Annotated in this window: 66 protein-coding genes (1 of these 66 running past the window's edge); 19 read left to right on the forward strand and 47 right to left on the reverse strand. The window is 45.3% G+C overall.

What is annotated here, in order from left to right; all coding sequences use genetic code 11:
- Positions 1-176: 176 nt before the first annotated feature.
- The 3 genes from ICN27_RS05285 to ICN27_RS05295 all read right to left on the reverse strand — a co-directional run bounded on the left by ICN27_RS05285 (position 177) and on the right by ICN27_RS05295 (position 2641).
- Entirely contained in the window at positions 177-1001 is an 825-nt protein-coding gene (locus tag ICN27_RS05285) for a M48 family metallopeptidase (RefSeq protein WP_255535023.1), read from the reverse strand.
- A 39-nt stretch (positions 1002-1040) separates the two neighbouring features.
- Positions 1041-1637, reverse strand: a complete 597-nt coding sequence (locus tag ICN27_RS05290; protein WP_216269282.1) for a hypothetical protein — start codon at positions 1635-1637, stop codon at positions 1041-1043.
- 98 nt (positions 1638-1735) lie between these two features.
- Positions 1736-2641, reverse strand: a complete 906-nt coding sequence (locus ICN27_RS05295; protein ID WP_216269283.1) for a LysR family transcriptional regulator — start codon at positions 2639-2641, stop codon at positions 1736-1738.
- Between the two features lie 128 nt (positions 2642-2769).
- Here ICN27_RS05295 and gcl point away from each other — a divergent pair, with 128 nt between their 5' ends.
- The 5 genes from gcl (at position 2770) to ICN27_RS05320 (ending at position 7956) form a co-directional block, all read left to right on the forward strand.
- On the forward strand, positions 2770-4560 hold the full coding sequence (gene gcl, locus ICN27_RS05300; RefSeq protein ID WP_216269284.1) for a glyoxylate carboligase: 1791 nt from the start codon (positions 2770-2772) through the stop codon (positions 4558-4560).
- A gap of 62 nt (positions 4561-4622) precedes the next feature.
- Complete coding sequence (gene hyi, locus ICN27_RS05305; RefSeq protein WP_216269285.1) at positions 4623-5402, forward strand: hydroxypyruvate isomerase; 780 nt, start codon at positions 4623-4625, stop codon at positions 5400-5402.
- A 50-nt stretch (positions 5403-5452) separates the two neighbouring features.
- On the forward strand, positions 5453-6349 hold the full coding sequence (glxR, locus tag ICN27_RS05310; RefSeq protein WP_215310233.1) for a 2-hydroxy-3-oxopropionate reductase: 897 nt from the start codon (positions 5453-5455) through the stop codon (positions 6347-6349).
- A 10-nt stretch (positions 6350-6359) separates the two neighbouring features.
- Positions 6360-6947, forward strand: a complete 588-nt coding sequence (locus tag ICN27_RS05315) for a YqiA/YcfP family alpha/beta fold hydrolase (protein ID WP_215310234.1) — start codon at positions 6360-6362, stop codon at positions 6945-6947.
- 7 nt (positions 6948-6954) lie between these two features.
- Positions 6955-7956 carry a DUF3108 domain-containing protein gene (locus ICN27_RS05320; RefSeq protein ID WP_216269286.1) on the forward strand — a complete coding sequence of 334 codons (1002 nt, stop codon included), beginning with the start codon at positions 6955-6957 and terminating at the stop codon, positions 7954-7956.
- Between the two features lie 32 nt (positions 7957-7988).
- Here ICN27_RS05320 and ICN27_RS05325 read toward each other — a convergent pair whose 3' ends face one another.
- From ICN27_RS05325 to mltG, 6 genes are all read right to left on the reverse strand, one after another.
- Positions 7989-8528 (reverse strand): ion channel, encoded by a 540-nt coding sequence (locus ICN27_RS05325; RefSeq protein ID WP_216269287.1) that lies wholly within the window; start codon positions 8526-8528, stop codon positions 7989-7991.
- Positions 8529-8603: 75 nt separating this feature from the next.
- Complete coding sequence (locus tag ICN27_RS05330) at positions 8604-9305, reverse strand: ankyrin repeat domain-containing protein (RefSeq protein WP_215310237.1); 702 nt, start codon at positions 9303-9305, stop codon at positions 8604-8606.
- Positions 9302-10090 (reverse strand): TatD family hydrolase, encoded by a 789-nt coding sequence (locus ICN27_RS05335; protein ID WP_216269288.1) that lies wholly within the window; start codon positions 10088-10090, stop codon positions 9302-9304. Before ICN27_RS05335 ends, ICN27_RS05330 begins: the two co-directional genes overlap by 4 nt.
- An 11-nt stretch (positions 10091-10101) precedes the next feature.
- Positions 10102-11247 carry a DNA polymerase III subunit delta' gene (locus ICN27_RS05340; RefSeq protein ID WP_255535025.1) on the reverse strand — a complete coding sequence of 382 codons (1146 nt, stop codon included), beginning with the start codon at positions 11245-11247 and terminating at the stop codon, positions 10102-10104.
- Positions 11248-11886: a dTMP kinase gene (gene tmk, locus ICN27_RS05345; RefSeq protein ID WP_216269289.1), complete on the reverse strand. Its 639-nt coding sequence runs from the start codon at positions 11884-11886 to the stop codon at positions 11248-11250. It lies immediately after the preceding gene.
- Between the two features lie 5 nt (positions 11887-11891).
- Positions 11892-12986, reverse strand: a complete 1095-nt coding sequence (gene mltG, locus ICN27_RS05350; protein WP_255535026.1) for an endolytic transglycosylase MltG — start codon at positions 12984-12986, stop codon at positions 11892-11894.
- Here mltG and ICN27_RS05355 point away from each other — a divergent pair.
- Complete coding sequence (locus tag ICN27_RS05355; protein WP_216269290.1) at positions 12985-13992, forward strand: folate-binding protein YgfZ; 1008 nt, start codon at positions 12985-12987, stop codon at positions 13990-13992. The two genes, mltG and ICN27_RS05355, sit on opposite strands and share 2 nt — an antisense overlap.
- A 27-nt stretch (positions 13993-14019) precedes the next feature.
- The gene (locus ICN27_RS05360) at positions 14020-14877 is read left to right on the forward strand and encodes an NRDE family protein (protein WP_216269291.1); all 858 of its coding nucleotides are present in this window, start codon (positions 14020-14022) and stop codon (positions 14875-14877) included.
- 18 nt (positions 14878-14895) lie between these two features.
- On the opposite strand, the gene ICN27_RS05365 is transcribed toward ICN27_RS05360, so the two are convergent.
- Positions 14896-15381, reverse strand: a complete 486-nt coding sequence (locus tag ICN27_RS05365; protein ID WP_216269292.1) for a PaaI family thioesterase — start codon at positions 15379-15381, stop codon at positions 14896-14898.
- Positions 15382-15436: 55 nt separating this feature from the next.
- On the opposite strand from ICN27_RS05365, the gene ICN27_RS05370 reads away from it, so the two are divergent.
- The 8 genes from ICN27_RS05370 to ICN27_RS05405 all read left to right on the forward strand — a co-directional run bounded on the left by ICN27_RS05370 (position 15437) and on the right by ICN27_RS05405 (position 20950).
- On the forward strand, positions 15437-16903 hold the full coding sequence (locus ICN27_RS05370) for a YdiU family protein (protein WP_216269293.1): 1467 nt from the start codon (positions 15437-15439) through the stop codon (positions 16901-16903).
- Between the two features lie 17 nt (positions 16904-16920).
- Positions 16921-17334 (forward strand): peptide-methionine (R)-S-oxide reductase MsrB, encoded by a 414-nt coding sequence (msrB, locus tag ICN27_RS05375; RefSeq protein ID WP_216269294.1) that lies wholly within the window; start codon positions 16921-16923, stop codon positions 17332-17334.
- Between the two features lie 27 nt (positions 17335-17361).
- Positions 17362-17910 carry a septation protein A gene (locus ICN27_RS05380; protein WP_215310245.1) on the forward strand — a complete coding sequence of 183 codons (549 nt, stop codon included), beginning with the start codon at positions 17362-17364 and terminating at the stop codon, positions 17908-17910.
- Positions 17907-18191, forward strand: coding sequence for a BolA family transcriptional regulator (locus tag ICN27_RS05385; RefSeq protein WP_215310246.1), 285 nt, complete (start codon positions 17907-17909; stop codon positions 18189-18191). The genes ICN27_RS05380 and ICN27_RS05385 overlap by 4 nt, the downstream gene beginning before the upstream one ends.
- 50 nt (positions 18192-18241) lie before the next feature.
- The gene (locus ICN27_RS05390; RefSeq protein ID WP_216269295.1) at positions 18242-19036 is read left to right on the forward strand and encodes a peptidylprolyl isomerase; all 795 of its coding nucleotides are present in this window, start codon (positions 18242-18244) and stop codon (positions 19034-19036) included.
- A gap of 92 nt (positions 19037-19128) precedes the next feature.
- Positions 19129-19515 (forward strand): lactoylglutathione lyase, encoded by a 387-nt coding sequence (gene gloA, locus ICN27_RS05395; protein WP_216269296.1) that lies wholly within the window; start codon positions 19129-19131, stop codon positions 19513-19515.
- Between the two features lie 17 nt (positions 19516-19532).
- Positions 19533-20705 (forward strand): GNAT family N-acetyltransferase, encoded by a 1173-nt coding sequence (locus ICN27_RS05400; RefSeq protein WP_216269297.1) that lies wholly within the window; start codon positions 19533-19535, stop codon positions 20703-20705.
- Positions 20702-20950 carry a DUF1289 domain-containing protein gene (locus ICN27_RS05405; protein WP_216269298.1) on the forward strand — a complete coding sequence of 83 codons (249 nt, stop codon included), beginning with the start codon at positions 20702-20704 and terminating at the stop codon, positions 20948-20950. Before ICN27_RS05400 ends, ICN27_RS05405 begins: the two co-directional genes overlap by 4 nt.
- 4 nt (positions 20951-20954) lie before the next feature.
- On the opposite strand, the gene ICN27_RS05410 is transcribed toward ICN27_RS05405, so the two are convergent.
- Together ICN27_RS05410 and ICN27_RS05415 are read right to left on the reverse strand one after the other, a co-directional pair.
- A complete protein-coding gene (locus ICN27_RS05410; RefSeq protein ID WP_215310338.1) occupies positions 20955-22562 on the reverse strand; it encodes an ABC-F family ATPase in 1608 nt (535 codons plus the stop codon).
- A 101-nt stretch (positions 22563-22663) separates the two neighbouring features.
- Positions 22664-23374 carry a queuosine precursor transporter gene (locus tag ICN27_RS05415; protein ID WP_216269299.1) on the reverse strand — a complete coding sequence of 237 codons (711 nt, stop codon included), beginning with the start codon at positions 23372-23374 and terminating at the stop codon, positions 22664-22666.
- 95 nt (positions 23375-23469) lie between these two features.
- Here ICN27_RS05415 and ICN27_RS05420 point away from each other — a divergent pair, with 95 nt between their 5' ends.
- Positions 23470-24648, forward strand: a complete 1179-nt coding sequence (locus ICN27_RS05420) for an acyl-CoA dehydrogenase (RefSeq protein WP_216269300.1) — start codon at positions 23470-23472, stop codon at positions 24646-24648.
- Here ICN27_RS05420 and mnmH read toward each other — a convergent pair.
- The 17 genes from mnmH to ICN27_RS05505 all read right to left on the reverse strand — a co-directional run bounded on the left by mnmH (position 24645) and on the right by ICN27_RS05505 (position 37455).
- Positions 24645-25718, reverse strand: a complete 1074-nt coding sequence (mnmH, locus tag ICN27_RS05425; protein ID WP_216269301.1) for a tRNA 2-selenouridine(34) synthase MnmH — start codon at positions 25716-25718, stop codon at positions 24645-24647. The genes ICN27_RS05420 and mnmH overlap by 4 nt on opposite strands.
- Before the next feature lie 9 nt (positions 25719-25727).
- Positions 25728-26147, reverse strand: coding sequence for a thioesterase family protein (locus ICN27_RS05430; protein WP_215307196.1), 420 nt, complete (start codon positions 26145-26147; stop codon positions 25728-25730).
- Positions 26148-26175: 28 nt separating this feature from the next.
- Entirely contained in the window at positions 26176-26520 is a 345-nt protein-coding gene (locus ICN27_RS05435) for a TIGR01244 family sulfur transferase (RefSeq protein WP_215307199.1), read from the reverse strand.
- 57 nt (positions 26521-26577) lie between these two features.
- Positions 26578-27009, reverse strand: coding sequence for a DUF6691 family protein (locus ICN27_RS05440; RefSeq protein WP_216269302.1), 432 nt, complete (start codon positions 27007-27009; stop codon positions 26578-26580).
- Positions 27010-27012: 3 nt separating this feature from the next.
- Positions 27013-27450, reverse strand: coding sequence for a YeeE/YedE family protein (locus ICN27_RS05445; protein WP_216269303.1), 438 nt, complete (start codon positions 27448-27450; stop codon positions 27013-27015).
- 22 nt (positions 27451-27472) lie between these two features.
- Entirely contained in the window at positions 27473-28594 is a 1122-nt protein-coding gene (locus ICN27_RS05450; RefSeq protein ID WP_215307205.1) for a YeeE/YedE family protein, read from the reverse strand.
- A 20-nt stretch (positions 28595-28614) separates the two neighbouring features.
- Positions 28615-28929 (reverse strand): hypothetical protein, encoded by a 315-nt coding sequence (locus ICN27_RS05455; protein ID WP_251370786.1) that lies wholly within the window; start codon positions 28927-28929, stop codon positions 28615-28617.
- Positions 28930-28988: 59 nt separating this feature from the next.
- Positions 28989-29957, reverse strand: coding sequence for an MBL fold metallo-hydrolase (locus ICN27_RS05460; protein WP_215307207.1), 969 nt, complete (start codon positions 29955-29957; stop codon positions 28989-28991).
- 3 nt (positions 29958-29960) lie between these two features.
- Positions 29961-30386 (reverse strand): DsrE family protein, encoded by a 426-nt coding sequence (locus tag ICN27_RS05465; protein WP_215307209.1) that lies wholly within the window; start codon positions 30384-30386, stop codon positions 29961-29963.
- A gap of 22 nt (positions 30387-30408) precedes the next feature.
- On the reverse strand, positions 30409-32139 hold the full coding sequence (soxB, locus tag ICN27_RS05470; RefSeq protein ID WP_215307211.1) for a thiosulfohydrolase SoxB: 1731 nt from the start codon (positions 32137-32139) through the stop codon (positions 30409-30411).
- A 45-nt stretch (positions 32140-32184) separates the two neighbouring features.
- A complete protein-coding gene (soxX, locus tag ICN27_RS05475; protein ID WP_215307213.1) occupies positions 32185-32823 on the reverse strand; it encodes a sulfur oxidation c-type cytochrome SoxX in 639 nt (212 codons plus the stop codon).
- A 16-nt stretch (positions 32824-32839) separates the two neighbouring features.
- Positions 32840-33655 (reverse strand): sulfur oxidation c-type cytochrome SoxA, encoded by an 816-nt coding sequence (gene soxA, locus ICN27_RS05480; protein WP_215307214.1) that lies wholly within the window; start codon positions 33653-33655, stop codon positions 32840-32842.
- Positions 33656-33711: 56 nt separating this feature from the next.
- Positions 33712-34020: a thiosulfate oxidation carrier complex protein SoxZ gene (soxZ, locus tag ICN27_RS05485; RefSeq protein ID WP_015421154.1), complete on the reverse strand. Its 309-nt coding sequence runs from the start codon at positions 34018-34020 to the stop codon at positions 33712-33714.
- A gap of 56 nt (positions 34021-34076) precedes the next feature.
- Positions 34077-34529: a thiosulfate oxidation carrier protein SoxY gene (soxY, locus tag ICN27_RS05490; protein WP_215307216.1), complete on the reverse strand. Its 453-nt coding sequence runs from the start codon at positions 34527-34529 to the stop codon at positions 34077-34079.
- An 85-nt stretch (positions 34530-34614) separates the two neighbouring features.
- Positions 34615-35694 (reverse strand): c-type cytochrome, encoded by a 1080-nt coding sequence (locus ICN27_RS05495; RefSeq protein WP_215307218.1) that lies wholly within the window; start codon positions 35692-35694, stop codon positions 34615-34617.
- Positions 35678-37033: a sulfite dehydrogenase gene (gene soxC, locus ICN27_RS05500; RefSeq protein ID WP_370624498.1), complete on the reverse strand. Its 1356-nt coding sequence runs from the start codon at positions 37031-37033 to the stop codon at positions 35678-35680. The genes ICN27_RS05495 and soxC overlap by 17 nt, the downstream gene beginning before the upstream one ends.
- Before the next feature lie 80 nt (positions 37034-37113).
- Entirely contained in the window at positions 37114-37455 is a 342-nt protein-coding gene (locus ICN27_RS05505; protein ID WP_216269304.1) for a metalloregulator ArsR/SmtB family transcription factor, read from the reverse strand.
- Between the two features lie 101 nt (positions 37456-37556).
- Here ICN27_RS05505 and modB point away from each other — a divergent pair, with 101 nt between their 5' ends.
- The 3 genes from modB to ICN27_RS05520 all read left to right on the forward strand — a co-directional run bounded on the left by modB (position 37557) and on the right by ICN27_RS05520 (position 39791).
- On the forward strand, positions 37557-38213 hold the full coding sequence (gene modB / locus ICN27_RS05510; protein WP_215307223.1) for a molybdate ABC transporter permease subunit: 657 nt from the start codon (positions 37557-37559) through the stop codon (positions 38211-38213).
- Positions 38207-39331, forward strand: a complete 1125-nt coding sequence (locus ICN27_RS05515; RefSeq protein ID WP_216269305.1) for an ABC transporter ATP-binding protein — start codon at positions 38207-38209, stop codon at positions 39329-39331. Before modB ends, ICN27_RS05515 begins: the two co-directional genes overlap by 7 nt.
- A gap of 151 nt (positions 39332-39482) precedes the next feature.
- Complete coding sequence (locus tag ICN27_RS05520) at positions 39483-39791, forward strand: high-potential iron-sulfur protein (protein WP_216269306.1); 309 nt, start codon at positions 39483-39485, stop codon at positions 39789-39791.
- Between the two features lie 46 nt (positions 39792-39837).
- Here the strand turns inward: ICN27_RS05520 and ICN27_RS05525 are convergent, their stop codons facing one another.
- The 18 genes from ICN27_RS05525 to gltA all read right to left on the reverse strand — a co-directional run.
- Entirely contained in the window at positions 39838-40461 is a 624-nt protein-coding gene (locus ICN27_RS05525) for a bifunctional 2-polyprenyl-6-hydroxyphenol methylase/3-demethylubiquinol 3-O-methyltransferase UbiG (protein WP_216269307.1), read from the reverse strand.
- A 31-nt stretch (positions 40462-40492) separates the two neighbouring features.
- On the reverse strand, positions 40493-41701 hold the full coding sequence (locus ICN27_RS05530; RefSeq protein ID WP_216269308.1) for an O-succinylhomoserine sulfhydrylase: 1209 nt from the start codon (positions 41699-41701) through the stop codon (positions 40493-40495).
- A 69-nt stretch (positions 41702-41770) separates the two neighbouring features.
- On the reverse strand, positions 41771-43309 hold the full coding sequence (gene purF / locus ICN27_RS05535; protein WP_215307233.1) for an amidophosphoribosyltransferase: 1539 nt from the start codon (positions 43307-43309) through the stop codon (positions 41771-41773).
- A 4-nt stretch (positions 43310-43313) separates the two neighbouring features.
- Entirely contained in the window at positions 43314-43880 is a 567-nt protein-coding gene (locus tag ICN27_RS05540) for a CvpA family protein (RefSeq protein WP_216269309.1), read from the reverse strand.
- Positions 43880-44647 (reverse strand): SPOR domain-containing protein, encoded by a 768-nt coding sequence (locus ICN27_RS05545; RefSeq protein WP_216269310.1) that lies wholly within the window; start codon positions 44645-44647, stop codon positions 43880-43882. The genes ICN27_RS05540 and ICN27_RS05545 overlap by 1 nt, the downstream gene beginning before the upstream one ends.
- A 3-nt stretch (positions 44648-44650) precedes the next feature.
- Positions 44651-45976, reverse strand: coding sequence for a bifunctional tetrahydrofolate synthase/dihydrofolate synthase (gene folC / locus ICN27_RS05550; protein ID WP_216269311.1), 1326 nt, complete (start codon positions 45974-45976; stop codon positions 44651-44653).
- A gap of 5 nt (positions 45977-45981) precedes the next feature.
- A complete protein-coding gene (gene accD / locus ICN27_RS05555) occupies positions 45982-46869 on the reverse strand; it encodes an acetyl-CoA carboxylase, carboxyltransferase subunit beta (protein ID WP_215307240.1) in 888 nt (295 codons plus the stop codon).
- Between the two features lie 22 nt (positions 46870-46891).
- Complete coding sequence (trpA, locus tag ICN27_RS05560) at positions 46892-47689, reverse strand: tryptophan synthase subunit alpha (protein WP_216269312.1); 798 nt, start codon at positions 47687-47689, stop codon at positions 46892-46894.
- A gap of 3 nt (positions 47690-47692) precedes the next feature.
- Positions 47693-48886 (reverse strand): tryptophan synthase subunit beta, encoded by a 1194-nt coding sequence (trpB, locus tag ICN27_RS05565; RefSeq protein ID WP_215307244.1) that lies wholly within the window; start codon positions 48884-48886, stop codon positions 47693-47695.
- 31 nt (positions 48887-48917) lie between these two features.
- Complete coding sequence (locus ICN27_RS05570; protein ID WP_216269313.1) at positions 48918-49592, reverse strand: phosphoribosylanthranilate isomerase; 675 nt, start codon at positions 49590-49592, stop codon at positions 48918-48920.
- A 40-nt stretch (positions 49593-49632) separates the two neighbouring features.
- Positions 49633-50460, reverse strand: coding sequence for a tRNA pseudouridine(38-40) synthase TruA (gene truA, locus ICN27_RS05575; protein ID WP_216269314.1), 828 nt, complete (start codon positions 50458-50460; stop codon positions 49633-49635).
- Between the two features lie 5 nt (positions 50461-50465).
- Complete coding sequence (locus tag ICN27_RS05580; protein WP_216269315.1) at positions 50466-51839, reverse strand: FimV/HubP family polar landmark protein; 1374 nt, start codon at positions 51837-51839, stop codon at positions 50466-50468.
- Positions 51832-52995 (reverse strand): aspartate-semialdehyde dehydrogenase, encoded by a 1164-nt coding sequence (asd, locus tag ICN27_RS05585; protein ID WP_216269316.1) that lies wholly within the window; start codon positions 52993-52995, stop codon positions 51832-51834. Before asd ends, ICN27_RS05580 begins: the two co-directional genes overlap by 8 nt.
- 50 nt (positions 52996-53045) lie before the next feature.
- Positions 53046-54122 carry a 3-isopropylmalate dehydrogenase gene (leuB, locus tag ICN27_RS05590; RefSeq protein WP_216269317.1) on the reverse strand — a complete coding sequence of 359 codons (1077 nt, stop codon included), beginning with the start codon at positions 54120-54122 and terminating at the stop codon, positions 53046-53048.
- Positions 54123-54146: 24 nt separating this feature from the next.
- A complete protein-coding gene (gene leuD, locus ICN27_RS05595; protein ID WP_215307256.1) occupies positions 54147-54794 on the reverse strand; it encodes a 3-isopropylmalate dehydratase small subunit in 648 nt (215 codons plus the stop codon).
- Positions 54795-54822: 28 nt separating this feature from the next.
- On the reverse strand, positions 54823-55008 hold the full coding sequence (locus tag ICN27_RS05600; protein ID WP_215307258.1) for a hypothetical protein: 186 nt from the start codon (positions 55006-55008) through the stop codon (positions 54823-54825).
- A gap of 33 nt (positions 55009-55041) precedes the next feature.
- Positions 55042-56451: a 3-isopropylmalate dehydratase large subunit gene (gene leuC / locus ICN27_RS05605; protein WP_215307260.1), complete on the reverse strand. Its 1410-nt coding sequence runs from the start codon at positions 56449-56451 to the stop codon at positions 55042-55044.
- A 20-nt stretch (positions 56452-56471) separates the two neighbouring features.
- Positions 56472-56597, reverse strand: partial view of a citrate synthase gene (gltA, locus tag ICN27_RS05610; RefSeq protein ID WP_215307262.1) — the 3' portion only. It continues 1188 nt past the right edge of the window; 126 of the gene's 1314 nt are visible here — the last part of the coding sequence; the start codon falls outside the window, past its right edge — the gene reads right to left on this strand; its stop codon occupies positions 56472-56474.

Genomic DNA, 56597 nt, shown 5'->3' on the forward strand with positions numbered 1-56597 from the left:
AGACACAAAACGTAGCTTTTCATCCATCTTCGTACTTTCATTCCACGGCATAGAGTGGTCCCTCCTATGCCAAAAACTGTAAAGTATGTGTCCGGTATAAAGTGTTAACTATGTGTCGAGTCGTACATAGAAAGCCCCTGCATAAGGGGCTTTTTTCATTTCTACAGAATTTTTTATTAAAGCTTTTTCATTGGCGGCGGTTTTGGTGCTACTTTATACAACGGCTCAACCGCCGGCATTAGTGCGGTTAGTTGCTCGATTCTGGTTTCACCAGAAGGGTGGGTGGATAAGAATTCTGGAGAACTTTTTCCTTTTGTGGCTTTCAACATTTTTTGCCAAACACTAATTGCACCCATGGGGTTATATCCCGCTCTTGCTGCAAGCTCTAATCCAATTGCATCTGCTTCCGACTCATTCTCTCTTGAGTTTGGTAAAACAATTGCGTATTGAGCAACTTGGTTTGCAGCGCTCACTGCAGAACCATAGGGTCCTGCTACAGCCATTGCAATATTCACTAATACATTTTGTGCAGTTGCTTGTGATACACGCTCCCGACCATGTTCTCTTAGGGCATGCGCAATTTCATGCCCCATGATGGCTGCAATTTCATCATCATTTAGATTGAGTTGCTCAATAATTCCGGTGTAGAAAGTGATCTTTCCGCCGGGTGCACAGGTAGCATTCAGTATGGGAGCATCGATTAGGGTTAGTCGCCAATCCCATTGCTTGGTGTCATCTCGAAATGCCTCGGTCTGAGGAATTAGTCTATTTGCAATGAACTTCAATCGATCATAGGCTGGCCCAGAAGTGACCAGTATATTTTTCTCTTTTGCTTTTTGATTCTGCTCGTTATAACTCACTGCAGAAAGACGATTGACCTCTTCAGAAGAAGCCATCATAAATTGAGATCGATTCACGCCAACCGCTCCCGAGCGCGTAGTGCTGGCGCATGCCGAGAGTAAAGCAACTAGCGCAAGGATCCCAAAGGTGCGAATGCTCAAATGAAATCCTTGCTGTTAATACGTACTCTATTTTCTAAATTACTTCTTCTTTGGAGGCGTTATGGATGCAGCCATCGCGTCAAAGTAGATGACTCGAACCTGTTCACCAACATTGACATCCGCCAAGAGCTGTGGATTCTTAACGGTAACAACGGTAACCTTGCCGCTAGGACCTTTAACCGAGACCAATTTCTTAGCGCGATCTACGGCTACGATATCGGCAATGATAGTCGTAGTGTTTGTAATGGTACGAGTTGGTTTTTCGCCCGGCTTAGATGCTACTTCTGATGAGGTCTCCACTTTGCTGCGAATACCATCGCTTTTGGTTTTAATCAATTCAATTGCAACGGCAAGCTCATAAGTCACATTGAGTCGGTCACCCACTTTTATCTGATCAAAGCTCTTAATTTCAGGGCCGGCAATGAACTTAGATTCACCTTCGTTGTTTTTAAAGAAAATCGTGCGTGTTTTCTTATCGATCTTCGTAACAGTGCCTTCGTACAATTGAAAAATGTTGTCAGTAACTGCTGCGTCCACCACTACTGCATTTGCAGCTGGCGTTTGTGCCATTACCAATCCTGAACCTGCCAATAATGTGGCGGCTACGAGAGTAATCTGGGCGAATTTGATTTTCATAACTTTCCTTAATATTAAGTATCTATAGTGATATTAGCGTATTTCAATTGCCAAATTCTGTTGGCATAAGCACATATGAATACCTAAGCGCGCTTCGCTTAAAGCCGCTCCCACCAGTTGTCAGAAAAGTGGCATTGCAACCAGTCGATGCACTGACTCACCTTGCCCGGCACCAAACGAGGTGACGAAAACACCGCGTGAATTTCTTGGGAAGGTAGACTCCAATCAGTCAATATCGGCTGTAAGGTGCCCTTGTTAATAGAGTGATAAGCAACGTACCAAGGAATGGTAGCCAAACCCATGTTACCGATGGTTGCGGCTAGCAATGCAGATAAGTTATTGGAATACAAGGGGCCTTTGACGGGTATTGAGATGGTCTCGCCATCACCACCACTAAAGTGCCAGCGGTGATTATCTTGAACTGAGCTATAGATTAAGGCCTGATGTGCCGCCAAATCCTCTGGATGATTTGGGGTTCCGTTCTGGCTTAGATAATCTGGGCTGGCTACCAAGACCCAGGGATTTAAGCCCAAATAGCGTGAGCCCAAAGAGGAGTCTGCGAGGCGACCCATGCGGATCGCAAGATCAACGCCACCTTCAACCAAATTGACATATTGGTCCTCAAGGCTCAAATGCACCTCTAATTTTGGGTTTTGACTCATAAATTGGAGTACCAGCGGTGTCAAAATACGGCGCCCAAAGGCAACGGAAGAGCTGATAGTCAATTTGCCCTGCATTTCTCCTTGGAGTAGGGCGGCTAGATTGTCTGCCTCTTCAAGCTCTCTTGAAATAATCTTGCATTTTTCATAGTAAATCTCACCAATTTCCGTTGGTGTAACCCCTCTTGTGCTGCGATGCAATAAAAGTGAGCCAAGCCGCTTTTCTAAAAAGGCAATGTGTTTGGTTGCTGTGGGCTGAGTAATGCCCAGGCTGGCCGCAGCCTTGCTAAATGAGCCGGTTTCTACGACTCGGACAAAAAGGGCAATTCCCTGAATACGATCCATTCATGAATTCTAACTGGATTTTCCTGAGGTATTCCATTTTGGAATAGTTCATATGATGGCTAGTGGCATTCTCATTTCGCTCTCAAGTGTTGATGATGTAACCATTCTTAAACAGCGAGGGAAACATCATGGCCAAAATGAAAGCCGCAATGGCAGCAGTGCTTGTAATGGAAAAAGAAGGTATCACCACTGCGTTTGGTGTTCCTGGAGCCGCTATTAATCCACTCTACGCGCAGTTGCGTGAGCGTCAGTCAATTACCCATATCCTAGCCCGACATGTTGAAGGTGCTTCACACATGGCTGAAGGTTATACAAGAGCTAAAGCAGGCAACATTGGCGTATGTATTGGTACATCTGGCCCAGCTGGCACAGACATGATGACAGGGTTATATTCCGCAAGCGCTGACTCAATTCCTATTCTCTGTATTACTGGACAAGCTCCACGTGCCCGTCTTTATAAAGAAGATTTTCAGGCTGTTGATATCGAGACAATTTCCAAGCCAGTGACAAAGATGTCTGTAACGGTTCGTGAGCCAGGTTTAGTGCCACGCGTTTTCCAGCAGGCGTTTCATGTCATGCGTTCAGGCCGCCCCGGACCTGTATTAATTGATTTGCCGATTGATGTTCAATTAGCTGAAATTGAATTTGATATTGATACGTATGAACCATTGCCAGTATATAAACCAGCAGCTAGCCGCAAGCAGATCGAAAAAGCACTTGAAATGTTAATGTCGGCTAAAAAGCCATTAATTGTTGCTGGCGGCGGAATTATTAACGCTGATGCAGATGCGCTGTTAGTAGAGTTTGCAGAATTGACTGGTATTCCAGTGATTCCAACCCTCATGGGATGGGGCACTATTCCGGATGATCACCCGCTCATGGCCGGTATGGTTGGTCTTCAAACCTCGCACCGCTATGGCAATGCCACTATGTTAGCTAGTGATCTTGTTTTGGGTATTGGTAACCGCTGGGCTAATCGCCACACTGGATCAATTGATGTGTATTGCAAAGATCGCAAGTTTATTCACGTTGATATTGAGCCAACCCAAATTGGTCGCGTATTTAATCCCGACTACGGCATTGTTTCAGATGCAAAAGCGGCGCTAGAGTTGTTTGTTGAGGTTGCTAAAGAATGGAAAGCAAAAGGTAAGCTTACCAACTACAGCGAGTGGGTTGAGCGTTGCCAGGAGCGTAAGAGCTTGATGCACCGTAAAACTAACTTTGATAATGTGCCTATCAAGCCACAGCGCGTCTATCAAGAAATGAATTCTGTATTTGGTCGTGATACCGTGTATGTATCGACTATTGGCCTATCGCAAATTGCTGGTGGACAATTCTTGCATGTCTATGGTGCTCGTCAATGGATCAACTGCGGTCAAGCTGGTCCGCTTGGCTGGACAATTCCAGCTGCATTAGGCGTGTTAGCATCCGACACAACCAAAACTGTAGTTGGACTTGCTGGTGATTACGACTTCCAATTCTTAATTGAGGAACTGGCAGTTGGCGCGCAATTTAACTTGCCATTAGTGATGGTCTTAGTAAATAACAGTTATCTAGGTTTAATCCGTCAAGCGCAGCGTGGTTTTGAGATGGATTATTGCGTGCAACTAGCTTTTGACAATATCAATGTGGACGATCAAAACCTGAAGGGCTATGGCGTAGATCACGTTCAAGTCGTTGAAGGGCTTGGTTGCAAGGCTATTAGAGTCTCTGATCCGAATAAAATCAGTGCTGCATTGATTGAGGCACAAAAGATGGCCAAAGAGCATCGTGTACCAGTAGTGGTGGAGATCATTTTAGAAAAAATCACCAATATTGCGATGGGTACCGAAATTAATAATGTGAATGAATTTGAAGATATTGATTGCCGTCATCCTGCTGGAACAGAGGGATTGGTGGCGGCCGGCCTTCTAGAGTAATCGGTTCATTGCCCTGAATTTACCCATGTATCATCCAATTTGATTGTTATTAAGGAATAGGAATGCCCAAGTTTGCAGCTAACCTCACCATGTTGTTTAATGAAAAACCATTTTTGGAGCGTTTTGCGCTAGCCAAGATTGGAGGTTTCAAAGCAGTTGAGTTTCTATTTCCTTATGCTTTTGAAGCTAGCGAAATCAAATCCGCTCTTGATAACAATGCCTTAAAGCTGGTATTACACAACTTGCCAGCTGGAGATTGGGATGCAGGGGAGAGGGGTATCGCATGTCACCCAGACCGTGTTGCTGAGTTTCGCTCCGGAGTTGCCAAGGCAATTGAGTACGCCAGCATTTTGGGCGTACCTCAACTCAATTGTTTAGCAGGAAAGACTCCCGAGGGTGTTGATCCGGCTTTGGTTCATGACACCTTTGTCAGCAATTTGCAGTTTGCTGCTGCTGAACTAAAAAAGTCGGGATTAAAACTGTTGATTGAGCCAATCAATACTTTTGACATCCCCGGTTTCTATCTTTCTAAAACTGCCCAAGGAATTGCAATACTCGATGCCGTTGCTGCTGATAATGCTTTTTTGCAATACGACATTTACCATGCCCAGCGCATGGAGGGTGAGCTAGCGAATACGATTCAAAAATACTTTGATCGAATCGCGCATATTCAGTTGGCGGATAATCCAGGTCGTAATGAGCCTGGTACTGGAGAAATAAACTACAGCTACTTATTTGATTTATTAACCCGTCTTGGTTACAAGGGCTATATCGGTTGCGAGTACAAGCCTTTGAAAACAACTGAGGCCGGCCTACATTGGATGGGTCAATACGAGCAGTAATATCAGTTGAGCTGTACATCAATAAATCAATCACAATTTGGGAATGAACGATGAGTAAGTTAAAACTAGGCTTTGTGGGTTTAGGTATTATGGGCGCGCCAATGGCAGGGCATTTGGTCGCAGCAGGTCATGAGCTTTTTATCAATACCCGCAGTAAAGTTCCAGATGAGTTAGCTAATACTGCTGCCGTTCTCTGCGCAACTCCTGCAGAAGTTGCGACTAAGGCAGACATCATCATTACGATGGTTCCAGATACTCCTGATGTAGAAAAAGTTCTTTTTGGAGAGAGCGGTATTGCTTCAGGTCTTAGCAAAGGCAAGATTGTTGTTGATATGAGTTCAATCTCTCCGATTGCTACTAAAGACTTTGCGAAGCGCATCAATGATCTAGGTTGTGAATATTTAGATGCGCCCGTATCTGGTGGCCAATTGGGCGCAAAGGGTGCAAGCCTAACCATCATGGTTGGCGGCAAGCAATCATGCTTTGACAAAGTCAAGCCTGTCTTTGATTTGATGGGAAAAAACATAACCTTAGTTGGTGACAATGGTGCTGGGCAAGTTACTAAGGTTGCCAATCAAATTATTGTGGCCTTAAATATTGAAGCGGTTGCAGAGGCCCTAGTGTTCGCCTCCAAGGCAGGTGCCGATCCAGCAAAAGTTAGACAGGCATTAATGGGTGGCTTTGCCAGCTCAAAAATACTTGAAGTTCATGGTGAACGCATGATTAATCGCACCTTTGATCCTGGCTTTAGGATTGAGCTTCACCAGAAGGATTTAAGTTTGGCTCTGAGCAGCGCTAAGGCTTTAGGTGTCAGTTTGCCTAATACAGCTAGCGCACAAGAATTATTTAATTCCTGTGCAGCGCACGGCGGAAAATCGTGGGATCATTCTGCTATGGTCAAAGCATTAGAAAAAATGGCTAATTTTGAAATAGGTCAAAAAAGCTAGAGGAAGAAGTATGGCAGTAACCCTGGTTGTTTATTTGCATGGCTTTCGGTCTTCACCAAACTCAACTAAAGCAGTGATGACTGGGGAGGCGGTGAGGGCGCTCTCATCGAAAGACTATGCTTACGAGTGGTATTGCCCTCAATTGCTGGCATCTCCAAAAGCGAGTTTGGAGATGGTAGTCAAACATATTGATCAAGCTAAAGTTGATCGCATAGTGATTGTCGGATCCTCCTTGGGCGGTTTTTACACCAACTACCTTGCAGAAAAATATCAATGCAAAGGCGTCGCCCTCAATCCTGCTGTATATGCCGCTAGAGAATTAGAGCCCCATGTTGGCATGATGACTGCTTATGATAGTGATGAGCCATTTGATTTCAAGGCTGAGTACATCGATGAATTACGTGCTTTACAGATAGACTCAATTACTGACCCAAAGCGTTATTTTTTGATTGCCGCAAAAGGCGACGAGCTTTTGGATTGGAAAGAAATGGCCTCTTTTTATCCCGGCGCTAAACAGCTTATCCTCGAAGGTGGCGATCACGGAATTTCTGACTATGCCAACCATCTACCTGCAGTAATCGACTTTATCAAGCATTAATGTCTTGATGGATGCAAGCAGCTATCAACTTCAATTTGTGCCAAAAAAATCCCTGTGGATTCTGGCTGCTGCAATTTTTCTATCAATTCTTGGCCACCTCATTTTATTTTTTGGGATTCCATTCTTCTCTTTTGCTAGTGCGCCCCCCATTGCTGAAGATCTCATCATCAAAACAGAGCTTCGAGTTGAGCCGCCAAAAAAAATACAGCTGACTACAGCACCAAAGAAAAAAGTGTCACCCAAGCAAACTAGCGCCGTATCAGCGGACCCTTTAAGAGATCAGGGTAAAGGGGAGCAGGGCGCATTAGGCAATCAGTCTGGGCAAGCCTTTCGCCTTCCTGAATCTGGCACGTATTATTTTGATGCCTATGTCGATGGGCAACTCATTCAAGCTGCTCAACTTGACTGGATTACGGAGGGTAATAACTACCGTTTGTATATCAACATACCTTACGCCATCGTCGGCCCTTTTATTTTTGAGTCCAGAGGCTCTGTCGACGCCTATGGCATAGCACCATCTATTTATTGGACTCAGCGGGGTACAAAACCACCGCGCTATTCTCGCTTTGATCGTGATCAGAGTGGAGCAGGGAAGATGTACTTCTCTGAAAAGCCTGAGTTCACACCAGATCTACTACCAGGAACTCAAGATCGATTTAGCCTACTTTTTCAACTAGCCTCCCTACTCAATGGTAGCGACAAGATTGATGAGGCCGGCAGTATCCGAAGTATTCCTGTCGTGGACTATGACACTCTTGAGATGTGGCAATTTAAAAGTTATGGCGAGAAAGAATCAGAAGATATTCCTAGCCTTGGTAAGGGGGTTAATCGCCATTACGCTTTGATGCAACGGGAAAGCAGTCCTTACAAGCGTCAGGTCGATATTTGGCTAGCAAGAGACCTAGATTGGCTACCTGGAAGAATGCGTTCTCTAGAATCCAATGGACGGATATTAGAGCTCGTATTTAAGCAAAGGGCTCCTATTGATAAATCCAGGCTAGTTAATTAAGCTTAGGGCAGCTACAACCACATCAATTCGATTTAAAACCCCGAGCCTGATCTAGGGTTTTGATTTGATCTTCCCAATAAAGCGCCCATCATGGTGTAGAGCGCAGCTCCAGACATTGATACAGCAAAGATTCCGGAGAAGGAAATAATAATGGGAAGAATCCTCCAGCGCTCAGTAAGAACATATTCACCATAGCCAACAGTCGTGTACATCTCGCCGGCAAAATACAAGGTTTGCAAATTAGTTGGGAATACTTGCAATCCCAAGCAAATATAGGCCCAGGCAATAATTTCAAGCAGGTGAATAGCAATAATCAATAAGATTGCAAAGAAATAGGATACAAAGTTCGCACCGTAGACCCGTTTATTTTCGAGTTTTTGGTCAATCCAATGAAAAATACCCGCGATTGATAAAACGCTTAAGCCATGGAATGCCAGCATCAAACACGTGAGAAATAACAGAACCCAAATATCGCTATCGCCCATATCTGCATTAATTTCAGCAAAGAGCGTGCTGAAGCTGGGGAGGGAGTTCAGGCCTGGAAGCCTTTCTAACAAGCTAGTCAAATTCATTGATGCTATCCGTTAAATCCAGTTAGATTTCTTATTTGACATAATAATGATTATACGCAGTATTAGATATATCAATTATGAAGGAGACTTCTTTGGGCCACCTGGATAAGGCTGGTTATAGAGCTTTTGCCAACGTGACATTAAGCCATCACGAATATCATCTTTGCCAAATAATTGAGCAACGTCGATAGCCGTATATCCCTCATGATTTCTCATGCGCAAGTCTGCGCCGTTATCAAGCAGGTATTTGATTAATTGCTCATTTCCAGAGCCTATAGACATCATTAATGGCGTTGTCTCGCTTGGACTTAATGCATTCACCTGAGCACCATTAGCCATTAAGAATTGAGTGATTTCTAAGTGCCCATTGGTGACTGCATAGTGAATTGGTGCCCAACCAGGCTTATTGATAGCTGCCTTTTTTTCAAGCACCAAGGTTTTCACTAAAGCCAGTTGACCATCAAAAGCAGCCATCATAAGTGCATTTTCACCACTTTTATTAGCTAAATTGACGTTTGTAGCTGGATTGGCAAGCAATAAATCCGTGACCTTAAGAGATTTGTCCCGAATAGCCAAGATCAACATCGGAGTGCCTCTAGGATCCAGCGTATTTGGGGTAACGCCTGCTTTTATTAGGGATTGCACCTCAGAGACGTCATCAAATTTTGCCGCTTTGGTGAAATCCGTGATCTGATCTGCAGTTTGAGCAATTGCCAGGCCAGAAAAACACAAAAAATAGGTATATAAAAGGCAGTTAGATTTAAGTGAACTTCTCATGATATTGCTCTATTAATTTGAAAACATTGAAAAAAATTACGTGAGGTCTGATCTGCCAGCAATTCAACAGAAACACCCTTCAACTCAGCAACAAATTCACCAACCTTGGAAACCCAGGCTGGCTCATTCGTCTTGCCGCGATAAGGAATTGGAGCTAAATATGGTGAATCCGTTTCAATCAGCATGCGCTCTAAGGGAACTTCTCTGCAGGTTGCCTGTAGGTCCTTGGCACTCTTAAAAGTCACAATGCCTGAAAACGAGATGTAAAAACCCATCTCAATAGCAGCCTTGGCAACTTCCGTGGTTTCTGTAAAGCAATGCATGACACCACCAATCTGATCAGCGCCCTCTTCTTTGAGGATTCTGAGTGTGTCAGCGGAAGAGGCACGCGTATGGATGATCAAGGGCTTCTTAGCAGCTATTGCGGCCCGTATATGCGTTCTGAACCGCTCTCTCTGCCATTCCATGGATTCATAGCTACGATCACCCATGCGAAAGTAGTCAAGTCCAGTTTCGCCAATCGCAATGATTTTAGGATGCTTTGCTTCTTCAACCAGGAATTCAAAGCTGGGTTCTGGCGTATCTTCATAATCTGGATGCACCCCAACCGAAGCATACAAATGAGCATGATCTTCAGCCAGCTTTCGAACCTTAGGAAAGTCAGGAATATCTACTGATACGCACAAGGCATGACTCACCTTGCAGGCGGCCATATTGGACAAAACCTCAGGTAGACGGGTTTGAAATTCTGGGAAATCGAGATGGCAATGTGAGTCTATAAACATGACTCGCTATTTTAGTCTTCAAATACCTGCTGGTATTGAGAAAGCAATGCCTCTAACTGAATCCGGGTAGCTAGCGGGTGATTTTCATGACGCCGCGCCTGCGTCAAAGACTTCCAGAAGCCCAGAAGCTTTGGAATGCGTGCCTGTTGCGCAAGCGTCTTGATAGTAGCCTCATGCTTGGGGTAATAGCGAGGCAAACCCATTTGTGCGCAGCTTTGTACATCAGAGACCCAGCGCTGCATAGTAGCCAACAAAATTGAATACCGGGCTTTTTGCGTCTTATCTGCAGCCTCTAGCCAATTGATCCGAGCGCCCTGCGCCATCGCCTGCAATAAATAACGTGAAGCTTGGATGGCAATCGTAAGCTCATCCTTTTCATCTTGATTGTGACGTGCAATTAAAGAATCCAATACTGCATAGGGCGCCCCACCCTGCTCGTCATAAATAGACTCCACATCGGCATCACTCATTTTCAGACCAGGAATCTTATTCAGCTGGGCATGCAGCCAATGGAGCCCACTCAATCGATCTGGTCGCGGTGCAGATAACAAGCGACAGCGAGACCGAATAGTTGGTAAGACACGATCAAGGCGATCTGCCAGCAAAATAAAGATCGTATTTTTTGGTGGCTCTTCGAGAGATTTCAGCAAAGTATTTGCGGAGTCTGATCTGAGCATTTCTAGCGGATAGACCAGAATGATTCGGTTTCCGCCGCGGTGAGATCCAATGGAAAGCCCCTCAATTGCACCTCGGGCATCTTCGATAGAAATACTTTTCTTTTCCTTTTTCTCGGGCGCATCACCATCGCCATCAGCCTGACTATTCTTAGATTTTTTTGGAGACTCAGCATCTGAATCGAAATCACCCTGTGGCAAAAGCTTGCGATGTGTTTCCGGCACCAGCGCAATAAAGTCAGGATGGTTACCGGAGTCAAACCACCGACAGGCTTCACATTGATTGCAAGGCTTTATAGCGCTAGGCGTCTCGCACAAAAGCGCTTTTGCCAACTCAATGGAAAACTCAAACTTGCCGATACCGGATTGGCCATGAATCAAAACGGCATTAGGAAATGCAGCCAAGTTCATGCTATCCCAGATAGGCTCAAGCCATGGGGCTATTTTCTTATGTGACTCATTTGAAAGCATTGCATCACTCATTTAGAACTTGATCTTTAGTGACTCGAGCTCATTCCAAATGGCCTCTGGTGTTTTAGTGGCATCCACTAGATAGAAGCGATTTGGGTCTGCCTTTGCCCTACGCAAATACTCTTGACGAACCTTTTCAAAAAAATCTAGATCCATCTTTTCAAATTTATCAGGCACCCTTACCTTTGATCTCCTTGCTTGCGCAACTGAGCCGGGTAAATCAAAAAGGAAAGTTAAATTAGGTTGGAGCAATGAACCATCAGCGCGGCCCTGAACCCATTTCTCTAAATCATTTAACTTTGCCAAGCTTAAGCCCCGACCACCACCTTGATAAGCAAAGCTGGCATCCGTAAATCGATCAGAGATCACAATCTTTCCTAGCTTCAAAGCTGGCTCTATGACTTGTGCAATATGCTCCCGACGAGCAGCAAACATCAGCAATGCCTCAGTTTCTAAATTCATGGGGGCTTCAAGCAATAAGGCGCGGAGTTGTTCTCCTAATTGAGTGCCGCCAGGCTCCCTAGTCATCACAACATCGCGATCAGGGTGTCGCTGTTGAATTAGCTTGCTGAACGATTCGATATGGGTACTTTTACCTGCGCCATCGATGCCCTCAAAACTAATGAAATAACCTGGAAATTGATCTGTCATCGCGATTACTGTGGCTTTGATTGAGTGGAAGAATTGCGTTTACGTTGAAATTGATCAACCGCGCTTTCATGCTCTTTATAGGTTTTGGAGAAATGGCTAGTGCCATCGCCTCGCGCTACAAAATACACTGCATCACTTTTTGCCGGATGCACCACAGCGAGGAGCGACTCCTTGCTCGGCATAGCTATCGGCGTTGGTGGTAAACCCTTGTGCATATAAGTATTGTAGGGACTGTCCTTGCGCAAATCTGCTTTTCGAAGATTGCCATCAAATTTGGGGCCAATTCCATAAATTACGGTTGGATCAGTCTGTAAGGGCATATTCAAATTGAGGCGATTCAAGAAAACTGCCGAGATTAGCGACCTATCGCTAGAGCGGCCCGTCTCTTTTTCCACAATAGAAGCCAATGTGAGCAAGTCGTAGGGCGTTTTTAAGGGTGAAGCTGCGTCCTTCTGCTCCCAAGCAGCCATTAGCTGCTTCTGCATGGCCTGTGAAGCTCTTCGATAAATTGAAGTATCTGAATCATCGGGATCAAAAATATAGGTATCTGGATAAAAGAGTCCTTCATCACCTGGATAAGTAAGTCCGATAGTCTGTAGCAGCTCCTTGGAGCTCATGCCCTTAGTTTGATGAATGAGCGCTGGATGTTTATCAATTAGGTTTCTAAGTTGCCATATGGTCATGCCGGGAATAATGGCTACACTCTCTCGAACTCGGTCGCCGCGGGCTATTTGCAATAAGATATTTCCCAAGCTAGCGCGGGGAGCCAATAGATAGGTTCCCGGCTTTAACTTAGAGCTAACAAAAAGTGCTCTTGCTGCCACTTGAAAAGTAACTACATTTGTAGATACGCCCTGCTCTGACAATTGACCTGCAATCGCAGATAGGCCAGATTGGGGGTTTATCTTGACCTTATAGGCAGAGACCTTCTCAACATTGGATGTAGCAGGCACAACTGGCCATAAAAAGATGGCTCCGTACAAGATAAGCAGCAGGGAAATAATGATGAGGACATAGGATTTCCATCCGCCGCCTATTGGGGGTTTAATAAAAAGGCTTCTCTGAAATTTTCTGCTCATCAAGCTATGATAAAAGCTCATGACCCCAACTCCAAAAAACAACACAATGCCCGCCCCTAGCCTGAACCATGGATTTACCCCTCTAAGCCATTGGGGCTTGATATTGGTCGAGGGGCCTGATGCCGCAGCCTTACTACAAAGTCAATTAAGCAACTCCGTGCTTGGCCTCAAGCGCACCATGTTGGGTGATGTTGCACAAGGCTCCGATTCTGTTCGATTGGTTGGCTATTGCAGCCCCAAAGGACGTCTACTAGCCAGTGCTTGGCTTGGCTTGTTTCCAGAAATAGCTGATTCAGATGACCGTTTTGCCCTGTTTGTTTCAAAAGATATTGCAGCTAGTACTGCAAAGCGATTGTCGATGTACGTACTACGCTCAAAAGTTAAAGTAGTCGATGCTTCGGATGAATGGGAAGTGTTTGGTGCTTATCAAAACGCGGATACTAGCCAATCAACCAGTCCACCTAAAGAGTCTCTCGCCTTGCGCATGCCTGATGTACTGATTCAAAGTCAATCATTTCAGCGCACTCTTATCGCCCAGAAAAGAACGGGGGGCATTCCATCATCAGTTGATCATTCCTCGCTAGATCAGTGGAATTCATTAGAGGTATTGAGTGCAATCCCCAGAATTGTCTTGGCAACTCAGGAGCAATTTGTCCCGCAGATGATTAACTTTGAATCCGTGGCTGGTGTGGATTTCAAAAAAGGTTGCTACCCGGGTCAAGAAATTGTTGCTCGTAGTCAATACCGTGGTGCAGTAAAACGTAGACTCCAACTGACGCATATCGATACCAGCGCAACTGCATTGGAACTTGCAAAACCAGGCGTAGAGTTATTTCAAGCAGACGATGCTAGCCAGCCATGCGGCATGGTGGTACTGGGCGCCAGAAATGCAGCAGATTCAACTCGCATTGATCTTCAGGTGGAATGTAAGCTAGAGGCCCTTGAAATTGGAGTGATTCATCTTGGTACAAGCGATGGACCGGCCTTAATGTTGGATTCTCTGCCCTACCCTTTATTAGAAATTTAATCTCACTCTGACCCCACTCATACTCTTATGTGCTTAATTCTCTTTGCCTGGAAATCCCATCCAGACTACCCTTTGGTGGTTGCGGCAAACCGTGATGAATTTTATGAGCGCGATACTGATGCTATGGGGTGGTGGTCTGAGCACCCTCATGTATTGGCCGGTAAAGACCGAGCAGATGTATTGGGTAGTCCCGGAACTTGGCTGGGCTTCACAAAGACGGGGCGCTTTGCCGCATTGACAAATGTCAGAGCGCCCAGCGAAAAAAATCCTGATGCAAGAACTCGTGGTGAGCTCAGTCTTCACTATCTTACGGGCCACCACAAGCCGCATGCTTACATACAAGAAAATGCAAAACGGTTTGAGCTATACAACGGATTTAATCTATTAATGGCTGATCTCAGCGATCCAGATAACGCAGAAATGCACTGGGTAAGTAATCGCCTTATGATGGGTCAAAGTATTCGTCCAAGAAAAGTATTTCCTGAGCAAGCACTGAGTCCTGGAGTTTATGGCCTATCGAATGCCATGCTGGATACACCATGGCCTAAAGTAAATCACCGGGTAGCAGCATTCGCTCAAACATTAGCAATGGATAGTGGACAACTCAAAAACGCGGATCACTATTTGCGTATATTGGCAGATACTCACGAAGCAAGCCCACAAGAACTTCCAAATACAGGCATTAATCCTGATTGGGAAAAGGCTTTATCTGCCGCATTTATTAAGACCCCAAGCTATGGGACACGTTCAAGCACCATTTTGCGCGTTCGTAAGGATGGTCAGTTTGAAATGGTGGAGAGACGATTTGATGCTAATGGCACAGTGGGTCATGATGTTGTTACTGGCGAACTCACTGCTGCACCAGGATCCAACCTTTCGGTGTAGGCGAGCAATTAGCGTGAATTATTTCTGCTGACGAGAGTCCTCATTAATAACCCGTTCGCCATTCGCATTTTTGCTTGCCAGTCGCTTTATAAACTGAAACGTACCTGTTGACATGCAACAGATCTCACCTTGATCGTTAAAGAGCTTGGCCTCGCAAAAAGCCATCGTTGCGGTACGACGCACGGTATCGGCTTTGACACGCAAGATGCCGTTAGCAGCCTGCATAAAGTTATTTTTCATCTCAACAGTAACAACGCTGCGATCACTGGGATCACTTGAGCGTGCAGCTACGGCCATAGCCACATCCATTAGAGTAAGCAAAACACCGCCATGGGCCACATCCCAAGTATTGGTATGTTCGGGCTTGAGGGCTAGGAGTATTTCGCCCTTACCCATTTCGGCAGTAATTAGCCTTACCCCTAAAAGCCTCAAAAAAGGAACGTTAAGCTCTTCACCTAGGTTGGCAAGTTGAGTTTCTACATTTAGTTGTACTTTATTTGTCATAGGGTCATTCTAGAGGCTTCTGCGACGCTTGTGAATTACCCATAGAATACAAAATATGCCTTTTACTCTCCGCGGCGATGATGTATGCCAGCCAACTCCACCTACACCGATATCTAAGCCCTATTGGGTTGCATTTTCACCCTCCGCTGCCAAGCTCATTGGCCTCGAGCTCGGAGCCGGTGACTTACCGAAAGATCCTGATTGGCTTGAAGTTTTAGCTGGAAATCAATTGAATGTGGGTGAACTCACATTTTCTAACCCGATTTCTACTGCCTATAGCGGCCATCAATTTGGGTCCTGGGCAGGACAACTGGGGGATGGTCGTGCCATCCTGCTGGGCGATATGAATCAGCTTGAGCTCCAACTGAAAGGGGCTGGTAAAACGCACTACTCCAGAATGGGTGATGGCAGAGCCGTCTTAAGATCATCCATACGCGAGTTCCTTTGTAGCGAAGCAATGCATGCCTTGGGCATCCCTAGTAGCAGAGCCCTTTCGGTAGTTGGGTCTAAGCAACGAGTTATCAGAGAAACGTTAGAGACCGCAGCAGTATGTTCGCGCATTGCCCCAAGCTTTATTCGCGTTGGCCATTTTGAACACTTTGCCTCACTTCAGAATGTGGTCCGCCTTAAAGAGTTGGCAGATTTACTGATGAGCGAATTCTATCCAGAGTGCCTCAATACAAAAGATCCCTATTTAGGTTTATTTAAAGAGATCAGCGCTCGCAATGCGAAATTAGTCGCTCAGTGGCAATCGATCGGATTTTGTCATGGCGTCTTAAATAGTGACAACATCAGCGCCCTTGGTCTGACTATTGACTATGGACCATTTGGATTTCTAGATCAATTTGAAATAGATCACATTTGCAACCATAGCGATCATGGCGGCCGATATGCCTATCATCGTCAGCCACAAATCATGCATTGGAATATGGCCTGCCTCGCTAGCGCTATGCTTCCTCTGCTTGAGCTGGGGCATTCAACGGAAGAATCCCAAACTCTTTTACGTTCCGCGTTAGCAGAGTTCCCAGTAACTTATGCAGAGGAATGGCAGCGCATATTCCGCTCTAAATTAGGTCTGCAATTAGAGCATGATGATGATATTGAGCTTATTGAGCGCCTCTTACAAGCGATGCATGATTCAAAAGTAGACTTCACCAGATTTTTCCGTCAGCTCAGCAATATCCAAAAAGATTCTAAGCCATCGCATATTGCACAAAGAGATGAATTCCTCGATCGTGAAAGTATTGATCAATGGTTTGCCGACTATCTCCATAGACTTCAAGCAGAGGTTTTCAGTGACAAGGCCAGAAAGGAAATGATGGATCAGATCAACCCTAAATATATTCTCAGAAATTACCTCGCTCAAGTTGCAATTGAGAAGGCTCAGCAAGATGATTTTTCTGAAATCGAACGATTACAGCTCATACTCAGTAAACCGTTTGATGAGCAGGAGCCATTTGAGGCTTACGCAAAACCGCCACCCGTCGATATGCAACGTATAGAAGTCAGCTGCTCCTCATAACCTACTACCTTCCAGCCATGAATAAGAAAACAGACCAAGAATACAAAAAATCACTGAGCGAAATTCAATATCGAGTCACCCGAGAGGCTGCGACAGAAAGACCGTTTTCGGGGGAATTCTGGGATCACTGGGCGGTCGGTCAATATCGCTGCATTTGCTGTGATACACCGTTATTTGAATCCACAACGAAGTTTGATGCTGGTTGTGGGTGGCCCAGCTACAACGCACCAGAAAACAATGAGGTCATTACTGAAATTCGAGATGTCAGTCATGGAATGATTCGTACTGAGGTACGCTGCACCAAATGTGATGCGCATTTGGGTCACGTATTTGAAGATGGCCCACAACCTACCGGATTGCGCTACTGCATCAATTCAGCGTCTTTGGCGTTTGAACCCTCCGAGAATGCCGCGCCAAGTAAAGCGGAATAATTTATAAATAGCTGGATAATCAAGCCCATGAAATTTCTATTCGACTTATTTCCGATCATCCTCTTTTTTATCGCCTTTAAATTTGGTGATATTTACACTGCAACTATCGTAGCGATGGTTGCTACTATTGGCCAAATACTTTGGGTGTATTACCGACATCGTAAGATTGATGCTATGCAGTGGGTTAGCCTTGTAATGATTCTGGTATTCGGAAGCCTAACCATTTTTTTGCACGATAAGACTTTTATTCAACTTAAACCAACTGCGCTTTACTGGTTATTTGCAGGCGCCCTGTTCATTAGCGCTCAATTTTTTCAAAAGAACTGGATTCAAGTTTTGATGGGAAAACAAATTACCCTGAAAGAGCACAATTCAAAATCAGTTTGGCATCAAGTGAATATGGCCTGGGCAACCTTCTTCTTTTTTATGGGCGCACTCAATCTCTATATTGCATTTGAGTACTCCGAGGAAACCTGGGTCAACTTTAAGCTTTTTGGTAGCACGGGATTACTGGTGGTATTTGTGATTCTTCAAGGCGTTTGGCTCACCCGCCATATGGAGCATCCTGCAGAATGAATATCAATCAGGAGCGAATTAGCCGATTTGAATCTGACCTCAGGTTAGCGTTTCAGGTAAGCCATTTACATATTGAGGATGAAAGCCATCTTCATGCAGGTCATGCGGGTGCTGCTTCTGGTGGAGGCCACTTTAAACTGACTATCGTAGCCCCAGAATTTGAGGGGATGACCAAGGTGGCTCGTCATAGGGCCATCTATAGCGCTTTAAATAGTCACTTTCCTGAGGCCATTCATGCTCTGACTATCTTGGCATACACCCCTAGCGAAAGCACCCATTAAGCGCAGATTGCTTTAACATTCTCATTTACCTATATTTAAATTTCTCACCCATGTTCAACACACGCCAAATTTTGACCATCAGCGCCTGTAGTGCTGCGCTTTTTTCAACAGCCGTTTATGCCCAAAATGCTGCCATTGTGAATGGCAAGGCAATACCAAAGGCACAACTAGATAAATTAGTTCAAAAATCGAACCAACCAGATAATCCGCAAGTACGAGATCAGGCAAGAGAAATGCTCGTTACTCGAGAACTCATCTTGCAGGAGGCTAATAACCGGGGCATCACACAAAAAGAATCCGTTCGAGAACAACTGGAACAGTCCAAGATGGGCGTGCTAATTGCAGCCGTATTCGAGGACTTCGTAGAAAGAGAAGGCGTCACTGAAGCCGAGTTAAAAGCTGCATACGAACAAGTGAAGAGTCAGTACACCGGCAAGGAATATCACGTAGAGCATATTTTGGTAGAAAAAGAGGCGGATGCTAAAGCTATAACCGCCCAAATTAAAGCCGGTGGTAATTTTGCACAAATTGCAAAAGAAAAATCTAAAGATCCCGGCTCTGCGCCCAATGGTGGAGATCTAGGCTGGGTAAGCGATAAAGCACTAGTCCCAGAATTCTCCAAGGCGATGGTGCAACTCAAAAAAGGTCAAATCACTGACAAGCCAGTGAAGACTCAATATGGTTGGCATATTATCAAAGTGGATGATGTACGCGATGTTAAGGCGCCAAGCATGGATGAAATCAAAGACCAGCTAAAGCAAATGATTACAGCAGATCAAAATTGGCAAAAAGCGAAGTTCTCTGAGTTGATGCAAAAGCTCCGCGCTAAAGCCAAGATCCAATGAGAATATTGTCTCTCTAACTGATAAACCCAGGCAAACCTCCCTGGGTTTTTTCTTGACCAACGGGAAACCGGATTTACCTTTATATTGGCAGAATGATGATTCTTCACACCATGCTCAGAGTCGGCAATATGACTCGCTCAATCAATTTCTATACCAAAGTATTGGGAATGAATCTACTTCGTAGTACTGAGCGACCCGAGCAAAAATATTCTCTCGCATTTGTAGGTTTCGGCAAAGGCAATATGGACGGCCAATCTGAGATTGAGCTCACTTACAACCATGGTGTTGAGAACTATCAGCTGGGTGATGCCTACGGACACATTGCGATTGGCGTTGCTGACGCCTATGCCGCCTGTGAAAAAATCAAGGCTGCCGGCGGTAATGTGACTCGTGAGGCTGGCCCGGTTATGGGTGGGGATACGATCATCGCCTTTGTCACAGACCCAGATGGTTACAAAATTGAATTAATTCAACGCTAAATTTTCCTTGAACTTAGTTGAAGCAAGGCACCATCCAACTTCGAGTTATTGATAGTCTTTCGCAGATTGCTGAAGATGAGTGGAATGCCTTGTTATGCCCTGAAGCTGGTCCATTTCTAAAATACGCATTTCTCAATACATTAGAAGTAAGCGGATGCGTGGGCGGCAATACTGGATGGCAAGTTGCTCACTTGCTCGTTGAGGACTCTGAATCAAAGCTTCTTGGTGCAATGCCTCTATATCTTAAGCAACACTCTTATGGAGAGTTTGTTTTCGACTGGGCCTGGGCTCAAGCATATGAGCAAAACAACATGCCTTACTATCCAAAAGCACTGTCTGCTATTCCCTTTACTCCAGTGCGCGGACCTAGATTACTTGTAGCGCAAACTGCTGATCAGAGTGTTATACAACAAGTCTTAGTCTCTGGCTTAAAGACGCTTGTTGATCAAAATGCACTCTCATCTGCCCATATTCTCTTTCCCGAGAGTAGTGAATTATTAGAGCTAGAGAAACAAGGTTTTATGCTGCGCAACTCAGTACAGTTTCATTGGCAAAATATCGGCTACAAGGATTTTGAACAATTTCTGGTAGACCTCACAATGAAACGTCGGAAGAATATTCGGCGAGAGCGTGCATCTGTAGCCATGCATAAAATATCTTATCGCCATATTCCAGGATCAATAGCAACGAGAGAGGATTGGGCATTCTTTTATCGCTGCTATGAAAATACGTATATTGAGCACCGCTCTTCTCCCTACCTAACCGAAGAGTGCATTCAAATGCTTGGAAGGGATATGCCTGAGAATTATCATCTCATTATTGCCACTCAGGATGAGAAGCCAATTGCGTCATCGTTGCTAGTGGTAGATCGCCCAAACTCAAAAGCATACGGGCGTTATTGGGGTGCAATCGAGCATATCCCCTGCCTTCATTTTGAATTAGCTTATTACCAGGCAATTGAGTATTGCATCCAGGAAGATATTAAGATCTTTGAGGGTGGCGCTCAAGGAGAGCACAAGATGGCAAGAGGTTTTTTACCAACTACTCTGCAATCAGCGCATTGGATTGCGGATGTTGGTTTTTCCAATGCAGTGAAGCGTTTTTTGGAGCGTGAACGTGAAGGTATGGCAGCTTATGTTGATGAGCTCCAACAACACGTTCCTTTGAAATCGTCTAAAGTACAACCATGACCGAATCTAATAACAACATACCAGAACAAGCAGGGGCAAATTCTTTAGCTGTGGGTGATGATAGTTCTGACTCCCCTTGCATTGGAGTCTGCACAACGCTTTACGATGATGTCTGCCAAGGTTGTGGTCGTACTCTAGGCGAGGTCAGTAATTGGGTCTTCTTTAGCCAAGAAGAAAAAGATTGTGTGTGGAAACGCATTCGTGCCGAAGGCACTGCAATGCGCTTCCAACGTCAAACCAAGTAAGTATTTAGCCGGCTAAAGCTTGGCTTCGTAAATACTCTTCGTAGGTCCCTGAGTAATCAGCAATCGTTCCATCCATCTTCACTTCGAGGATGCGATTAGCTAAGGCTGAGACAAACTCACGATCATGAGATACAAAAATTAAAGTGCCTTCGTATTTTTCAAGAGCAATTTGCAAGCTCTCAATTGATTCCATATCCATATGGTTAGTAGGCTCATCCATTGCGAGTACGTTGTGCTTTTGCAGCATCAACTTACCCCAAATCATGCGACCTTTTTCACCGCCTGATAGCACTTTGACAGACTTGCCGATGTCATCACCAGAAAATAAGAGGCGGCCAAGGGTGCCACGAATGACCTGATCATCATCACCAGTATTGCGCCACTCATTCATCCAATCCATGAGCAATTCGTCTTTTGCGAACATCTCGGTATTGTCCTGAGGCATGACGCCGACGTTAGCATTCTCCGCCCACTTCACATCGCCACTATCTGCCGAAATCCCATTAAAGCGTTTGCTAAGAATAGTCTTGAGCAGTGTTGTCTTGCCGGCACCATTTTGACCAATGATGGCGATCTTTTCGCCTGCACGAATACCAATCTTAAAGTTCTTAAAAATCGGGCGGTCATATGCTTTGGAGAGTGCATTGCACTCAACCGCCATATTGTGTAACTTCTTTTCAGAATCAAAACGAATAAATGGATTCTGACGCGAAGAAGGTTTTATTTCAACAATCTCAATTTTCTCTAATTGTTTTTGTCGTGAAGTAGCTTGACGCGCCTTTGATGCATTTGCAGAGAATCGAGCTACGAAAGCCGCTAATTCAGCAATCTTTTCCTTAGCCTTATCGTTGGAGCTCAACTGTTGAGCGCGAGCCTGAACAGAAGCCAGCATGTAGGAGTCATAGTTACCCGGATAAACCTTCAGGGTACCGAAGTCCATATCAGCCATATGTGTACATACTTCATTAAGGAAGTGGCGATCATGGGAAATGATGACAATCGTGCTCTTAATTTGGTTCAGAATATCTTCAAGCCAATGAATCGAATGAATATCCAAGTTATTGGTTGGCTCATCTAAGAGCAAGACATCTGGGTCGGAAAATAAAGCCTGTGCCAAGAGCACGCGTAATTTCCAACCAGGTGCTACGTTACTCATTGGGCCATTATGTTGTTCAATCGGAATACCGATTCCCAATAACAACTCCCCTGCTTTGGCTTCAGCCGTGTAACCACCGTACTCTGCATAACTACCCTCGAGTTCAGCAGCCCTCATGTAATCTTCGTCAGTGGCATCGGGATTCGCGTAGATGGCATCACGCTCTGCAGCCGCCTTCCACATCTCTTCATGACCCATCATCACTACATCAAGCACGCGCTGATCTTCGTAAGCAAATTGATCTTGGCGCAATTTACCCAAGCGAATACCAGGATCGAGACTTACATTTCCGCTGGTTGGCTCTAGCTCGCCACCCAAAATCTTCATGAAAGTGGATTTTCCGCAACCGTTGGCACCAATGAGCCCATAGCGATTACCGCCGCCAAACTTAACGGAAATGTTTTCAAACAGGGGTTTTGCCCCAAACTGCATAGTGATATTAGATGCGGACAGCACGGATGTATTTTTACTTTCTGATAGGTCAATTCGAGGATGCGGATGCAGGTTTTGCATCAAAGACCATTATTTTAACGGCTTGCGGCTAAAAAAGCCGTAAATTAGACTTTCAGCTTAAACGGCGTGAAATCGGTGTGAATATCGTAATGATCTTGATTTTCCTTGCGCTTCAGAAAACCAATCACCCAATAGGTCAAGGGGGTTGCTAGAACCTCCCAGGCAGTCTTCAGGACGTATTGCGACGCCGCAACAGCCAAGACCTCATTTATTGGCCACAGACCGTAAAAGGCTAGTATGTAAAAGAGTGAGGAATCAACCAATTCACCACACGCAGTAGAGCCAATAGTACGCATCCAAAGGTGGCGCCCTTGGGTCAGGATCTTCATTTTGGCCAAGGTATAGCTATTTACGAAACTGCCACAACAAAAAGCGATCATGGAGGCAAGCGCTACTCGCCAAGAATTACCAAATACTGTTTCCATGCCCTGCTGGTAGTTAGCCATATAGGAACCTGGAGCGATAGGCAAAGCAATGACTAGTTGGGCCATGATGGCGGCAAAGGCAAGCGCTGCAAAACCCGCCCAAACAGCCCGACGATCGTATGCGTAGCCATAGACCTCAGTCAATATGTCGCCAAAGAAATAGGCGATCGGAAAAAAAAGGATTCCAGCCCCGAATGTGACGTTGCCAAAATAAGGCAAATCTAAAGTAGCAGCCTTGCCAGCACCAATAAAGTTGGAGCACAGCAGAACCACAACAAAGGCAGCCAATATCAGGTCGTAATAGCGATGGTGACGTCTAGTTGCGTCCATATGTCTAGAAAAATGGATAATAGAATAAAGAATATCCGTATTCTTGAAAATTAACAGGATGCAGATTAAAACCCCCTATAGGATCATTAAGAACCATGAGTAAAGCTAGTTTTAATTGGGCCGACCCCCTACTCCTTGATACGCAACTGACAGAAGATGAGCGTATGGTTCGTGATGCTGCAGCTGAATATGCACAAGGCCGTTTAATGCCCCGTGTACATGATGCTTACCGCAATGAAACTACGGATCCTGCCATCTTTCGCGAAATGGGTGAATTAGGTCTACTCGGCATTACGATCCCCGAGCAGTACGGTGGCGCAAACCTGAATTACGTTTCATATGGCTTAATCGCACGCGAAATTGAGCGTGTCGATTCGGGTTACCGTTCCATGATGAGCGTACAGTCTTCTTTAGTGATGGTGCCAATCAATGAATTTGGTAGTGAAGCCCAAAAGCAAAAATACTTACCCAAGTTAGCCACCGGCGAGTGGATTGGCTGCTTTGGCTTGACTGAGCCCAACTATGGCTCTGATGCGGGTGGCATGATCACTAGGGCCAAAAAAGTTCCCGGTGGCTTCTCGTTAACTGGTTCTAAGATGTGGATCTCTAATTCCCCCATCGCAGATGTATTTGTTGTTTGGGCCAAAAATGATGAGGGCTTAATTAGAGGCTTTATTTTAGAAAAAGGAATGAAGGGCTTATCGGCGCCCAAGATCAGCGGCAAGATGGGTCTACGTGCCTCTATTACCGGTGAAATCGTCATGGATGAAGTCTTTGTTCCAGCTGAAAATGAATTCCCAGAAATCACCGGTCTCAAGGGTCCTTTTACCTGCTTGAACTCAGCCAGATATGGCATTGCTTGGGGCACGCTTGGAGCTGCTGAGTGGTGTTGGTATGCAGCGCGCCAATACACGATGGATCGCAAGCAATTTGATCGCCCTCTCGCAGCAAATCAGCTGATTCAAAAGAAGCTCGCAGATATGCAGACCGAAATTACCATGGCGCTACAAGGCTGCTTGCGTTTAGGTCGCATGAAAGATGAAGGCATTGCCGCACCAGAAATCACTTCCATCATGAAGCGTAACTCTTGCGGTAAGTCTTTAGATATAGCTCGCTTAGCAAGAGATATGCATGGCGGTAACGGTATCTCGGATGAGTATGGGGTCGTGCGTCATATGCTCAATCTAGAGGTAGTCAATACCTACGAGGGTACGCATGATATTCATGCCCTCATCTTAGGTCGCGCGCAAACTGGAATCCAGGCTTTTAGTTAAAGCCCAAGTTTGGTGATGAGGTCTTTTGCTGTTTTTGCAAAGGCTTCATCACTATCATCCTCAAGCTCTACGAAATGGTTCTCACGATAGCTCGGGAAATTTCGAATAATTGAGGATTGGTACGATGGGTCGTAATGCATCACCAATAACTCCTCGACCAAACTCTTAAAATCGCCCGCATCAATGACCTCATGCCATTTCGTGATTTGCTCTTTGCCATATCGTGATGTCAGCAAACTCAGCTTTTCTTTGAAGCTTTCGGGGTTGGATAAAAAATGATGATATTCCCGCAGCAACCAAGATACTCGCGTATGAGTGCTAGATCTAAGCTCAATGCACTGGCCATCTCGAATGCGCTCCATCAAGGGGTCGGGAATATGCAATCCTCCTACCTTTTTGCTTTCAGACTCAACAAACACTATCTTAGACGGATCCAGTGAATTCAAAGCATTCCACAGATTAGTCTCAAAGCCTTTTTGCGAAGGTTGCTCTATATTAGGTTCGTTACCCAATACCGATCCTCGATGAATAGCTAAACCTTCAAGGTCTAGTATCTGCTGGCCGAGTAAACCAATTTCCTGAAGAATGCGGGTCTTTCCGCTTCCAGTCATGCCGGCAATTACCTGAAAAGAAAAGTCTTTAGCAGCTTGGTCAAGATCATTGATCACAACACGCCGGAAACCTTGATAACCACTTTGCAATTGGAGGGCTTTCCAGCCGATACGATTGAGGATATGGGTAAAGGCTCCACTACGTTCGCCACCACGCCAACAGTAAATTAAGGGGCGCCACTCTCTTGGCAAATCAATCAGGGAATTTTCTAAATGATTGGCAATATTGCGTGAAACATAAGCAGCGCCTAATTTCTTGGCAACAAAGGGGGACGCCTGTTTATACAAGGTTCCAATCTCAATACGCTCCTCATTACTCAGCACTGGAAAATTGATTGCACCGGGAATGTGATCTAGAGCAAACTCCGCAGGAGTTCTCACATCAATAATGGCATCAAACTCAGGTAAAGAGGATGCTAGCTTGTCAATACTGAGAATATGCGGGTTACTAGGCTGCAAAAAGATATCCTATTGCAGCTTAGAGAGCACGTGATCGGGCCAAGGTATCGATTTACCTGTCTTCAGGTCAACCCACACCATAGTAGCTCCGCCGACTGCGGCCATAATATCTGGCTCAGTAGTTAAAGCCATCGTAGTGTAAACATCCAAACTTGAGCGCCCAATATTACCAATGTAGGTTTTTAGAGTGAGTTCACCTGGATAGGTAAGTTGTTGATGGAAGTTACAAAAGCCATTCATCATCAACATAGATTCGTCACCAGGGGCAACGCTATATCCGAGGGATGTAATCCACTCTACCCTAGCCTGCTCCATATACCGAAAGTACACGGTGTTATTAACATGTCCAAATGCATCCATGTCACCCCAACGAATCGGCATACACATCTGATGAACAAACTTTTTTTCTTCTGGGATCTCAATGCGCATGAATGCTTACTGGGTATTAAATGAGATATCAACGAACTTGCAATGCCATTTGATACAAATTAGTAGAGCGAGCTCCAGAACGACAGAAGGCCAAAATAGGACCTGGCATAGTTTTTAGTAAGCGCGCCATTTCAACCACTTGATCCGGCGTAAAAGCACCAGGAATTACAGGCAAAAAAGCATAGTTCAAACCCAAGGCTTCAGCTTGAGCCTGAATTTGTGCGTTCGTAGGTTGGCTTGGGCCACCCTCAAAATCTGGGCGATTATTGATTACACTTTTGTAACCTTGTTTAACAATCTCAGCTAAGTGGCTTGGGTCAATTTGACCCAAGGTAGCAAATTGATCGGAATGACAGGCAATAGGAAGGCTCATCTAAACCTCAAAAATAATAAGAATTTAAAAACGAATAGCTTAGATTCTAAATCAGACTTACTTTTTATGGCCCGTAAAGAAGCGGTTACAGATAGCCATACCAGCCAACATTGCTAGTATAAAGACGAGAGCCTTGAGGTGACCAGCCCCAAGAGCAACAATTGCAGGACCTGGACAAAAGCCAGCAATACCCCAACCCGCTCCAAAAATGAGGCTGCCTATGATGAGAGGTCTCGAAATATCTCTACGGGTGGGAATATGAAGTGCGCCACCAAAAAAAGCTTCAGTGCGCTTGGACGCCAAATAAAAACCGGCGAGGCCCACCAAAATTGCACCACCCATTACAAAGATTAAGGATGGGTCCCAGTTACCGGTAAGATCAAGAAAATTCAGAATCTTTTGCGGACTACTCATGCCGGAAATGATCAAACCAAATCCGAATAAAACACCAATGAAATATTGGCTAACAAAATTGAAATGTCTTCTCATGACTTACAGACCCAGTACATGACGAATAACAAAGACTATTAAAAAACCAGCGCTCATAAAAGACAGCGTAGCAACTAAAGATCTTGGCGAAAGACGGGATAAGCCGCAAACACCATGACCGCTGGTACAACCAGAGCCATAGTTCGCACCAAAGCCCACCAGTACACCGGCAAGAATGAGAGCGAACCAATCGGCATCAATTACAGTGATTGTGTGAATATCAAAAAAGATGCTGGCCAAGAATGGCGCGCTCAATAATCCCAAAATAAGACTTAAGCGCCAATCAATATCACCCTCTTTAGGTGATAGCAGTCCGGAAACAATTCCACTGATGCCTAAGATGCGACCGTGGAGAATGACGTATAAGGCAGCAGCAAGGCCCAATAAAATTCCACCAAGAAACGCGGGGCCAGGAGAAAAAGCTAACCAATCAATTTGCATATGATCTAGCCTAATTTATGAGTTAACTGCAGGGATTAGGCGCATTGCGAGTTTCTAAATATAAGAGGGCTAGGTAGGCACCGAAGATAAATCCTGGTAAGGCAAGTAGCGATCCAATTGCCAATGTGGAGATACCACTTAAGCCTTGGCCGACAGTACAGCCAAGTGCAGTAACCCCGCCAAATCCCATCAAGGTCGCACCAAGCAAATGGTTAGCCGTATCTTCAGTATCGCGAAAGCTCTCCCACCGGAATGACTTGGTAAAAATAGAAACACATGCGGAGCCGGAGATCATTCCAATGACAGCAGCAATACCAACAGTAAGCACCTTAGAAGTGTCGCTGTACATCATCAACCAATCCAGAAAAAAGGCGTAAGGCGCTACAAACGAGAGGCTTTCCATTCGACCAGAGTTAGTCACCAAGAAAACTTCTTCTAGGGTATTAGGATCCTCAGCAACAAAGCCCAAGTTACCTGAAATCCACCACACAGCACAAATAGCAAGGCCAACAAAGGTTCCGGCAAATAGATTTTCAGCGGTCCAAAAAGTTTTGCTCGCAAGTGCATAAGCAATAAAGGCAAATCCCACTATTAAACCCAAAGCAAGATGTAAGTTGCTGCGAGCAATTCCAGTAATTGGAGCCAAGATACTTGGCAAATCTTGCGAGGTATTGAGAGCGATAAACACAGAATCCAAGGTGTTAACCCGAATCACACCCAAAAAGCCCTTCATCGTCATGTAGGCCGAAAGTCCGAGGACGAGAAACACAATAACGGATTTCAGATTGCCCCCGCCTATGCGGACAAGAGTCTTGCTTCCGCAACCAGAGGAAAGCACCATGCCAAAACCAAATAATGTGCTGCCTACTATTGCTGATAACCATAAAAACTTATTGCTAGTGTAGATACTTTTAAGGGGGTCAATGAGCCCCAAGTAAGACATCAAAGCAAACCCGACAATGGCAACACCGATGGCCAGAAACCATTGCTTCAAACGACCCCAGCTAGACATAATAAAAATATCAGAGACTGCACCCATGCTACAAAAACCTGTTTTTTGCATCACTGCGCCAAGCAAAAAGGTCACTGCAAAGGTGGCAAGTAAAACTGATTTACTAAGAGAGGAAATATCTACTGCATCCATAATAAAAATCTTTACTGAAATTATTTAAATTTATAAAACTGTTTATTGAGAAAGGCTGTTACGTCAGCCTCATCCTCAGGAAAAAGATCAAGACGTAATTCTGTATTGCACATTGAAACCATGGTCTTTAAGTTCTGAAGGCTTTTAACCTTGCTATCACTGCGGGTGTAGATCATGTCACCATTGCCAAAGCCAGATTTTTTTGCATGGCAGGCGTAGCATTTCTGCTGATCAATTTTTTTGCCATTCGCAAGATCCGCTGTAGCGTAGACGGCTACATTCAGGCCAAACATTGCCGCGAAGGTAAATCCAAGCTTAATTAGCAGTAATTTCATTTGAAATCAGTCATTTAGCGAAGTAAACCGCTATTTTAAAGCCAGATGGCAAATTTGCCTTATTCCGCCTGAATTGATAGGTAAACGTTATAGGCATTCATGCGGTTGGCCGCCCTAAACAAGGGCATTCCTTCATATTCTGACCAATCCGTTTGTTGATAGGCCTCATCAAAAGGATCCATATCCATTGCCGACTTTGCCATTGATTGACGTAAATACCTCAAATACTCCCTGGTGAAACGGATATCTTGACTGGGATTAATGGAGTGGGCGCCATGGCCGGGAATCACGATACTAGGGCTAAGTGATTCAATCTCATTCAAGGCTTGCAACCAGCCTTTGCTATCGGCATTACCAACAAAGGGTATGCGACCCCGAAAAACCAAGTCACCTGCAAAAAGGACTTTTTCAGATGGCACATAAATAATTAAGTCCTCAGGCGCATGTGCAGGACCTACTCTAGCGATCTTAAATTCCACACCACCGACAGTCAGCGTGAAACTCTGATCAATCCAGACATCTGCTGATATTAAGTTGGTAGATGCATTTATCCAGGGGGCAAAGTCGGTTCGTGATGCGATCAGGCGCTGTTTAGCAGTTTCAGAAGAGATATAGTTTCTGCCCTCTCCTTGCGCATAAATCTTTGCCCCGATATGCTTGAATTCTTGGAGTCCATAAACGTGGTCTGCATGGTAGTGCGTTACGATGACAGCGACTACTTTTTGAGTTGTCAGCTTTTTAATTTCCGCTATGAGTTTCTTGGCAAGCGTTGGTGAACCCAAGGCGTCAACCACCACCACCCCTTTTGGTGTAATCACAAAGCCTGCATTAGAAATAAAGTTTTGATTTTTACTGCTACCCATTTCCGGCAAACCTTGGACGAAATAGGTATTTGGCGCTACTTGAATAGGCTTTAGGATTAAATCATCAGAAGCATAAACAGTGGATATTGATATCAGCAGCCAGATCACGCCAAATGAAAGTACACGAAGTACATTTGAGCGCAACTCTAGATGCAGCAACTGCATAGCTTAAGGCTTTATGTAAGCGAAATGATTTTGATACTGAAGATCGGCAACTCGAACCACTCCCGATGGGGTGAAGTCTGTATCTAGAATAAATTGATCTTTCTTCAGATTACGATTCTTTAAGGTAATCTCGCAGACCTCAAAACGGACGCCGCGTGACTTCAATGCGCCAACTAGAGGTGCGTATTCGATTCCATTCTTCTTATCTTTTGCACCTTCCATCATGATATCGACACCATTAGCATGAGTAACAACAATGATTTTGGTCTGCGGGGATACATCCAAATGATTCCGTATATTACGTAAACCTTTAATGCCCTGAGACTCAGCATCATCAATGTGATAAACCACTTCTGTGGGCCCTGCAGCATAAGCTCCGCTAGCACACAGGGTAAACGTTACTGCTAGGCACTGAAGTAATTTTTTCATCGTTTATCTCGAGTTAAAAGTATTAGAGCGATACCATTCCAGGATTATTTTTTAGACCCTTAATGATCGGTTCATTAAGCTTCACAGCCTTTACCACCTTCACGTCGCGCAAATGGCGTTCCATCACATCCCAAATTGCTTCGCCACCAGCGTTCTTAGCATCTTCGCTAACCGGCGCCCAACCGGCAACCTTGTATGTCTTACTAGGATCAATGTCCTTGCCATTTAAACGCATATCACTAATCCGCTTACCAGCAGATGCTGACGGATCAATGGTGTATTGCATACCACCCACACGTACCATGTCGCCACCCTGTTGGTAATACGGATCGGGGTTAAATAAGTTGTCTGCTACATCTTCCAAAATAGTCTTGATAGTGTCACCGGTCATATTAGTCACAGTGGTGTATGGATAGGTAATAGCAGTTTGGTCCAGCAGGTTTTCGCGAGTGATGGCTTGACCTGGCAATAAGCTTGTACCCCAACGGAAGCCTGGAGAGAAAGCAATCTCCGCATTCTTCTGGGCCATCAGTCCGTCCAAAATTAACTGGTCGAAACTGCCATTGAAATTACCACGGCGATACAAAAGACCATCTGTAGTTGCCAGTTTTTCATTCAACTTCGCTTCATATGGGGCTCGTACTTTAGCGATCAACTTGTTCATCGCAGGATCAGCTGGAATCATGTTCGAGAAGATTGGGAAGAGCTTGTAGCGGAAATCTACCGGCTTACCACCCTTCACATCAAAATCCAGTACACCCAAGAATTTACTATTAGAGCCTGCATTGGTAACTAAAGTTACTCCACCCGAGTTCTTTACCTTGACTGGAATTGGAACCCCATCATGCGTATGACCTCCCATAATCGCATCTAAGCCTGTAACACGAGACGCCATCTTTAAATCAACGTCCATTCCATTATGGGACAGCAACACAACCACTTTTGCGCCTTTAGCCTTTACTTCATTAATAGTCTTCTGAAGATTTTCTTCCTGAATACCAAATGTCCAGTCTGGCGTGAAATAACGTGGGTTAGCAATCGGCGTATATGGGAAAGCCTGACCAATGATGGCCACTTGAATACCATTCTGCACCTTCATCACATATGGATTAAAGACGGAGTCACCAAAGTCTGCCGTCTTAATGTTTTGAGCCAGGAAAGAAACTTTGCCTTTGAAATCCCCGTTCACAATTTCCATGACGCGTTTCTCGCCTAGGGTCATTTCCCAGTGCGGAGTCATCACGTCGACACCCAGGAGCAAGGCAGCATCAACCATATCCTGACCATTAGTCCACAGTGCAGTACCAGATCCCTGCCAAGTATCACCACCATCTAATAACTGCGCACCTGGACGGCTTGCTTTGATTTGTTTAATCAAAGTTGCCATGTGGGCGAAGCCACCCATCTTGCCGTAATTTTGCGCGGCTGCGACGTAATCAAGATAAGTAAAGGCATGCGCATCTCGCGTCCCTGACTTGATACCGTTAGCCTTTAGAAAATATTCGCCGACTAAGTGAGGTGTCTTACCCTCTTGCGCACCAATACCGAGATTGACATTAGGCTCACGGAAATAGATTGGTAGTAGCTGGGCATGGCAATCCGTGAAATGCAAGAAGTGTACATTCCCAAACTTCGGCAAATCATAGAATTTGTGAGCAGTTGTTTGTGCGTTAGCAAAATTAGATTGCAAACTCATGCCACCAGCGGAGGCGATAGCCAATGCCTGCAAAAATTCCCGTCGATTTAAAGACATATTTATTTCCTTAAGAAAACAGGCCTTGCGGCCTGTTTAAATGTGTTATTTATTCACAGGTGATTCTGGATCAAGCAATAAGGCCATGACATCCTGAATTTGCTGCTCATTCAATAATTTGAAATGGGCAAAACGTGGCATATTGCTGCAAGCGTTATAGGCCTTGGAGTTATTAATACGATTCCAGGTGTAGGTGACCACCTCTTTGGAATAACCGCGCATTTTTCCATAACCAGTTAGCGATGGGCCAATATTTCCATAGGAAATTTCTTTAGCGTCAATTTGATGGCAGTTATAACAACCGCCACCAATTGGGGTATCGGCTTTATCAGACCATGTGGCTCCACGACCGCTTTGCGCAATTCGCTCACCATTCTTCCAATCACCAATATATTTTCCATCGGCAGGCTGCTTAATGGAATCCATATTGATTTTTTGGATTTTCTCGCGCATAGCTTGACCTTGCTTGCTATTGGCGAACTGAGGATCTGAACAGAATTTCTGGGTTGCATCTTGGTCAATACGATCCAAACCAGCAATACCGTCTGCGCGGAAGCTATCTTGAATCATCTTGTTAAATTTTGGATCATTTTTCTGTTGTGCATGAGCCGGAGTTTGAATTAAACCGGCGGCAAAAATAAATCCAGTGACAGCTAAGAGTTGCTTTAAGTGTGTAATTTTCATATTCATCTCTTATCCATTAACGCTTCAAACCAGGTGTTTCGACTATTCCGCCGTTTGCGGTTTTTGCCATATACATAGACAAAGCAATAGTCACGTCGGAGCTGTATATAGGGAACGGAAAGCGTTGCTGACGGAAGCAATCATTCAAACGCTGTTGCATGGTCCAAAACTGACCACTCGATACACGGTAGGCTGGCCAGTAACCCCAACCTAAAGCAGCACCTTTTTGCTCTGTAATGTTCGGTAAGTCTTGCAAACGAATCCGTTTAGCGTTTTCAGCATGGCAAGATGCACAGGAGAAGTCCATCGGACCGCCTTGGAAAAAGAAAGCACGCTTACCAAGGTCATACATCTCTTTTTCTTTTGGATGTGCGGTACTAACCTTAATCTTCTCACCCTTAGACAAAGTAACAACATAGGCAACAATAGCCTCCATATCCTTCTTGGGGCCCTTTTGGAATTGGGCATCAATCATTTCCTGTGGGTCGCGGCCCTGCAATACTTGCATACAGGTCATCAAACGCGACTCTAAGTCTTGAACCTTATTAGTGTCCTTGAAGTAACGTGGCAACTGAGCTGCGGCACCTTTCACAACCCCAGGCCCTAAACCTAAATTACATTGCTCAAGAGTTGCATTCTTTGGACCGGCTGGCTTTTTCCACAAATCTTCACCAGCCGCCTCGTAGAGTTCTGAAGGATTTCCGTCGGCAATCATCTCGCGATATTTAGCAATATCGTCTGTAGCACTTTTTTGTGCTGACACCGAAGATGTCATCGTTAATAAAGCTGCCACTAAACCAGTAGCTAGCCCTAAGGTCAATTTACGCTGCATTTCCTACCCTTTCAGAACCACGGAGGCGGTGAAGATTTATTAAAGCCAAAAAACAATTAAGAAGCAGTTGCTTCATCAGTACGCTTATCGCCCTTACTATCATTCCAAGTCACAACAATTTTGTCACCCTTAGCGCCTTTGTACTTAAAGTTTAAAAATGGATCCTTGGATACTGCTGGACCAAATTGACCATTAAATACATCCTTGCCGTTTGCCTTCACATTAATTGTGCTAATAAACCAAGCTGGAATAGTTTTACCGGACGCGTCTTTACGCTGACCAGATTCCATATCGTGTTTCATCAAAATTTTTACGTCTACAGTGCCACCATTTTCAGCAGCTCTTACGCGCATTGGATCAGCCATTTTGTTTCCTTTTTTACTCTATATATAAATGAATTGTTCTATTGAATTACCGCGAATTAACCGCCGCAACCACCAAGCGTTACTTTGACTTCTTTAACAGTCATCAACCACTTGCCATCAGCCTTGACTAATCCATAGACATTGGATGTTTGACCCATCTTGATACGAGTGGTGACAAAAGCGTCTGTACCGGCTGGGATAAAGAATTGAGCTGCAAGTGCGCTTGGATTCTTTTCAACCAAGATTGCCATTTGCTCCGCTTTAAGCGAAGTGATAATTCCAACAGGAACGACTGCGCCGTTTTCAGCAATATCAGGGGCATTTAAAGTAACCGCGGATGATTTTTCTGGGCTACTAGCACCCATGATCTTAAATACATCATCGATACCCTTACCCTCAAAAGCGGCTTTGTTCCACTCTTGGGCTTGAGCAGTACTAATAAGGCCTGCAGAAGCCATCAAGCCAAATACTGCTGAGTACTTCAATACACTGCGACGCTGCTGATTCATAAAAACTCCTTTATTAATCTTTACTTCTCTCAATTTATTGCTTATTTTGCATTAAAACACCCTGCTTACTACTAAAAATAGCTTTTTATTTACCGCCAGAAAGCATCCAGACCACTAAAGCCTTGCGATCTTCGTCCGAAAGCTGTGCTTGTGCTGGCATCGGGATTGATCCCCACACACCAGCCCCCCCTAATTTCACCTTGGTCATCAGCCTATCAACTGCACCGCTCTGACCATCATACTTTTTAGCAATATCTGCAATTGAAGGTCCGACTAACTTAGCATTAGGAGCATGGCAAGCCGAGCAGTTCTCATTTTTAAAGAGTGCTGACGGACCTTTTGCTGCAGAGGAATGGGTATCTGCTGCATGTGCCAAGCCAGTTCCTGAAGAACCAGGTAATTGCTGAATGGGTGGCTTCGTGGTGTCTGCGCCACGATATGGGCCATACATCCGATTTTGCTCCGCAATATTTTCATGTGCGTTGCGAGCAAAGTCAGGCAAGGTTGAACCAATTTGCACAAATGGGACGCAGTTATGCATGCAAGCGCTGCCATTGACATCAGGCTTATCTTTGACATTCCAGAAACCATGCTTAGTCGTCATACCGTTACGGTTCGGCATTTTAATTTCAGCAATATTTTTATCGCTGAGAACAAAATCATCTGGAACGATTTCACCCAGACTCAAGATAAATGCCACTAATGCATAGGTGTCATCAGGAGTCAGTGATCTAGGTGCATTCCATGGCATAGCGCGGTAAATGTAATCCCATAATGTAGATACTGTGGGCACTTTCATTAAGGTCGTTCTTTGCGGCTGCTTCATGTCTTTTAATGAGGCAACTCGACCTGTCTTCGTATCATCCTTAGAGGTGCCACCAGCGATGGGTGTAAAGATTTCATTAGACTCACCAAAGGTACCATGGCAACTGGCGCATTTAGCCTCCCATATAACCTGACCCTTTTCAACGGAACCGGATCCTTTTGGCAAACCTTTAAAGTCTGGGCGCACATCAATATCCCAAGCTGCAACTTCTGCCGGGGTAGCCGCTCTACCAATACCAGGGAATTTGGCTGAGCCAGATTGTGCTAAAGCTTGTTGAGAACTCATTGCGATAAGAGCCACAAATACTAGGCCGATGCTAAATTTATCCAACTTGAACATTGCTCACCTCGCCGTTTGAATCCAATTTCCAGGATTGGATTGCATTGTTGTGATAGATCGAGCGTGTGCCGCGAACATTACGTAGCGTTTTGATCGACGGTTGAATGTAGCCGGTGTCGTCTACAGCTCTTGATTGCATGATTGCCGGGGAGCCATCCCATACCCAATCGATATTAAATCGCGTAATGGACTTAGTGAGGACAGGTGTTTCTAGGCGAGCTGTTCGCCAGTTATTGCCGCCATCAAAAGAAACATCGACTCGAGTAATCTTTCCCCGACCAGACCAGGCCATACCACTCACGTTATAGAAGCCCTTATCCAGCAATTGTTGACCGCCTGAAGGCGTTGTAATGACGGACTTACACTCTTGGATTGATGCATATTGACGATGTATTCCATCTGGCATGAGCTCAATGTAGTGAACTGCTTCGTCTTTGGTATTCCAAGGCATATCGCCTACTTCTAAACGTCGCAACCATTTCACCCAACTCACACCCTGAACCCCAGGAACTACCAAGCGCAATGGAAAGCCGTTTTCTGGACGCAACATTTCGCCATTCATGGCCCAGGCAACAATGGTGTCATTAAGGCAACTCTCGAGATTGATGGTGCGAGTCATTCCTGAACCATCACCACCCTCGGCTAACATGAACCTGCCCTTTTTAAGGTCGGCGCCACACTCTTCCAGCAATACCTTTAAAGGAACCCCTGTGAATTCACAGCAAGAGAGCATGCCATGGGTGTATTGCACGGTTGGAACGGCTACGTTGCCCCACTCTAATCCGGTATTCGCACCACACTCAATAAAGTGAGTACGAGATATCGAAGGCAAACGCATTAAATCATTCATCGTGAAAACACGTGGATTCTTAACCAAGCCATTCACCATTAAGCGATGTGTTTCTGGATTGACGTTGTACCAACCTTGGTGGTGACGTTCAAAATGCAAACCGTTTGGCGTGATAGTTCCAAACAGACCTTGGAGAGGTGTAAAGGCGACAGATGCAGCAGAGACACGCGTAAGCCCAGGAGACTCACGTCGAATTAAATTAGATTCATAAATAGATGGCACGCCGTATGGCATGGTTGCTACGTTTTTGCCAAGCGTTGTTTGCCATTCCTGTTTCTCAAGGATAGCTGGATCGCCCTCGCCTGTTGCCATAGCTAGTGGAGCCGCTAGTCCAGCGGTTACGCCACCAAGTGCAGACATAAAACCTTTACGTAAGAAGCCACGGCGGTTTTCATCTAAACCATTTGCATTGATATCGGCGATGAGTTCCTGCGAAATAAAATGTTCTGGTGCCTTTACTAGGCGAGCCTGACTAGCTGGCTTTTCAATTGCGCCGATGTCCTGAGCGCTAATCTCGATTTGTTTTTTATTCATGTGATCTCTACTTTGGTCAATAGATACTATAAAAATTAATGCAAACTCTCAGCAATCTTGGCGCACACGGTTTGGCACATTTCCACAGTGGCGTTATCAGCAATTGAGTAAAAAACAGTGATACCCTCTTTGCGTCTCAGCAAAATGCCTGCTTTATGAAGCGCAGAAAGGTGACGTGAAACATTAGCCTGGCTTGAGCCGCATAACTCAACAACCTCAGATACGGACTTTTCACCGCTACACACTGCATACATGATGCGTAGGCGTGACGGCTCCGATAGGACATTGAAATATTGAGTAACTTGTGCAAAAACCTCTTCCATTGCCTCTGGAGATAACTCTTTAGTAGCTTTCTTTACTTTTGCTTTGATATTCACTAGTGATAACCGTATATGCGTATATATGCATATATTAGACTCCACCTCGAAGTAATTACATAGAGAGATACCCTAGGTACAAAAACAATACAATCAAAGAGATGGATATTGATGCAATTCTGCTGTCCTTAAAGCTTGCTTTTTGGACCATGGCCCTAATGTTGCCATTTGGGATATGGGCAGCCCATAAGTTAGTGAATCTCAATAGAAGCCGACCATGGGTTGAGGCTGCACTAGCGCTTCCCTTGGTGCTTCCGCCTACAGTTTTAGGCTATTACTTTCTAGTTTCATTTGGTAATACCAATATTTTGGGCGTTCCCCTTGTATTCTCATTTGCAGGAATCCTACTCGCATCGCTCATTGCAAACATCCCATTTGCCATTCAACCTATACAGCGAGCCTTTGAGGCCATAAATCCTGAAATTCGAGAGGCTGCTCAAGTCAGCGGCCTGAGCAACTGGCAAATCTTTCGTTTAATTGAACTTCCTCTCTCTTGGCGTGGCATCACTGGTGCTGCTGCCCTCACCTTTGCACATACCCTTGGGGAATTTGGTGTTGTCCTAATGGTGGGCGGCGCAATACCAGGGGAGACAAAAACAGCCTCTATTGCAATTTATGACAAGGTTCAGGGCTTTGATACCACCGGTGCTGGAGCCATTGCTCTCGTGCTTCTGGGTATATCCTTAATATGCATTGCCCTCTCCTACGGAGTATTGGGGCGTAAGCCAAATCTGCGCAAAGGCTTAAGCTCATGTTGAAGGTCAAAATTCAGCAGATCAACCCAAGCCCTCTGCAAATTAGCCTGGAATGTGCCCCAGGCGAGTTGCATGCCCTCGTTGGACCATCCGGGAGCGGAAAAACTACCGTGCTCAGAACCATTGCAGGCTTAAACAAACCCGCTAGTGGAAAAATTGAGTGTGATGGTGTGGTCTGGTTTGAAGCCGATGATCTCGGAAATAAAGCGCAACAGCTCTCTCCCGCAGAACGCTCTTGCGGCTTCTTATTTCAGCAGTATGCTCTTTTCCCCCATCTGAGCGCCTTGGATAATGTGATGATTCCGCTGCAGAACTCTGAACTCAGCAGATCTCAGCGCAAGGAAATTAGCCTCGATCTGCTTGACCGCATGGGTATTGCTAATCTCGCAGCGCGTATGCCAAATCAACTGTCTGGCGGACAACAGCAACGTGTTGCCCTAGCAAGAGCGCTTGCTAGACAGCCGAAAGTCTTATTGCTAGATGAACCGTTCTCTGCGATCGATACACCAACACGCCAAGGTCTATATAAAACATTGGCCGAGCTCCGTTCAAACTTACATATCCCCATCTTATTAGTTACGCATGATCTACGTGAGGCTGATTTATTGGCTGATCAAATTACGGTTATTGACCAAGGTATCAGCCTACAAACTGCAGCGCCACAAGTACTGTTTCAGAAACCAAGAAATTCAAGGGTTGCGCAATTGGTTGGTATTAGCAATATGTTTAATGGCGTATTCGATACCGGCAGCTTGAGTTGGGATGGCTGCGCCAAGGTTTTTTCAGTTGCGGATAAAGGGAAGATTCCACCAAAAGCCCGGGTTGCTTGGGTTATCCCGCAAAGTGGCTTGAGTGTTCATAACAAACCAACCCAAACTAGCATGCCTGCCTTAGTTGAGAAGATGAGTAGTCTGGGTCAGATAGCGGTAACTCAATTACGTATTCAAGACAGTAACAACACTATCGAATGGGAAGCTTCCTCAGCCGAAGTCAGGAGACTGGAAATGGAAGTTGGCAAGCAAATGCATATTGAGCTCGATGGCAATCAAATTCATATCATGCCGCTTAGGCCTATAAACGACCCGCGAAGATTTATTGGGCATCATAACGAGAATTTTTAATCACCAATATTCTCCCAATTCAAATTTCGAGACCTTGAATATGACTCTCTAGTCTTTCGAAATCATTTATTTCAATCAGTAACATCTCTTTTTATATGCTAGTATCCTCAAAATTACGCTTTTTACCCCTTAATAAAAATGGAGTTTTTTGATGAAAAATAGTCGTCGCCAATTCATGATTTTGTCTGCAGCTGGTGCTTGCACCTTGGCTTTGAACGGTAAAGTTCAAGCTCAAGCCATGGTTGCTGAAACTGATCCACAAGCTGCTGCTTTAGGTTATAAAGCGGTTGCCACAACTGTTGATAAAGCAAAGTATGCAAAATATGCTGCCGGTCAAGAGTGTGATAACTGCGCCTTATACCAAGCTAAAGGCTCAGCAACACAAGGTGGCTGCTCTTTGTTTGGAACAAAGCAAGTGGCAGCAAAAGGCTGGTGTTCTGCTTACGCTAAGAAGGCTTAATACTAAATTAGTTAATAGTTCAAAAAAGCTGCTTCGGCAGCTTTTTTTACAAGCTCTTTTTAGCTACCATCCCAAGCAAGGCTGAAATGCCAGCGTGCCTCGCACCCTCAGACAATTCTTTTTCGTAACATTGCAGATCGAGGATTTCATATCCTTGACTTAGTTCACGAATCATTTCTTCGGTATACAGATGTTCTATAAGTGATGGACCACCGGTTTTGTATTCCAATTGCTTTGGGGTATATCCTTGCAAAATGAATAGACCCCCTGGCTTCAATGTCTGATGTATTTGTTTGAAAATTCTGGCGCGCATTTCAGGATCAGCAAACTGGATGAAAATGCCAATTACCGCATCATATAAATTAGCCCGCCAATCAAAGCTATCGGTGTCACAGAGGCTGTACTGAATATTGACTTCACTATCAGTAGCAAACTGATTTGCCTTGGCAAGTGCAATATCCGAAACATCAAATCCCGTGACTCGCATGCCTTGCTTGGCAAGCCAAACACCATTGCGCCCTTCTCCATCAGCAATGCAGAGAACTGAAGAGTTGGGCTCTAGATAACGGGACGCTTGCTCAACCAGATATTCATTCGGCTCTTTACCAAAGATGAATTCTTTTTTATCGAAGCGTTCATTCCAGAACTGAGTAGCATCTGTAAAGCCCATGAATTGCCTGATCTTGTATGTTTTATTTAGATCACTTCTTCGGGCCACCAAGGAGATCAGCCTTTAAGTCCACTACGCTCTCGAGTCCAACTGCGATACGAACCAAGCCATCAGTGATGCCTGCAGCTTTGCGGGCCTCAGGACTTACCCGGCAGTGTGTCGTTGTAGCAGGATGTGTAATCGTTGTACGAGTGTCCCCCAGATTTGCGGTAATGGAGCAAAGTTTTGTTTGATTGATCAACTTGAAAGCCGCTTTTTTTCCACCCTTTAGGGTGAAAGATAGAATAGCACCACCCGCTTTTTGCTGGCGCTTTGCCAACGCATGTTGAGGATGAGATTTCAAACCAGGATGATAAACACGCTCTACTCCCGGCTGTTTTTCCAACCACTGAGCAATCTCTAGAGCATTCTGACTCTGCTGCTTCATGCGTAACTCTAGAGTCTCCAAACCTTTTAAGAACACCCAAGCATTAAACGCTGAAAGTGTAGGGCCTGCAGTACGTACATAGGGAAATACTTTGCCCATGATGAAATCATTGCTGCCCACAATTGCGCCACCAACTACGCGACCCTGACCATCCAAATACTTGGTTGCGGAATGAATCACTACGTCAGCACCTAATGAAAGGGGTTTTTGCAAGGCCGGCGTACAAAAGCAGTTATCAACAGCAAATAACGCCTTAGCTTTTTTTGCTATCTTTGAGATAGCTTTGATATCAGCAATCTCAGTTAAGGGATTGGATGGTGTTTCTAGGTAAAACAATTTAGTATTTTCTTGGATAGCACTTTGCCAAGACTTGGTATCCGACAAATCCACATAAGTCGTTGTAATACCAAAGCGTCCTAGAATATTGCTAAATAATTGGATGGTGGCACCAAACACAGAGCGAGAACAAACCACATGATCTCCTGCCTGAAGATGCGACATTGCCATTGTTAAAATCGCAGCCATACCAGAAGAAGTTGCAATGCATGCTTCGCCACCCTCTAGCGCAGCTAATCGGTCCTGGAACATACTGACTGTAGGATTGGTAAAGCGAGAATAAATAAAGCCCTGATCTGCATGTGCGAAGCCATCCGCTGCAAGTTCAGCACTATCAAAGCAAAAGCTAGAAGTGAGGAACATGGCCTCAGAGTGCTCTTGGTATTCAGCAGTACGGCGCGTACCTGCACGAACCGCTAAGGTTTCAAGCGCTAGCTTAGAAAAATCAGGCTTTTTACGGGTAGTTTTACTCTTCATACCGCTATTTTGACACCGAATTACAGAATTGCCTCAGACACGCATATCTGAGGAATGTGATCGTTGTTTTTAGTCTTCTGTGGCTAAGTGCAAATGCAGTTGCGAGCGGGCAAAATCACTTGAATCACGTTGACGGTCGGCTTTGGCCTCGGAGGTATTGCGAGCAGCCTCTAGAGCATCTAAATAAGATTCATTGATATCGCCAGTAATGTAGTGACCATCAAAACAAGAGGCCTCAAAGTGCTGGATTGCCGGATTGATATCCTTTACAGCCTGCTTCATATCTTCGACGCTTTGATAAATTAATTGGTCTGCACCAATCATCTTATTGATCTCTTCATCAGTGCGGCCATAAGCCACTAGCTCACTACGAGTTGGCATATCGATACCATACACATTAGGGAATCGAACAGGGGGCGCAGCAGAAGCAAAAATCACCTTCTTAGCGCCAGACTCTCGTGCCATCTGCACAATCTCAAATGAGGTTGTACCGCGAACAATAGAGTCATCCACAATGAGGACGGTCTTATCTTTGAACTCAATGCGCATGGCATTGAGTTTCTGGCGTACTGATTTTTTACGAACAGCCTGGCCAGGCATGATGAACGTTCTACCGATATAGCGATTCTTGAAGAATCCTTCTCGGTAATCTACGCCTAGACGTTTAGCAACCTGCATTGCTGCTGGACGACTAGAGTCAGGAATCGGCATGACAACATCAATCTCACCAGGAATAGTTTCTTTGCGGATCTTTTCGGCAAGATAATCGCCCATACGCATCCGTACGTTATAAACAGTCACGCCATCAATTGTGGAATCTGGACGAGCCATGTAAACGTATTCGAAAATACAAGGCGTCAGAACTGCATCGGCAACACACTGACGTGAAGAGAAATTACCATCCAAATCAATATAAATTGCTTCACCAGGATTTACATCACGTACAAAGGTAAAGCCAAGGCCATCAAGTGCAACCGATTCAGAGGCGATCATCCACTCCGGACCCTTCGGTGTATCCATGCGTCCAATACACAGGGGTCGAATTCCAAACGGATCGCGAAATGCCAATAAGCCATAACCAGCTATCAAAGAAACAACTGCATAAGAGCCTTTAACGCGCTTTGTTACTTGTGTAACGGCGTTAAACATGGCGCCTTCATCTAATGCCGCGCTATTGGTTTCTTTTTGAAGCTCGTCTGCCAATACATTCAACAACACCTCTGTATCTGAACTGGTGTTGATGTGGCGACGATCGCGATAAGCCATCTCTACACGCAGGCTAGCTGCATTAGTCAGATTACCGTTGTGAGCCAAAATAATGCCGTAAGGAGCGCTGACATAAAACGGTTGAGCCTCTTCCTCACTACTTGCAGAGCCGGCCGTTGGATAGCGAACCTGCCCAATACCGGCACTCCCTACTAGACTTCGCATATTACGAGTTCTAAATACATCTCGCACTAGACCATTAGCTTTATGCATTGTGAATGAATTGCCATTCATGGTTGCCATGCCGGCAGCATCTTGACCGCGATGTTGGAGCAATAACAACGCGTCATAAATGAGTTGATTAACTGGGGAGTGGGAAACTGTTCCGACGACGCCGCACATAAGCCTAGATCCCTATTGTTAATGAAGGTGTAATGGTGGGTGTAATTTTAGGCATTGCATTACTTAATTGCTTTGCCCAGTCAGCCGGCAACCACCCTTTGATTAAGCTGGTTGCCATATCAATGGCTGGTCGGGTAATTGCCTTTTGCCAAGCGAGGCTTTGAGGAATAGGAGTCAAGGCCGCTAATGTTGCCATTACTACTACAACTACACCACCACGCGCTAAACCAAATACCAGACCCAGAAATCGATCTGTCATGCTCAATCCAGCAGACAAGATAATCTTTTGAATCACATTGCCAATCAAGCCACAAACAATCAAGGTAAGAATAAATAGAATGAGGAAGCTGACACCCAGACTCAGAAGCTCATCCATATGAAAAGTAGATAGCCATTCAACAGAAAGATAGTTTGTATAGTGATAAGCAACCCAAGCAGCTACAAACCAAGAGGCTAGTGCCAGCACCTCTTTAAAAAGACCCCGAGAAATGCCCACTAATGCGGAAACCAATAGCACTACCAAGGTGAAGTAATCCACCGTAGTTAACTTCAGGGTGGATAAATATTCCATTAAGGGGCTTCCACCTCAACTAGCCTTGGAGACAGGCCCATGGCTTTCACTTTTTTCTCAGCAGCTTCAGCAGCGTCCTTATCGGTAAATGGCCCAGCTCTTAATAGAAAAAGTTTTACACCATCAGCGCCGGTTTTATTTAAAACATAATTAGGAATCTTTTGATCCTTCATCTTAGCTATCCAGCCCTTGGCTCGCTCTTCAGATGCAAAAGCACCGACCTGAATGACATATTTACCTGGCCCCACTTTTTTTGGGAGTTCTTCAGCTTTTGATTTAGTGCTTGCATTTGGCACTGCAATAACCTCTTCACCAGCAGCTAGGCCACTAATAGAATTTGTTTTACTTACCGCAGGCGATGATGACACTACAACTTCTTTGGATGGAGAAGGCGCTTTTTCTTTCGCTGGCATCTCAACAGCAGCTACAGGATTTACCTTCGCATCATTTACGGGCATTGCAGCGTTAGGGGCAGGCAGGCTAGTCACGATATTCACAGCAATATCGTTATTCACAGACTTAGGTTTGTTATCCAAAATACGAGGAAGGCCAACTACCGCAATTAATACTAGGACGGCTGCGCCAATGAGACGATGGCGGGCACGTTGCTGATCAGGATCTTCTGTTAGCGCTAGCTCTTCATTTTCTTGGGCACGCTGAAAGCTACGGGGAGCTAATTTATTGACTGTACGACGACCCCTCGCCGAAGCCCGATCAAGGTCTTCAGTCTCAGAGTTTCGCTTAAAAAGCTTCGATAAACGAATCATGGATCAATGGGCCTGGTTATTTCGATATGCCATTACTCCGGCGACAGTATAGAAGGATCCGAAGATCACAATTCTATCACCCTCACCGGCCTTAGAAAGCGCTTTTTGATACGCTGAAGCAGGATCTGGGAAGCACTCAATACCACCATCTTCCCCATTTTTAAGGGATACACCCAAATCTACCAACTTCTCAGATAGTGCCACCGCACTAGCGGCGCGTGGGGTTGGTAAATCAGTACAAAACCAGAAATCCACACTATTTAACAGGGGCTTAATAACACCGGCAATATCTTTATCCGCCATTGCGCCAAAAATGGCATAGGTATAGGGGTGATAGCCCATCTTATCCAAACCCTGCCCCAAGGTAGCTGCCGCATGGGGGTTGTGAGCAACATCCAAAACGATGGTTGGCTGACCGGGTAGAACCTGAAAACGACCTGGCAGCTCCACCATAGCAAAACCATTGCGAATATCCTGTGCGCTAACTGGTAGTCGCTGATGCAAGGCCATTAATGCGGCTATCACAGCAGATGCATTCAGAATCTGATTGGCACCACGTAATGCAGGGTAACCTAGACCGCTAAAGCGTTTTTGTCGTCCAGCCCAACCCCACTGCTGCTTATCACCTTGAAAGTTGTAGTCACGGCCCTGTAGCCATAAATCACATCCAAGTTTTGCGGCGTGATCAATTAAAGATTGTGGAGGCACGGGGTCGCCACAGACTGCAATACCGCCGGCCCGGAAAATGCCAGCTTTTTCAAAACCAATTGCCTCACGTGTGCCACCCAAAAAATCAGCATGGTCAATATCAATACTCGTGACGATCGCACAATCTGCATCAACAATATTGACAGCATCTAGGCGACCCCCCATGCCCACTTCAAGCACTACCGCATCCAAGCTCGCCTTGGAAAATAAATGCATGATGGCCAAGGTAGTAAATTCAAAATACGTTAACGTTGGCGCATCCGCTAAGCTGACGCGAGCTTTTTCAACGACTGCAAAATGCTCTAGTAAAAGATCATCTTTCACCTCTTCACCATTAACGCGAGCACGCTCGTTAAATACAAGTAAATGTGGAGACATATGACAGCCAACCTTGTAGCCAGAAGCTAGCAAAATACTCTCAAGATAGGCGCAAGTAGAGCCCTTGCCATTGGTACCAGCCACAGCGATAACTGGGCAATCAAAGTGAAGACCTAGCGCATCTTTAACCCGATTAATACGAGCAAGACCCATGTCGATGCCAACAGGGTGAGCTGTTTCGAGATGACTAAGCCAAGCCGTTAAGCTAGAAAAAAGGATGGGGGTTTGGAGGGCGAGATTCAAGCGCTTTATACAGCTGCGCTACCCGCAATCGCAGGCTCAGGGAGTTGCTGTAGTAAGGCCAACAAACGAGCAATCTCACCACGCATCTGCCGGCGATCAACGATCATATCGATGCCGCCCTTTTGCATCAAAAACTCAGAGCGCTGAAAACCTTCGGGTAATTTTTCACGAACAGTTTGCTCAATCACGCGAGGACCAGCAAAACCAATCAAGGCCTTCGGTTCAGCCATCACAACATCACCCATGAACGCGAAGCTAGCAGAAATTCCACCCATGGTGGGGTCTGTTAAGACGCTGATGTAAGGCAAACCTTTTTTAGAGAGCAGGGTTAACATCGAATTAGTCTTAGCCATCTGAAAGAGGGATAGCAGGCTTTCTTGCATGCGTGCGCCACCAGTTGCAGTCACGCAAATAAAAGCGCATTTCTTGGCAATGGCCTCTTGTACGCCGCGAGCAAAACGCTCACCGACAACCGAACCCATTGAGCCGCCCATATATTGAAATTCAAAGCAGGCCGCAACCACTGGAATGCTCTCAATCTTTCCACCAAGAACAATTAAGGCCTCGGTTTCACCGGAAGCATCACTAGCTTCCTTTAATCGATCAGGGTACTTTTTGGAATCTTTAAATTTGAGTGGATCAGTTGGGTAAATATCTGCGCCAATCTCATAGCGACCTTTGGGATCCAAAAGACTATCGAGACGCTGACGGGCGCCAATGCGCATGTGATGACTGCATTTGGGACAAACCGATAAATTCGCTTCGATATCAGTGCTGTAGAGCACGGTTTCACAACTGGGGCACTTAACCCAAAGTCCTTCAGGAACAGATTTGCGATTGGCAGGGTCCGTATGTTGGATTTGTGGGGGTAGTAATTTATCGATCCAGCTCATCAGTTTTTAACTATCCAGTGCATTAACTATCTAAAGCGACGCGAATTTCACGAATGAAGGTTTCGAGTGATTGTACCGCTTGGCCAGGGGCAGAATCCTCCAAAAGACGAATAATTCGACTGCCAATCACCACTGCATCAGCTGTTTTTGATACTGCACGGGCACTTTCAGCATCATTGATACCAAAACCTACTGCAATCGGAATTGGGGTAGCCTCACGAATCTTAGGAATAATGCTGGCCACATCTTGGGTATTCAAATGAGATGCGCCTGTTACGCCTCGCATCGAGACATAATAGATATAACCAGAAGCTATTTTGGCCGCGTCCTTTATACGCGCTTGTGATGAAGTGGGAGCCAATAGAAAAATAGGGTCAACACCGGCCAACTTCATTTGGTCAGCAAAATCAACGCACTCTTCTGGAGGGTAGTCGACGATCAAAACACCATCAACGCCTGCAGCTTTAGCTTCCCCTGCAAAGTGCCCTGCTCCCATCTGTTCGACTGGGTTGGCATAGCCCATGAGGACAACCGGCGTATCCGCATCTGCTTTACGAAACTCTTTGACCATGTCTAGGCAAGTACGCAGAGTTACGCCTTGAGTAAGCGCTCTTTCAGATGAGCGCTGAATAACCGGACCATCTGCCATCGGATCAGAAAATGGCACCCCAAGCTCTATGACGTTAGCACCACCACGAACTAATGCATGCATTAATTCAACAGTGAGTTTTGGGTCAGGATCACCAGCAGTAATAAAAGGGATTAAACCTTTTTTTCCGCTAGCTTTTAATTCATTGAAGAGTGCAGTAATTTTTGACATGGATTAGCCCTCAGATCCAGTGGCTTGAGCAACGGTATGCATATCCTTGTCACCTCGACCAGATAAGTTCACTAAGATGGTTTTATCTTTAGAGAGCGTGGGTGCTAATTTACAGGCATATGCAATCGCATGAGCAGATTCTAGGGCAGGAATAATGCCTTCAATACGGCAGCAGTCATGAAAAGCTTTCAATGCTTCTTCATCAGTTATTGCCACATAGTCAGCGCGACCTGAATCTTTTAACCATGCGTGCTCGGGACCAACGCCGGGGTAATCCATACCAGCTGAAACAGAATGCGTTTCAGATATCTGTCCATTTTCATCTTGCAAAAGATAGGTTCGATTGCCGTGCAAAACACCAGGCTTTCCAACGCAAAGGGCTGCAGAGTGAAGACCACTATTGAGACCGTGACCGGCAGCTTCAACGCCAATCAATTTCACTTCTGGGAAATCAATGTAGGGATAGAAAATACCCATGGCGTTAGAACCGCCGCCAACACAGGCCATTACATAGTCAGGCTGACGCCCGGTCATGACGGGCATTTGTATTTTGCATTCCTCACCGATCACACTTTGAAAGTCTCGGACCATCATTGGGTAGGGATGAGGTCCAGCGACAGTACCAATAATGTAGAAGGTATCCTCTACGTTAGTAACCCAATCACGCATTGCTTCATTTAAGGCATCCTTCAGCGTCTTTGTTCCTGATTCCACAGGCACTACTTTTGCGCCAAGCAATTTCATACGGAACACATTTTGCGCTTGACGCGCTACGTCAACAGAACCTTGATATACAGTGCAGTCCAAACCGAAACGAGCGCAAATAGTTGCAGTAGCGACACCATGCTGCCCTGCTCCAGTCTCAGCAATGATGCGTGGCTTACCCATACGCTTAGCCAGCATAGCTTGACCGATAACATTATTAATTTTATGTGCGCCAGTGTGATTCAAATCTTCACGCTTAAGATAGATTTGTGCGCCGCCCAACATCTCACTCCAACGTTTAGCGTGATAGACCGGGGATGGACGGCCTACAAAATGCTTGAGCTCATAATGAAATTCTTCTATGAATTCAGGATCATATTGATATTTTGCATAAGCTGCTTTGAGCTCATCTAAGGCGAACATGAGCGTTTCAGAAACAAATACGCCACCGTAAGGACCGAAGTGTCCCCGTGCGTCTGGCTTATCGTACATAAATACCTCTTTTATTAGTTACAGCAAATGATTAGGTTGGCGTGCTTGCGTCTGCCGCACGCACTGCCTCGATAAACTCTTTCATCAAGGCGTGGTCTTTTACACCTTTGCTGATTTCTACGCCGCTAGAGACGTCAACCGCGCAAGGGTGTAGACGAGCAATAGCTTCGCCCACGTTGTGAACGTTCAATCCACCACTCAAAACGACCCGAGGCGCGTTTGCGCTTATCCATGCTTGTGGAATTCCTGACCAATCAAAAGGAATGCCCCCTCCTCCATAGCCCTCAACGAGTGCATCGAGCAAAAGAGCATTTGCTTGCCTATATTGTAGGGAAAAATCATCAAACGCGAAGCCTGCTCCAACACGTGCAGCCTTCATCCATGGCTGACCTGCAGCTAGGCGATGGCATTCCTCTGGTGACTCATCCCCATGAAACTGCCACAAAGTAATCGGGGCAGCGGCCCTAATAGCCTGAAATTCAGCATCGGTAGCATTGACGACCAATCCCACAGCATCAACCCCTGCTGGAAGCCTAGAAATCAATGTGGCAGCAATATTTGGAGTAACGGCTCTAGGACTAGGAGGGTAAAACACGAAGCCAAGCGCATCAACACCAGAGGTAATCGCAGCATCAACGTCGCCTGGTGTTTTGAGACCGCAGATTTTGACCCTAGTTCGGCCTGGAGAGTTTGTTATTAAGCCCATATGGGGAAATGATAAGGGTCTTGAGCTATTAAAGGCACATTTAGACGAAAATCGCCTTAGGCAACCAAGAATTCGAAAGCCATGGTTTTGGGATATTAAATTCTTCTGGGTAGACAATTTGTGCTAAATAGAGGCCTGCAGGTGAAAAAGTAGGGGCTGCAACACTACGATCTTTTGCTGCCAAAACCTCAGCCATCCAATTGGCTGATTGCTTGCCTATACCAATTTGGATGAAGCTCCCTACTAAATTGCGAACCATGTGATGCAAGAAGGCATTCCCTTTGATCCTGAAATACAGCCATGGTTCATTCGAGAAGATTTCGATGGAATACATAGTCTTCACTGGAGTCTTGCTTTGACATTCTGAGGAACGAAAAGAGGTGAAGTCATGTTCACCAATCAAACATTCAGACGCCAATCTCATCGCGTGAATATCAAACCAGCGATCAGCTGGAAGCATCACATAACCAGCACGATCGGCAGCCATAGGTGAGCGGCAAGGCCCAGCATGTAATGCATAAACATAAGTTCGCTCATGAGCGGAATAGCGAGCGCTAAATGCATCCGAAACTGGCTGAGCCCAATTGATCACAATAGATTCTGGCAGGAATGCATTAACCCCCCTCACCCACGACCAGTTATCTCGCTCAACTTCGACATCAAAGTGAACAACTTGACCCAATGCATGAACACCGGCATCTGTTCGACCAGCAGTAATAACGCGAATAGGATGAGAGTACTGGGCCTCATTACCAACAAACGAGGTAATAGCTTTCTCCAACTCAGCTTGAATGGTAGGCTGATTTACCTGGGTCTGCCAACCAGAAAAAGCGCTACCGTCATACTGAAGTCCGAGGGCAATGCGCATTCAGTTTAGCTATTACTATGTGAAAGCTCAGCTAAAACACCTCGCGCTTCAACCACAATTTCCGGGTCAATTGATGCGCCAATACGGACAATCTCTTCAAGTGATTTCTTCGCGGCTGAAAAATCTTCAATAGTGATGTAGGCGCGGGCTAGATTTAATCTAACTCTAAGCTCATCAGGCGTCAGATCTGATGTGGCAGGCTTGGTAACAGGCAAATCCAGATTAATACTTCCGAATAATGCCTTAGCTTTATCCGAGATACCCTCATGATGAGCATGATCACTAGTAGGGTGATCGTGCGCTGTGGATTGCACTTGCTCGTGTTCTGACGTGTAGTCACGAGCATGAATATGAGGGGAAGGATTTTTACGCGAATGACTGATAAAGAACCAAATCAAAACAGCCGTAACTAAAACAAAAGCAAGCAAGCCAAGAAAAACAGCCTTTGCGTTAAACCCACTCTTTCCAGAATCAAGCACCTCTGCGGCACCTTGAGATTCAGCTAATAATTTTTTTAAGTCTGCAATATTCTTCTCTAACTCTTGAGCTCTAGCATTAGTTTGTTCAAGGGCCTTTTCTTGGGCCACTATTTCTTCAGTAATGCGCTTAGCATCTGCATCCCGGTCTCCACTAGAGCCGATCTTTAAACGATTTGCAGAATTGACAACATCATCCACACTAACTTCTACGCTAGCTTGGTCACTCTTTTTCTCAACCCATTGTTGCGCTGCCGAGTCTACAAAATCCTTAGCAAGCTTTGAATCAATCGCCTGTACTGTGGCTGGATCAGGAATCAAGAGCTCAGAACCAGCCCGCAAACGATTAATATTGCCGCCTGCAAATGCATCTGGATTGGCTTGATATAAAGCCATCATTTTCTGGTCGATCGAGAATTCTGGTGAGCCTGAATCCATCTGTGATGCAATCGAAGACAGCGTTTGTCCAGGCTCTACAATAAACTTTGGAATAGTCCCATTCAAAAATGTATATATTCGAGTGATTGAGCCTGTTGACCAATTTAAGGTGAGCAATAAGTCTACAAAGATATCCTCAGAGATCGGCACGGCTTTCACCGTTTCAACCAAAACCATCAAGCGCTCATCCTTTGCTCGATAGACCATGACTTGGGTATTGAAGTCCAAAATTTTAGGTGAAATGCCGAGGCGCTCATAAGCGCTTGCAGATGGTATTGAGGCTGATAAAGTTGTTAAAAGAGCTTGCTCATCTGGAGCCAACTCAATGGGCACCTCAATTCGAAGACTTTCGCCGGGATTAGATACCAAATTCGCCTTGCCCAATGTAACGGCGAAGACACTAGTCGATAGTGCAATACCAATAAGACTAGCAAAGAGAAATTTCAGCATCTGAATATTAGGCATTGCTATCCAATAGAATTTTTAACATTCGACGTAAGGGCTCGGCTGCACCCCACAAAAGTTGATCGCCTACAGTAAAAGCACCAAGATATTCAGGGCCCATTGCCATCTTATGCAATCGTCCAATAGGCACTGTCAATGTACCGCTAACAGCTGCCGGAGATAATTCACGCTCGGTAGTCTCGCGATCATTTGGAATCACCTTGACCCATTGATTGTCATTGGCCAATATTGCCTCAATCTCTTTAAGCGGAATATCTTTTTTGAGTTTCACGGTGAGACCTTGTGAGTGGCAGCGCATAGCGCCAACACGGACACATAAACCATCAATGGGAATACTGCCCGGAGTTCTAAACGCAGGTCGACCTAAGATCTTATTAAATTCAGCTCCGCCCTTCCACTCTTCTTTTGTTTGACCGTTCTCGACTGGAACATCAATCCAAGGAATGAGACTGCCCGCTAAAGGAGTATTGCGGAAGTTTTTCTTTGGAAAATCAGGTGAACGTAATGTCTCGGTGATTTTGCGATCAATATCCAGAATCCAAGAAGAAGGGTCAGCTAATTCAGTAGCTACGCTATCGCGCAATGCACCCATTTGCAACAACAGTTCGCGCATATTCTGGGCGCCAGCACCTGAAGCCGCCTGGTAGGTCATGGCGCTAATCCACTCGACCATATCAGCCTTAACAAGGCCACCCATCGCCATCATCATCAAACTGACTGTGCAGTTACTACCAATCCAGTTCTTTCCACCAGCAGCCAGCGCCTTATCAATTACCGGACGATTCACAGGATCCAAAATTAATACCGCATCATCCTTCATGCGTAAGGCACTCGCAGCATCAATCCAGTGACCCTGCCAACCAGCGGCACGCAGTTGTGGAAAAATCGCATTGGTGTAGTCACCACCCTGACAAGTCAAAATAATGTCGCAACGCGAAAGTGCCTTGATGTCATTCGCATCCAGCAAAGTATTCTCACTCTTAGTCACTTTTAGTCCATTTAAGAGCGGCACTTCACCACCGGCCTGACTAGTGCTAAAAAATACAGGTTCGATCAGGTCAAAATCTTTTTCAGCCAGCATTCTCTCCATAAGAACGCTACCAACCATACCGCGCCAGCCAACTAAGCCTACTAAGGGAGTTTTTGTATTTGACATGATGATCAACTATGTATTCAGTGTGTTGAAATATTTACGGGTGTAAGTAATTATGATTTTGAAAGAGCGGCAACAACAGCATTACCCATTTCAACGGTAGAAACTTTCTTTGTACCTTCGGTGTAGATATCAGCGGTACGTAAACCTTGAGACAAAACCTGTTGGACTGCTGCCTCAATACGATCCGCTTGGGCAGGCAAACCCAAAGAGTAACGCAACATCATGGCAGCAGAAAGAATCGTTGCCAGTGGATTAGCGATACCCTTGCCCGCGATATCAGGTGCTGAGCCGTGACTTGGCTCGTACAAGCCTTTATTGTTTTTATCTAATGAAGCGGATGGCAGCATACCAATTGAGCCAGTCAACATCGAAGCTTCATCCGAGAGAATGTCGCCAAACAAGTTACCAGTCACCACCACATCAAATGCCTTGGGCGCCTTCACTAATTGCATGGCGGCGTTATCGACATACATATGCGTTAACTCAACATCTGGATAGTCTTTGCCAACACGAATCATGACATCACGCCACAACTGTGAGGTCTCCAAGACATTAGCCTTATCCACGCTACATACCTTTTTACCGCGTTTACGAGCTGCTTCAAAAGCTACACGACCAATACGCTCCACTTCAGGCTCGCTGTAATGCATCATGTCGAAACCTTCGCGCGCACCCTTAAATAGGGGCAATTCAGAGCTACGAATTCCGCGTGGCTGACCAAAGTAGATATCGCCATTCAGTTCGCGAATAATCAATATATCCAGGCCACTAACAATTTCAGACTTCAAGCTTGATGCGGCCGTTAGCTCGTCATAGCAAATAGCAGGTCTAAAATTAGCGAAGAGCTCAAGATGCTTGCGTAAGCCCAAGATGGCTTGTTCTGGACGAAGTTCGCGAGCCAAGGCGTCATATTTCCAGTCGCCCACAGCACCAAACAAAATAGCATCTGCTTTTTTAGCAAGTTCAAGAGTTGCAGGCGGCAATGGATGTCCAGCAATATCATAAGCAGCACCCCCGACAGGCGCTGTCTCCAGATCAAACTGAGGGCCGAGCGTATTTAATACCTTAACGGCTTCAGCAACGATTTCCGGGCCGATACCATCGCCCGGTAGGACTGCAATTTTCATGAAAAGGCCTTTAACTCTATAAAACTACGGCAGTTGTGTAGCAAGCCAAGGCATCTTGAGAATGCGCTCAGCTTCGTAGGCCTTGATTTTATCTGCATGTTGCAGGGTTAAGCCAATATCGTCTAAGCCGTTTAGTAGGCAATGCTTCCTGAATGGCGCCACATCAAAGCTGTAAGCGGTTCCATCAGGGGAGATGACTTGCTGAGCCTCTAGGTCGATTGTGAGCTGATAGCCACTAAAAGCCAGGGTCTCATTGAATAAATGGTCTACCTGCAACTCTGAGAGGGCAATCGGTAAAAGGCCATTTTTGAAGCAATTGTTGTAAAAGATATCCGCAAAACTAGGTGCAATGACCGCTCTGAAGCCATACTGATCTAATGCCCAAGGTGCATGCTCACGGGAGCTGCCGCAGCCAAAGTTCTTACGGGCTAGCAAAATACCGGCATCTTTATAGCGCGGCTGATTTAAAACAAAATCTGGATTAATTGGACGCGTACTGCAGTCTTGACCAGGCTCACCATGATCGAGATAACGCCACTCATCAAACAAATTCTGGCCAAACCCCGTTTTCTTAATGGATTTTAAGAACTGCTTGGGGATGATGGCATCGGTATCTACATTTTCGCGATTAAGCGGAGCTACCAAGCCTTTGTATACCGTAAATTTTTCCATAGTGATTTGTCTGATGTTTTTTGTGAACTTACTTCACCGGGGTCACAACAACATCTTTCCCTTGAGTTTGGGACTGATTGGATGTGTTGGAATTTTTGCTTCCGCCCATAGAGTTACCCATAGTTTGAAGATCTTTACCAACACCTTCCATTGTGTTTGCGCAAGCAGATAGGATGATGCCGATGGCAGCAACTATCGTCAATTTTTTAATCATTGTGAAAGAAGACCATTTAAACACTGTAACTCCTTAAGAAATCTTACGAACATCAACAAAATGACCTTCAATCGCAGCGGCAGCAGCCATCGCTGGGCTCACCAAGTGCGTTCTTCCGCCATTACCTTGACGACCTTCAAAGTTGCGATTTGAAGTGGATGCACAACGTTCACCAGGCTCAAGCCGATCAGCATTCATTGCCAAGCACATAGAGCAACCGGGCTCACGCCACTCAAAGCCAGCTGCTTTAAAAACACGATCCAAACCTTCACGCTCAGCTTGGGCTTTTACCAATCCAGAACCGGGAACAACTAGTGCTAACTTCACATTAGCAGCCACCTTCTTGCCTAGACGATCAACCACCTTAGCGGCAGCACGAATATCTTCGATACGGCTATTAGTGCAAGATCCGATAAATACTTTATCAATAGAGATATTGCCTAATGGTGTATTAGGCACGAGACCCATATATTCAAGCGCACGCTCCATTGCGGAACGCTTATTTCCATCGCGCTCTTTTTCAGGATCTGGAACGCGATCACTGATAGCCAAAACCATTTCTGGCGAAGTCCCCCAAGTCACTTGAGGAGCAATTTCTTCTGCACGCAGTTCAACCACAGCATCAAACTGCGCATCTAAATCAGAATGTAGGGTGCGCCAGTATTGCAAAGCATGACGTAAAGCCTCGCCTTTGGGGGCGTAAGGCCTACCTTGAATATATTCGATCGTGGTTTCATCAACTGCTACCAATCCAGCGCGTGCACCTGCTTCAATTGCCATGTTGCAGATTGTCATACGACCTTCCATGGACAAGCTACGAATTGCTTCACCTGCAAACTCGATGGTGTAGCCAGTTCCGCCTGCTGTACCAATCTTGCCAATGACTGCGAGCACAATATCTTTCGCAGTAGAACCGGGCTGGAGGCGTCCATCCACCCTCACCAACATATTCTTGCTTTTTTTCATCAGCAAAGTTTGGGTAGCTAGTACATGCTCAACTTCAGATGTACCAATGCCAAAAGCTAGTGCGCCAAAGGCACCATGCGTACTAGTATGTGAATCACCACAGACCACAGTCATACCCGGCAAGGTTGCGCCTTGCTCTGGTCCAATGACATGAACAATCCCTTGACGGGTATCGTTCATTTTGTATTGCGTAATACCAAAGGCATCGCAGTTTTGATCTAGCGTATCTACTTGCAACTTGGATATAGGGTCAGAAATCCCCTCAGAGCGATCCGTCGTTGGAACATTGTGATCAGAAACAGCCAAATTGGCAGAGATTCGCCACACTGGACGGCCAGCTAAGTTAAGCCCCTCAAAAGCCTGAGGGCTTGTTACTTCATGCAATAACTGACGATCTATATAAATCGTGGCCGTGCCATCTTCCTCAGAATAGACGACATGGTCATCCCACAATTTGTCGTAAAGCGTGCGTGACATGAATACCCTCGAGAACTTTTTTATTTGCGGACAGAAATATTGGGAACTTTGCGCGAAGTTTCTCCAACGTATAACTGACGTGGACGACCAATCTTGTATTCAGGATCAGTGATCATTTCTTCCCACTGAGCAATCCAGCCAACCGT

Source organism: Polynucleobacter sp. Nonnen-W13 (assembly GCF_018881735.1).
Lineage (GTDB): Bacteria > Pseudomonadota > Gammaproteobacteria > Burkholderiales > Burkholderiaceae > Polynucleobacter.

Excerpts from the sequence above, each read along its gene's own strand:
- truA (WP_216269314.1), bottom strand. The coding sequence starts at position 50,460 with ATGCGCATTGCCCTCGGACTTCAGTATGACGGTAGCGCTTTTTCTGGT.
- ICN27_RS05335 (WP_216269288.1), bottom strand. The coding sequence starts at position 10,090 with ATGTTTATAGACTCACATTGCCATCTCGATTTCCCAGAATTTCAAACC.
- ICN27_RS05295 (WP_216269283.1), bottom strand. The coding sequence starts at position 2,641 with ATGGATCGTATTCAGGGAATTGCCCTTTTTGTCCGAGTCGTAGAAACC.
- leuC (WP_215307260.1), bottom strand. The coding sequence starts at position 56,451 with ATGTCACGCACGCTTTACGACAAATTGTGGGATGACCATGTCGTCTAT.
- ICN27_RS05330 (WP_215310237.1), bottom strand. The coding sequence starts at position 9,305 with ATGAGAAGTTCACTTAAATCTAACTGCCTTTTATATACCTATTTTTTG.
- ICN27_RS05580 (WP_216269315.1), bottom strand. The coding sequence starts at position 51,839 with ATGCCTAATATTCAGATGCTGAAATTTCTCTTTGCTAGTCTTATTGGT.
- ICN27_RS05455 (WP_251370786.1), bottom strand. The coding sequence starts at position 28,929 with ATGAAATTACTGCTAATTAAGCTTGGATTTACCTTCGCGGCAATGTTT.
- gcl (WP_216269284.1), top strand. The coding sequence starts at position 2,770 with ATGGCCAAAATGAAAGCCGCAATGGCAGCAGTGCTTGTAATGGAAAAA.
- ICN27_RS05365 (WP_216269292.1), bottom strand. The coding sequence starts at position 15,381 with ATGACAAATAAAGTACAACTAAATGTAGAAACTCAACTTGCCAACCTA.
- purF (WP_215307233.1), bottom strand. The coding sequence starts at position 43,309 with ATGTGCGGCGTCGTCGGAACAGTTTCCCACTCCCCAGTTAATCAACTC.
- hyi (WP_216269285.1), top strand. The coding sequence starts at position 4,623 with ATGCCCAAGTTTGCAGCTAACCTCACCATGTTGTTTAATGAAAAACCA.
- ICN27_RS05435 (WP_215307199.1), bottom strand. The coding sequence starts at position 26,520 with ATGAGCCTTCCTATTGCCTGTCATTCCGATCAATTTGCTACCTTGGGT.
- modB (WP_215307223.1), top strand. The coding sequence starts at position 37,557 with ATGGATATTGATGCAATTCTGCTGTCCTTAAAGCTTGCTTTTTGGACC.
- ICN27_RS05460 (WP_215307207.1), bottom strand. The coding sequence starts at position 29,957 with ATGCAGTTGCTGCATCTAGAGTTGCGCTCAAATGTACTTCGTGTACTT.
- leuB (WP_216269317.1), bottom strand. The coding sequence starts at position 54,122 with ATGAAAATTGCAGTCCTACCGGGCGATGGTATCGGCCCGGAAATCGTT.
- accD (WP_215307240.1), bottom strand. The coding sequence starts at position 46,869 with ATGAGCTGGATCGATAAATTACTACCCCCACAAATCCAACATACGGAC.
- ICN27_RS05430 (WP_215307196.1), bottom strand. The coding sequence starts at position 26,147 with ATGCGCATTGAGATCCCAGAAGAAAAAAAGTTTGTTCATCAGATGTGT.
- ICN27_RS05570 (WP_216269313.1), bottom strand. The coding sequence starts at position 49,592 with ATGGGCTTAATAACAAACTCTCCAGGCCGAACTAGGGTCAAAATCTGC.
- ICN27_RS05360 (WP_216269291.1), top strand. The coding sequence starts at position 14,020 with ATGTGCTTAATTCTCTTTGCCTGGAAATCCCATCCAGACTACCCTTTG.
- ICN27_RS05420 (WP_216269300.1), top strand. The coding sequence starts at position 23,470 with ATGAGTAAAGCTAGTTTTAATTGGGCCGACCCCCTACTCCTTGATACG.
- glxR (WP_215310233.1), top strand. The coding sequence starts at position 5,453 with ATGAGTAAGTTAAAACTAGGCTTTGTGGGTTTAGGTATTATGGGCGCG.
- ICN27_RS05355 (WP_216269290.1), top strand. The coding sequence starts at position 12,985 with ATGACCCCAACTCCAAAAAACAACACAATGCCCGCCCCTAGCCTGAAC.
- trpA (WP_216269312.1), bottom strand. The coding sequence starts at position 47,689 with ATGTCAAAAATTACTGCACTCTTCAATGAATTAAAAGCTAGCGGAAAA.
- gloA (WP_216269296.1), top strand. The coding sequence starts at position 19,129 with ATGATGATTCTTCACACCATGCTCAGAGTCGGCAATATGACTCGCTCA.
- soxZ (WP_015421154.1), bottom strand. The coding sequence starts at position 34,020 with ATGGCTGATCCAATGCGCGTAAGAGCTGCTGAAAATGGTGGCACTGTA.
- ICN27_RS05315 (WP_215310234.1), top strand. The coding sequence starts at position 6,360 with ATGGCAGTAACCCTGGTTGTTTATTTGCATGGCTTTCGGTCTTCACCA.
- ICN27_RS05600 (WP_215307258.1), bottom strand. The coding sequence starts at position 55,008 with ATGATTAAAAAATTGACGATAGTTGCTGCCATCGGCATCATCCTATCT.
- soxX (WP_215307213.1), bottom strand. The coding sequence starts at position 32,823 with ATGAAAATTACACACTTAAAGCAACTCTTAGCTGTCACTGGATTTATT.
- asd (WP_216269316.1), bottom strand. The coding sequence starts at position 52,995 with ATGTCAAATACAAAAACTCCCTTAGTAGGCTTAGTTGGCTGGCGCGGT.
- ICN27_RS05530 (WP_216269308.1), bottom strand. The coding sequence starts at position 41,701 with ATGAAGAGTAAAACTACCCGTAAAAAGCCTGATTTTTCTAAGCTAGCG.
- ICN27_RS05390 (WP_216269295.1), top strand. The coding sequence starts at position 18,242 with ATGTTCAACACACGCCAAATTTTGACCATCAGCGCCTGTAGTGCTGCG.
- trpB (WP_215307244.1), bottom strand. The coding sequence starts at position 48,886 with ATGTACGATAAGCCAGACGCACGGGGACACTTCGGTCCTTACGGTGGC.
- ICN27_RS05340 (WP_255535025.1), bottom strand. The coding sequence starts at position 11,247 with ATGAGTGATGCAATGCTTTCAAATGAGTCACATAAGAAAATAGCCCCA.
- ICN27_RS05520 (WP_216269306.1), top strand. The coding sequence starts at position 39,483 with ATGAAAAATAGTCGTCGCCAATTCATGATTTTGTCTGCAGCTGGTGCT.
- ICN27_RS05450 (WP_215307205.1), bottom strand. The coding sequence starts at position 28,594 with ATGGATGCAGTAGATATTTCCTCTCTTAGTAAATCAGTTTTACTTGCC.
- ICN27_RS05380 (WP_215310245.1), top strand. The coding sequence starts at position 17,362 with ATGAAATTTCTATTCGACTTATTTCCGATCATCCTCTTTTTTATCGCC.
- leuD (WP_215307256.1), bottom strand. The coding sequence starts at position 54,794 with ATGGAAAAATTTACGGTATACAAAGGCTTGGTAGCTCCGCTTAATCGC.
- ICN27_RS05465 (WP_215307209.1), bottom strand. The coding sequence starts at position 30,386 with ATGAAAAAATTACTTCAGTGCCTAGCAGTAACGTTTACCCTGTGTGCT.
- ICN27_RS05515 (WP_216269305.1), top strand. The coding sequence starts at position 38,207 with ATGTTGAAGGTCAAAATTCAGCAGATCAACCCAAGCCCTCTGCAAATT.
- ICN27_RS05495 (WP_215307218.1), bottom strand. The coding sequence starts at position 35,694 with ATGTTCAAGTTGGATAAATTTAGCATCGGCCTAGTATTTGTGGCTCTT.
- ICN27_RS05525 (WP_216269307.1), bottom strand. The coding sequence starts at position 40,461 with ATGGGCTTTACAGATGCTACTCAGTTCTGGAATGAACGCTTCGATAAA.
- ICN27_RS05445 (WP_216269303.1), bottom strand. The coding sequence starts at position 27,450 with ATGCAAATTGATTGGTTAGCTTTTTCTCCTGGCCCCGCGTTTCTTGGT.
- ICN27_RS05545 (WP_216269310.1), bottom strand. The coding sequence starts at position 44,647 with ATGATTCGTTTATCGAAGCTTTTTAAGCGAAACTCTGAGACTGAAGAC.
- ICN27_RS05440 (WP_216269302.1), bottom strand. The coding sequence starts at position 27,009 with ATGAGAAGACATTTCAATTTTGTTAGCCAATATTTCATTGGTGTTTTA.
- msrB (WP_216269294.1), top strand. The coding sequence starts at position 16,921 with ATGAATAAGAAAACAGACCAAGAATACAAAAAATCACTGAGCGAAATT.
- ICN27_RS05325 (WP_216269287.1), bottom strand. The coding sequence starts at position 8,528 with ATGAATTTGACTAGCTTGTTAGAAAGGCTTCCAGGCCTGAACTCCCTC.
- ICN27_RS05540 (WP_216269309.1), bottom strand. The coding sequence starts at position 43,880 with ATGGAATATTTATCCACCCTGAAGTTAACTACGGTGGATTACTTCACC.
- mltG (WP_255535026.1), bottom strand. The coding sequence starts at position 12,986 with ATGAGCTTTTATCATAGCTTGATGAGCAGAAAATTTCAGAGAAGCCTT.
- soxB (WP_215307211.1), bottom strand. The coding sequence starts at position 32,139 with ATGTCTTTAAATCGACGGGAATTTTTGCAGGCATTGGCTATCGCCTCC.
- ICN27_RS05370 (WP_216269293.1), top strand. The coding sequence starts at position 15,437 with ATGCCTTTTACTCTCCGCGGCGATGATGTATGCCAGCCAACTCCACCT.
- soxA (WP_215307214.1), bottom strand. The coding sequence starts at position 33,655 with ATGCAGCGTAAATTGACCTTAGGGCTAGCTACTGGTTTAGTGGCAGCT.
- soxY (WP_215307216.1), bottom strand. The coding sequence starts at position 34,529 with ATGAATCAGCAGCGTCGCAGTGTATTGAAGTACTCAGCAGTATTTGGC.
- tmk (WP_216269289.1), bottom strand. The coding sequence starts at position 11,886 with ATGACAGATCAATTTCCAGGTTATTTCATTAGTTTTGAGGGCATCGAT.
- ICN27_RS05405 (WP_216269298.1), top strand. The coding sequence starts at position 20,702 with ATGACCGAATCTAATAACAACATACCAGAACAAGCAGGGGCAAATTCT.
- ICN27_RS05385 (WP_215310246.1), top strand. The coding sequence starts at position 17,907 with ATGAATATCAATCAGGAGCGAATTAGCCGATTTGAATCTGACCTCAGG.
- ICN27_RS05290 (WP_216269282.1), bottom strand. The coding sequence starts at position 1,637 with ATGAAAATCAAATTCGCCCAGATTACTCTCGTAGCCGCCACATTATTG.
- ICN27_RS05320 (WP_216269286.1), top strand. The coding sequence starts at position 6,955 with ATGGATGCAAGCAGCTATCAACTTCAATTTGTGCCAAAAAAATCCCTG.
- ICN27_RS05415 (WP_216269299.1), bottom strand. The coding sequence starts at position 23,374 with ATGGACGCAACTAGACGTCACCATCGCTATTACGACCTGATATTGGCT.